Annotated in this window: 36 protein-coding genes and 2 pseudogenes (1 of these 38 cut by a window edge); 28 read left to right on the forward strand and 10 right to left on the reverse strand. The window is 72.9% G+C overall.

The window, feature by feature from the left end:
* The 3 genes from ACIRB7_RS13245 to ACIRB7_RS13255 all read right to left on the reverse strand — a co-directional run.
* Positions 1-5,486 carry the 5' portion of an amino acid adenylation domain-containing protein gene (locus tag ACIRB7_RS13245; protein WP_403596721.1) on the reverse strand. It extends 9,013 nt beyond the left edge of the window, so only the first 5,486 of its 14,499 coding nucleotides appear in the window; the start codon lies at positions 5,484-5,486; its stop codon lies off the left edge, out of view.
* Between the two features lie 146 nt (positions 5,487-5,632).
* Positions 5,633-6,691 (reverse strand): iron-siderophore ABC transporter substrate-binding protein, encoded by a 1,059-nt coding sequence (locus ACIRB7_RS13250; protein ID WP_403596724.1) that lies wholly within the window; start codon positions 6,689-6,691, stop codon positions 5,633-5,635.
* A gap of 103 nt (positions 6,692-6,794) precedes the next feature.
* Entirely contained in the window at positions 6,795-8,168 is a 1,374-nt protein-coding gene (locus ACIRB7_RS13255; protein ID WP_403596727.1) for a lysine N(6)-hydroxylase/L-ornithine N(5)-oxygenase family protein, read from the reverse strand.
* A 239-nt stretch (positions 8,169-8,407) separates the two neighbouring features.
* On the opposite strand from ACIRB7_RS13255, the gene ACIRB7_RS13260 reads away from it, so the two are divergent.
* From ACIRB7_RS13260 to ACIRB7_RS13290, 7 genes are all read left to right on the forward strand, one after another.
* Positions 8,408-9,355: a methionyl-tRNA formyltransferase gene (locus ACIRB7_RS13260; protein WP_403596730.1), complete on the forward strand. Its 948-nt coding sequence runs from the start codon at positions 8,408-8,410 to the stop codon at positions 9,353-9,355.
* A gap of 26 nt (positions 9,356-9,381) precedes the next feature.
* Positions 9,382-10,044, forward strand: coding sequence for a MarR family transcriptional regulator (locus tag ACIRB7_RS13265; RefSeq protein ID WP_403596732.1), 663 nt, complete (start codon positions 9,382-9,384; stop codon positions 10,042-10,044).
* A 178-nt stretch (positions 10,045-10,222) separates the two neighbouring features.
* Positions 10,223-11,275 carry an iron-siderophore ABC transporter substrate-binding protein gene (locus ACIRB7_RS13270; RefSeq protein WP_403596735.1) on the forward strand — a complete coding sequence of 351 codons (1,053 nt, stop codon included), beginning with the start codon at positions 10,223-10,225 and terminating at the stop codon, positions 11,273-11,275.
* A 32-nt stretch (positions 11,276-11,307) separates the two neighbouring features.
* Positions 11,308-12,342 carry a FecCD family ABC transporter permease gene (locus tag ACIRB7_RS13275; protein WP_403596738.1) on the forward strand — a complete coding sequence of 345 codons (1,035 nt, stop codon included), beginning with the start codon at positions 11,308-11,310 and terminating at the stop codon, positions 12,340-12,342.
* Positions 12,339-13,433: a FecCD family ABC transporter permease gene (locus tag ACIRB7_RS13280; protein WP_403596741.1), complete on the forward strand. Its 1,095-nt coding sequence runs from the start codon at positions 12,339-12,341 to the stop codon at positions 13,431-13,433. Before ACIRB7_RS13275 ends, ACIRB7_RS13280 begins: the two co-directional genes overlap by 4 nt.
* Positions 13,434-13,540: 107 nt before the next feature.
* Complete coding sequence (locus tag ACIRB7_RS13285; protein ID WP_403596744.1) at positions 13,541-18,046, forward strand: SNF2-related protein; 4,506 nt, start codon at positions 13,541-13,543, stop codon at positions 18,044-18,046.
* On the forward strand, positions 18,043-18,675 hold the full coding sequence (locus ACIRB7_RS13290; RefSeq protein WP_403596747.1) for a hypothetical protein: 633 nt from the start codon (positions 18,043-18,045) through the stop codon (positions 18,673-18,675). Before ACIRB7_RS13285 ends, ACIRB7_RS13290 begins: the two co-directional genes overlap by 4 nt.
* Positions 18,676-18,791: 116 nt before the next feature.
* On the opposite strand, the gene ACIRB7_RS13295 is transcribed toward ACIRB7_RS13290, so the two are convergent.
* The gene (locus tag ACIRB7_RS13295; protein WP_403596750.1) at positions 18,792-23,651 is read right to left on the reverse strand and encodes a hypothetical protein; all 4,860 of its coding nucleotides are present in this window, start codon (positions 23,649-23,651) and stop codon (positions 18,792-18,794) included.
* A gap of 207 nt (positions 23,652-23,858) precedes the next feature.
* Between ACIRB7_RS13295 and ACIRB7_RS13300 the strand changes: the two genes are divergently transcribed.
* The gene (locus ACIRB7_RS13300) at positions 23,859-24,884 is read left to right on the forward strand and encodes a LacI family DNA-binding transcriptional regulator (protein ID WP_403596753.1); all 1,026 of its coding nucleotides are present in this window, start codon (positions 23,859-23,861) and stop codon (positions 24,882-24,884) included.
* Between the two features lie 61 nt (positions 24,885-24,945).
* Here ACIRB7_RS13300 and ACIRB7_RS13305 read toward each other — a convergent pair whose 3' ends face one another.
* Positions 24,946-27,723, reverse strand: coding sequence for a glycosyl hydrolase (locus ACIRB7_RS13305; RefSeq protein WP_403596756.1), 2,778 nt, complete (start codon positions 27,721-27,723; stop codon positions 24,946-24,948).
* A gap of 237 nt (positions 27,724-27,960) precedes the next feature.
* Here ACIRB7_RS13305 and ACIRB7_RS13310 point away from each other — a divergent pair, with 237 nt between their 5' ends.
* The 4 genes from ACIRB7_RS13310 to ACIRB7_RS13325 all read left to right on the forward strand — a co-directional run bounded on the left by ACIRB7_RS13310 (position 27,961) and on the right by ACIRB7_RS13325 (position 32,742).
* Positions 27,961-29,274 (forward strand): ABC transporter substrate-binding protein, encoded by a 1,314-nt coding sequence (locus ACIRB7_RS13310; RefSeq protein WP_403596758.1) that lies wholly within the window; start codon positions 27,961-27,963, stop codon positions 29,272-29,274.
* A gap of 104 nt (positions 29,275-29,378) precedes the next feature.
* Positions 29,379-30,344: a carbohydrate ABC transporter permease gene (locus tag ACIRB7_RS13315; RefSeq protein ID WP_403596761.1), complete on the forward strand. Its 966-nt coding sequence runs from the start codon at positions 29,379-29,381 to the stop codon at positions 30,342-30,344.
* The gene (locus ACIRB7_RS13320) at positions 30,341-31,279 is read left to right on the forward strand and encodes a carbohydrate ABC transporter permease (protein ID WP_403596764.1); all 939 of its coding nucleotides are present in this window, start codon (positions 30,341-30,343) and stop codon (positions 31,277-31,279) included. The genes ACIRB7_RS13315 and ACIRB7_RS13320 overlap by 4 nt, the downstream gene beginning before the upstream one ends.
* A gap of 59 nt (positions 31,280-31,338) precedes the next feature.
* Positions 31,339-32,742, forward strand: coding sequence for a GH1 family beta-glucosidase (locus tag ACIRB7_RS13325; protein ID WP_403596766.1), 1,404 nt, complete (start codon positions 31,339-31,341; stop codon positions 32,740-32,742).
* Positions 32,743-32,836: 94 nt separating this feature from the next.
* Here the strand turns inward: ACIRB7_RS13325 and ACIRB7_RS13330 are convergent, their stop codons facing one another.
* Positions 32,837-34,207, reverse strand: a complete 1,371-nt coding sequence (locus tag ACIRB7_RS13330; RefSeq protein WP_403596769.1) for a carbohydrate-binding protein — start codon at positions 34,205-34,207, stop codon at positions 32,837-32,839.
* Positions 34,208-34,345: 138 nt separating this feature from the next.
* Positions 34,346-35,299 carry a LysR family transcriptional regulator gene (locus ACIRB7_RS13335; RefSeq protein ID WP_403596772.1) on the reverse strand — a complete coding sequence of 318 codons (954 nt, stop codon included), beginning with the start codon at positions 35,297-35,299 and terminating at the stop codon, positions 34,346-34,348.
* Positions 35,300-35,523: 224 nt separating this feature from the next.
* Between ACIRB7_RS13335 and ACIRB7_RS13340 the strand changes: the two genes are divergently transcribed.
* The 9 genes and pseudogenes from ACIRB7_RS13340 (at position 35,524) to ACIRB7_RS13380 (ending at position 45,302) form a co-directional block, all read left to right on the forward strand.
* A complete protein-coding gene (locus tag ACIRB7_RS13340; RefSeq protein WP_403596775.1) occupies positions 35,524-36,189 on the forward strand; it encodes a GPP34 family phosphoprotein in 666 nt (221 codons plus the stop codon).
* Positions 36,190-36,232: 43 nt separating this feature from the next.
* Positions 36,233-37,261: pseudogene (locus ACIRB7_RS13345) on the forward strand (amidohydrolase); the annotation flags it as partial.
* A gap of 247 nt (positions 37,262-37,508) precedes the next feature.
* A complete protein-coding gene (locus tag ACIRB7_RS13350; RefSeq protein WP_403596778.1) occupies positions 37,509-38,276 on the forward strand; it encodes a GntR family transcriptional regulator in 768 nt (255 codons plus the stop codon).
* Between the two features lie 45 nt (positions 38,277-38,321).
* Positions 38,322-38,549 carry a ferredoxin family protein gene (locus ACIRB7_RS13355; RefSeq protein ID WP_403596781.1) on the forward strand — a complete coding sequence of 76 codons (228 nt, stop codon included), beginning with the start codon at positions 38,322-38,324 and terminating at the stop codon, positions 38,547-38,549.
* 14 nt (positions 38,550-38,563) lie between these two features.
* Positions 38,564-39,910, forward strand: a complete 1,347-nt coding sequence (locus tag ACIRB7_RS13360; protein WP_403596784.1) for an ABC transporter substrate-binding protein — start codon at positions 38,564-38,566, stop codon at positions 39,908-39,910.
* Positions 39,907-40,782 (forward strand): ABC transporter permease, encoded by an 876-nt coding sequence (locus tag ACIRB7_RS13365; protein WP_403596787.1) that lies wholly within the window; start codon positions 39,907-39,909, stop codon positions 40,780-40,782. The genes ACIRB7_RS13360 and ACIRB7_RS13365 overlap by 4 nt, the downstream gene beginning before the upstream one ends.
* A complete protein-coding gene (locus tag ACIRB7_RS13370) occupies positions 40,779-41,549 on the forward strand; it encodes an ABC transporter ATP-binding protein (RefSeq protein ID WP_403596790.1) in 771 nt (256 codons plus the stop codon). The genes ACIRB7_RS13365 and ACIRB7_RS13370 overlap by 4 nt, the downstream gene beginning before the upstream one ends.
* 61 nt (positions 41,550-41,610) lie before the next feature.
* Complete coding sequence (locus ACIRB7_RS13375; protein ID WP_403596793.1) at positions 41,611-44,337, forward strand: fumarate reductase/succinate dehydrogenase flavoprotein subunit; 2,727 nt, start codon at positions 41,611-41,613, stop codon at positions 44,335-44,337.
* A gap of 170 nt (positions 44,338-44,507) precedes the next feature.
* Positions 44,508-45,302 carry a VOC family protein gene (locus tag ACIRB7_RS13380; RefSeq protein ID WP_403596797.1) on the forward strand — a complete coding sequence of 265 codons (795 nt, stop codon included), beginning with the start codon at positions 44,508-44,510 and terminating at the stop codon, positions 45,300-45,302.
* A gap of 75 nt (positions 45,303-45,377) precedes the next feature.
* Here the strand turns inward: ACIRB7_RS13380 and ACIRB7_RS13385 are convergent.
* Positions 45,378-45,875: pseudogene (locus tag ACIRB7_RS13385) on the reverse strand (MFS transporter); the annotation flags it as partial.
* 192 nt (positions 45,876-46,067) lie between these two features.
* Here ACIRB7_RS13385 and ACIRB7_RS13390 point away from each other — a divergent pair.
* The 5 genes from ACIRB7_RS13390 (at position 46,068) to ACIRB7_RS13410 (ending at position 54,556) form a co-directional block, all read left to right on the forward strand.
* Positions 46,068-46,487 carry a MarR family winged helix-turn-helix transcriptional regulator gene (locus tag ACIRB7_RS13390; protein ID WP_403597670.1) on the forward strand — a complete coding sequence of 140 codons (420 nt, stop codon included), beginning with the start codon at positions 46,068-46,070 and terminating at the stop codon, positions 46,485-46,487.
* 178 nt (positions 46,488-46,665) lie between these two features.
* Entirely contained in the window at positions 46,666-49,704 is a 3,039-nt protein-coding gene (locus ACIRB7_RS13395) for a carbohydrate binding domain-containing protein (RefSeq protein WP_403596800.1), read from the forward strand.
* A 253-nt stretch (positions 49,705-49,957) separates the two neighbouring features.
* Positions 49,958-51,736 carry a S8 family peptidase gene (locus ACIRB7_RS13400; protein WP_403597673.1) on the forward strand — a complete coding sequence of 593 codons (1,779 nt, stop codon included), beginning with the start codon at positions 49,958-49,960 and terminating at the stop codon, positions 51,734-51,736.
* Between the two features lie 201 nt (positions 51,737-51,937).
* Entirely contained in the window at positions 51,938-52,864 is a 927-nt protein-coding gene (locus ACIRB7_RS13405; protein WP_403596803.1) for a diiron oxygenase, read from the forward strand.
* Between the two features lie 33 nt (positions 52,865-52,897).
* Entirely contained in the window at positions 52,898-54,556 is a 1,659-nt protein-coding gene (locus tag ACIRB7_RS13410; protein ID WP_403596806.1) for an FAD-dependent oxidoreductase, read from the forward strand.
* A gap of 84 nt (positions 54,557-54,640) precedes the next feature.
* Here ACIRB7_RS13410 and ACIRB7_RS13415 read toward each other — a convergent pair whose 3' ends face one another.
* Positions 54,641-55,219: a Type-2Aa cytolytic delta-endotoxin gene (locus tag ACIRB7_RS13415; protein WP_403596809.1), complete on the reverse strand. Its 579-nt coding sequence runs from the start codon at positions 55,217-55,219 to the stop codon at positions 54,641-54,643.
* A gap of 96 nt (positions 55,220-55,315) precedes the next feature.
* Positions 55,316-56,176 carry a LysR family substrate-binding domain-containing protein gene (locus ACIRB7_RS13420; RefSeq protein WP_403596811.1) on the reverse strand — a complete coding sequence of 287 codons (861 nt, stop codon included), beginning with the start codon at positions 56,174-56,176 and terminating at the stop codon, positions 55,316-55,318.
* Between the two features lie 64 nt (positions 56,177-56,240).
* Here ACIRB7_RS13420 and ACIRB7_RS13425 point away from each other — a divergent pair, with 64 nt between their 5' ends.
* On the forward strand, positions 56,241-56,639 hold the full coding sequence (locus tag ACIRB7_RS13425) for a DUF5997 family protein (RefSeq protein ID WP_403596814.1): 399 nt from the start codon (positions 56,241-56,243) through the stop codon (positions 56,637-56,639).
* Between the two features lie 68 nt (positions 56,640-56,707).
* On the forward strand, positions 56,708-57,664 hold the full coding sequence (locus tag ACIRB7_RS13430; protein ID WP_403596817.1) for a universal stress protein: 957 nt from the start codon (positions 56,708-56,710) through the stop codon (positions 57,662-57,664).
* Positions 57,665-57,671 lie beyond the last annotated feature (7 nt).

Raw genomic sequence — 57,671 nt, forward strand, 5'->3', positions numbered from 1 at the left:
TCGACGGCGGCCTCGGTGGGGCCGTACAGGTTGTGCAGCGGTACGGGGGTGCTCCGGGAGCGGGAGGTCAGCTCCCACCAGCGCCGGGCGTCGGCGCCACTGAGCGCCTCGCCGCTGCAGAAGACCCGGCGGAGACGCGCCGCCCAGTCGGGCGCGGTGGCGTGCGCGGCCTCCATGACCTGGACGAACGCGGCCAGCATCGACGGCACGAAGTGCGCCGTGGTGATGCGGCCGTCGGCCATCAGACGGGCCAGATAGGCCGGGTCGCGGTGGCCGTCGGGACGGGCGAGGACGACGGTCGCGCCCTCGGTCAGCGCCCAGAAGAACTCCCACACCGACACGTCGAAGCTGGACGGCGTCTTCTGGAGGACCCGGTCGTCGGCGGTCAGCCCGTACGCGCTCTGCATCCAGGCGAGCCGGTTCACGACGGCCCGGTGGGTGACGGCGACGCCCTTGGGGCGGCCGGTGGAGCCGGAGGTGTAGATGAGGTACGCGGGGTGGTCGGGGCGGGCGGCCCGTACGGGCATGGCGGGAGCGGTGGTCTCGGGCTCCTCCGCGCCGACGACGAGGTGCTCCAGGTCGGGCACGTCGGGCAGCCGCCCGGCGGCCTCGGCGGTCGTCACGACGAGGCGCGCGCCGGAGTCGGCGAGCATGAACGCCACCCGGTCGGCGGGGTAGTCGAGGTCGACCGGGAGGTAGGCGGCGCCGGCCTTGAGGACGCCGAGCAGCGCGACCATCAGTTCGGCCGAACGCGGGACGGCGACGGCGACGTACTGTTCCGGCCCTGCGCCGCGTGCCCGGAGTCGTCGGGCCAGGGCCTCGGCCCTGCGGTCGAGTTCGGCGTAGTCGAGGGTGGTGTCCTCGAAGACGACGGCCGGGGCGTCGGGGGTACGGGCCACCCACGCGGCGAAGAGGGAGGCGAGGGTCGTGTCGGGAACCGGGTGCGCGGTGGCGTTGAGTTCGGTGAGGTGCTCGCGCTCGCGGGCGGACAGCAGGTCGGTGCGGGCGACGGCGCGCTCGGGTTCGGCGACCACGGTCCGCAGCAGGGCCGTGAACCGGTTGGCGAGGACGGCCACCGTCACCTGGTCGAGGCGGGCCGCGTCGTGCTTGAACCGCAGCAGCAGACCGGTGTCGGCGGGCTCGACGACGAGCGCGAGCGGGTAGTGCACGGCGTCGAGGACCTCGGCGCCGGTGACGAGAGGGTCGGTGGCGGACGGGTCGGTGGCGGACGGGTCACCGGTCGGGTAGTTCTCGAAGACCACGAGGGTGTCGAAGAGTTCGCCGCCGCCCGCGATCCGCTGGATGTCGGCGAGCCCGAGGTGCTGGTGGTCGAGGAGGGCGGAATGCTCGTCCTGGACACGGCGGAGGAGTGCGGTGAGCGTCTCCTCGGGGCGGAGGGTCACCCGGGCGGGCACGGTGTTGATGAACAGGCCCACGGCGGAGTCCAGTCCGGGGACCTCCGTCGTCCGTCCGGACACGGTGGTGCCGAAGACGACGTCCCGACCGCCGGTGAGGCCGCCGAGCAGCAGCCCCCACAGGCCGTGGAAGACGCTGCTCAGGGTCAGACCGTGGGTCCTTGCGTAGCCGGTCAGCGCGTCGGTGAGGTCGTGGGGCAGCCGGGTGTCGACGTGCTCCGGCCGGGCTGGCGCCTGGGGAGCCCCGTCCGTGGGGAGCATGGGCAGCCGGGTGGGGCCCGCGAGTCCGTCGAGGGCCCGGCGCCAGGCCTCGCGGGCGGCGTCCCGGTCGCGGCCCGCCAGCCAGGAGAGGTACGGCTCCGGGGCCGCCGGCTCGGGCAGTTCGGCGCCCCGGTAGGCGTCGGTGAGTTCCCGCAGCAGGACGGAGACCGACCAGCCGTCGGCGATGATGTGGTGCAGCGTCAGCAGGAGCCGGTGGCGCTGTCCGTCCTTGATGAGGGTGGCGCGCAGGAGGGGTGCCCGGTCGAGGTCGAACGTTTCGGCACGGTCGGCGCTGAGGATGTCGTCCAGGCGGGCCGTGGCGGTGTCGGCCTCCCGCCACGGGAGGTCGACCCGGTCGGCGAGCCGCTGGACGACGTCGCCCCCGGGCAGCTGGCGGAACGAGGCGCGAAGCAGCGGGTGGCGGTCGAGGAGCAGCTGGAGCGCGTCGCGGAGACGGCCCGGTGCGACGGGGCCGCCGAGGTCGAGAAGCTCCTGCACGAGGTAGAGGTCCGCGGACCGGTGGTCGTACTCCGCGTGGAAGAAGAAACCTTCCTGGAGCGGCGAGACGGGCAGCGCGTCCTGGTCGAGGTCCACCGTCCGCCGTACCGGGGCGACGACGGACTCGCCGGCGGTCCTGGCGAGCGCGGCCACGGTCCGGTTCCGGAACACGTCACGCGGGGTGATCGCGAGTCCGGCCCGGCGGGCCCGGTTGACGAGCTGGATGGCGACGATGCTGTCGCCGCCCAGTTCGAAGAAACTGTCGTGGACGCCGACCTTCGGCAGGCCGAGGACCTCGGCGAACAGTGCGGCGAGTGCGGTCTCGGCGGGGGTGCTCGGGGTGTCGGTGCCGGTGAGCGACGTCCAGCGGGGCTCGGGCAGGGCCTTGGTGTCGAGCTTGCCGTTCGGGGTCAGCGGCAGCGGGCCGTCGAGCACGACGACCGCCGAGGGCACCATGTGGTCCGGCAGCGCCTCCGCCACGCGCGCGCGTGCGGCGGACACGGCGGCGGTGTCGGTGCCGGGGTCGGTGCCGGGGTCGGGGGCGGAGGCGGTGCCGAGGTCGGGGTCGGGGGCGGCGTCGGCGGCCGCGTCGGCGCTCTCCGGCACGAGATACGCGACGAGCCGCTTGACGCCCCGGTGGTCCTCGCGGGCGAGGACGGCGGCCTGGGCGATGCCCGGGCAGGCCATGAAGGCGCTCTCGATCTCGCCCGGCTCCACGCGATGGCCGCGGATCTTGATCTGGCCGTCGGCCCGTCCGAGGAACTCAAGATTGCCGTCGGCGGCCCAGCGGACCCGGTCGCCGGTCCGGTACATCCGGGTGCCGGGAGCGCCGTACGGGTCGGCGACGAACCGTTCCGAGGTCAGTCCCTCGCGGCCCAGGTAGCCGCGGGCGAGCCCGCGCCCGGCGACGTACAGCTCGCCCTCCGTACCGACGGGGACGGGCCGGAGCGCCGTGTCGAGCACGTAGGCGCGGGTGTTGGGGTCGGGTCGTCCGATGGGCGCGGGGCCGGGCCGGTCGGGGTCGGCGATCCACAGCGTGGAGTTGACGGTGGCCTCGGTGAGGCCGTACGCGACGACGACCCGGAGGCGTCCGTCCCAGCGGGCGATCAGTTCGCTGGGGACCGCTTCGGTGCCGACGACGAGCACCGCGCCCTGCGGGAGTTCGCACTCCTGGGGCAGCGCGGAGACGAGCGAGGGCGGCAGGATCATATGGGTGGCGCGGTGGCGTGCGATGTACTCGGTGAGCGCCGGGCCCGCGACGCGGCGTTCGGCGGGGACGACGATGATCCGTCCGCCGACGCACAGCGACATGATGAGGTCCCACACCGTCACGTCGAAGCCGACGGAGGCGAACTGCACGACCCTGCTCTCGGCGGTGATGCCGATGCGGTCGGTGGCGGTGGCGATGAGGCTGCCGACGCCGTCGTGCGGGACGACGACGCCCTTGGGGCGGCCCGTCGAGCCGGAGGTGTAGATGACGTACGCGGCCTGGTCGAGGCCGACCGGCGGCAGCGGCTCGGGGCCGGCCGGGGCGGCGAGGGCGTCCACGGTGGCGGGGGCGTCGAGCAGCAGCGCGGTGACGTCGGCGGACTCCGGGAGCTCGCCGGCGAGCTCGCGCACGGTGACGACCGTACGCGCCCCGGCGTCGGCCAGCATGTAGGCGAGGCGGTCCTTGGGGTGGTCCGCGTCCAGCGGCAGGTAGGCGGCGCCTGCCTTCATCACGGCGAGCAGCGCGACGACGAGTTCCGGTGAGCGGGGCAGTGCCACGCCCACCACGTCCTCGGCCCCGACGCCCCGGGAGCGGAGCAGGCGGGCGAGCCGGTCGGCGGCTTCGTCGAGTGCGGCGTACGTGAGTTCGCGGTCCTCGCAGACGAGCGCGACGGCGTCGGGGGTGCGGCGGACCTGCCGCTCGAAGGCGGCGGGCCAGGACAGCTCGGGCGCCTCGCGCGGTGCGGTGCCGAACTGGTCGAGCAGGACGGCGCGTTCGGGCCCGGAGGTCAGCTCGATGCGGCCCACGGGGCGATCGAGGTCCTCGGTGAGGGCGTGCAGCACGGCGAGGAAGTGGCGCTCGTGGTCCGCGAGCGTGGCCGCGTCGCAGACGTCGGCGTCCGCGTCGAGGTGGACGGTGAGTCCCTGGCCGCCGGGGCCCTCGGCGAAGCTGAACGCGAGGTCGCTGACCGGTCCGAGCCACTCCGGGCGCAGTGCGGCCTCGTGGTCGTCGAAGCGCAGGGTGTCGGTGCGGGGCAGGATGTTGACGGTGGGGCCGACGAGTTCCGGTACGCCGTCGGCCAGGCCGAGTTCCCTGGCGAGTTCCTCGGCGCGGTACCGGCCGTGGGCGACGGCGTCGGCGACGGTGTCGCGCACCTGGGCGACGAGGGCGGCGCCCGTGGTGCCGGGGCGGACGGTGAGGCGCAGCGGGACGATGTTGGAGACCATGCCGGGGATGTGCGCGGTGGCCTTGTCGTCGCGGGCGGCGACCGGCAGGCCGAGGACGAGGTCCTGTTCGCCGCGGGCGCGGTGCAGCTGGGCGGCGACGGCGGCGAGCAGGATCCGGGACGGCCGTACGCCCGCGCGTCCGGCGGCGGCGTCAAGGCGCTGGAGGGTCTCCGGGGTCAGCTCGGCGGTACGCCTGAGCCGGCGGGTCATGGGGGCGGCGGCCCGCTCGACGAGCCGTACGGGCTCGGTGCGGCCTGCCATGTGCTCCAGCCACCAGGCGCGGTCGGCGGCGTGCCGCTCGGAGGCGCGGTACTCGTGGTCGGCGGCGACGAGACGGGAGAGGGACCGGTCGTGGGGCGCGGGAGCCTGGTCCTGGGAGCCGGCGGCCGTGTACAGCTCGCCGACGCGACGGGTGATCAGGGCGACGCCGGCGCCGTCGATCACGATGTGGTGATACCGCTGGCACCACAGGACCCGGTCGTCCGCGAGCCGCAGCAGGGCGTGCGCGGAGAGGGGGTCCCGGGCCGGGTCGACGGGCCGGTCTCGGTCGGCGGCGATCCACGCGGCGGCGGCCTCCTCGGGGTCGGCGGCGGCCCGCAGGTCGACGACGGGGAGTGCGAAGGCGACGGTACGGGGGGTCTGGCGCGGCCCGTCGTTCCCAGGGGTGACGTTCACATGGAGGCACTCGGCCTCTTCCAGGGCGCGGCGGATGCCGGCGGTGAGGCGGTCGAGGTCGACGGCGCCTCGGAGGTGGAGCGCGAAGACGATGTTGTAGGCGGAGCTGTCCGGGTCGATCTGCTGGGCCAGCCAGATGCCGGATTGCCCGCCGGTGACGGGGAGGCCGGAGGTGTTCCGGTCCGACTCGACGTCAAACATCGTACGAAGTGGCCTTTCCCTGGGGGTGCGTGGCGGAGGCGGCCCACATGACGCCGACGGCGTGGCGAGGCTCCGCCACGCCGTCGGTCGGGTCAGCTCCTGGCTGGTGATGCGTCAGCTGGTGGCGCGTCAGCTGGTGGGCGGCGTCACTTGACGGCTGCCAGCAGCGGCACGATCTCGTCGATGGCGTACGGGATCGACAGAACGGTGTTGAAGGAGAACGCGGCGCCGATGTCCGGGTCCTGGTAGGGCACGAACAGGTCGCGCTTCTCCTGGTTGACCTTCAGCTTCTTGTAGAGCGGCTCGGCCTTGATGCGGTCGTTGGCCTCGGTGCTGGACGTCACCCAGACGAGCCGGTCGACGTCGAGGACGTTCAGCTTCTCGGCACTGAGTTCGGCGACGTTCCAGCCCGGCTTGGCCAGGGTGTCGATCTCCGGCTTCAGCTTGAAGCCGAGCTCGGAGAAGAAGATCGACTTGGGGTCGGTCTTGGTGAACGCCGAGTACTTGCCGGCCTCGAAGCTGTCGGCGACTGCGAGGGTCTTGGCGGCGAACTCGGGGTGCTTGTCGCGGACGGCCTTGAACTGGGCGTCGATGTCCGTGATCAGCTTGCCGGCCTCGGCGTCCTTGCCGAGCGCCTTGCCGATCTGCTGGGTCATCAGCTGCCACGGGGCCCCGTAGTCGGGGTGTTCCTTGGGCTGGGCGACGACCTTGGTGAACTTGGAGAGCGTGTCGTACTGCTCCTTCTTCATCCCCGAGTACTGGGCGATGACGAGGTCGGGCTTGAGGGCCGCGATCTTCTCGATGTTGTACTCGTCGCGCTCGCCGACGATCTGGGGCTGGGTGGAGCCCCACTTGTCCTTGGTCCAGGGCCACTTGCCGTACGGCTTCTCCTTGAACCAGTCCACCGCGCCGACCGGCTTGAAGCCGAGCGCGAGCACCGCGTCCTGGTCGGAGAGGCCGAGCGTGACGATCGTCTTCGGCTCCTTGTCGATCGTCGTGGAGCCGTACTTGTGCTCGACGGTGACGGGGAACGCGGCGGACTTACCGCCCCCGTCGGCCGATGCCGAGGTGGTGGCGGACGGCGACTCGGACTTCTCGGCCCCACCGCCGCAGGCGGCGAGGGCGAGTGCCGCCACCGCGAGGACAGCCACACGGGGGGCGGATCTGGCGAACCGCGCCAGAGCGGGACGTGCACCAGCGGACACGGACGTTCCTTTCGGGGATTCACAGTGCGTGCCACGCCCACCGGGTGCGAAGGGCCGCCCGGCGCGGTGGCGTTGTTGCGTGGGGGGTGGAGCGGGGGTGGCGCTATCGCGCCGTGCCGACGCCGTCGGCCATCGGCCGCACCTCATCGGCGGCGGAAGCGACGGTCGAGACCTCCGAGGCCGGGCCGCGGTCGAGGACCGAGGCGAGAATCTCGCCGACCCTGATCGCGGTGTTGGAGAGCAGCGACGACGTGATGCCGTGGGTGTGCTCCGTACCGCCCTGGAGGTAGATGCCGCAGCGCAGTTCGGGGTCGGTGGCGAGCCGGTAGTCCCGTTCGACACGGACCCGGCCCTGGTCGTCGCGGTGGCAGCGGTCGGCGACCGGGCCGAGCAGCCCGAGGGGCTCGGCAGGGCTGTATCCGGTGGCGTAGACGACGACGTCGGCGTCGAGCGCGGTCTCCTCGCCGGTGACGAGCGAGGTGACGAAGGCGCGGACCTTGTCCGGGCCGTCCTCGACTCCGGTGAGCCGGGAGATGTTGAGGAAGCGCAGCCGCTCGGTGCCGAGGACCTTCTCCTGGTACGCCTGGCGGTACAGGTCGTCGATGAGGTCGATGTCGACCACGGAGTAGTTGGTGTTCCCGTGGTAGTCCATCAGTTTGCGCTTGATGTCGTCGGGGGCCGTGAAGTACTCGTCGACGGCGTCCGGGTCGAAGATCCGGTTGGCGAAGGCGCTGTCGTCCGCGGGGCTGTACCCGTAACGGGAGAAGACGGCGCAGATCTCGGCGTCGGGGAACCGCCGGTGCAGATAGGCCACGTTCTCGGCGGCGCTCTGTCCGGCGCCGACGACGACGAACCGCTCGGGAGAGGTGCCTTCCAGGCCCTCCACCTTGGCGAGGAGGTCGGAGTTGTGCCAGACGCGGTCGCTCCGCTCGACGCCTTCCGGCATGCGCGGGCGAAGTCCCGTACCGAGAACGAGGTTTCGGGCGCGGTGGACGACCAGCTCGGAGCCGGATCGGGCCGTCACGTCGAGATATTCGACGACGCCGTCCCGCTCGACCGGGTCGACGGAGATGATCTCGTGTCCGTAGGAGACCATGTCGTCGACCTTGGACGCGGCCCACTCGAAGTAGTCGTGGAACTCGACGCGCAGCGGGAAGAGGTTCTTGTGGTTGACGAAGTCGATCAGCCTGCCCTTGCTCTGCAGGTAGCAGAGGAAGCTGTATTCGCTGGTCGGGTTGCGCAGTGTCACGAGGTCCTTGAGGAAGGACACCTGCATGGTCGCGTCGTCGATCAGCATGCCGCGGTGCCAGCCGAATCGGGGCTGGCGCTCGAAGAAGTGGGCGGTGACCGCTTCCTGCCTTCCGACACGTGCGTTGTGCTCGCTGAGCGCTATCGCCATCGCCACGTTGGACGGCCCGAAGCCGATGCCAATGAGGTCGTGGACCAGAGGTGCGTCACCAGGCGGAACCTGCGACATGTCACTCCCATCGTGCGGGAAAGAGGCTGAGGGGGACGGGGTGCCAGGCATGCCGGTGTGACGGCACGCCGACCAGAACTTAGGTAAAGCTAACCTGATCTGACGATGCTGTCGACGGGTCAAAACGGACAAGACGAAGATGGATCTTTTCAACGACCGCATAAATCAAGCCAGTTGCACCCTTAGGTAAGCCTTGCTTTACTTGCTGACGGTCAATCGCTCTTCCGAGGAGGAACCCGATGCGGGTCGTCATGTTCGGCTATCAGACCTGGGGCCATCGCACCCTCCAAGCGCTCCTGGACTCCGAACACGACGTGGTGCTCGTCGTGACGCATCCCAAGAGCGAGCACGCCTACGAGAAGATCTGGAGCGACTCCGTCGCCGACCTCGCGGCGGAGCACGGCGTCCCGGTCGTCATCCGCAACAGGCCTGACGACGAAGAGCTGTTCGCGCGGCTCAAGGAGGCCGACCCGGACATCATCGTCGCGAACAACTGGCGTACGTGGATCCCGCCGCACATCTACACGCTGCCGCGCCACGGCACCCTGAACATCCACGACTCACTGCTGCCCAAGTACGCCGGCTTCTCGCCGCTGATCTGGGCCCTCATCAACGGCGAACCCGAAGTCGGCGTCACCGCCCACATGATGGACGAGGTGCTCGACGCCGGCGACATCGTGCAGCAGCGTGCGGTCCCCGTCGGACCGAAGGACACGACGACCGACCTGTTCCACAAGACGGTCGACCTCATCGCCCCGGTCACCATCGCCGCACTCGACCAGATCGCCTCCGGGCAGGCCGAGTTCACCCCGCAGGACCGGTCCCAGGCCAGCTTCTTCCACAAGCGCGCCGACGAGGACATCCGGATCGACTGGAACTGGCCCGCCGAGGACCTGGAGCGCCTGGTCCGCGCCCAGTCCGCGCCCTACCCCAGCGCCTTCACCTTCCACCGGGGCAAGCGCCTCGAAGTCCTCTCCGCCGTGGTCTCCGAGGAGCGTTACGGCGGCACCCCCGGCCGCGTCTTCTACCGCGAGGGCGACGGAGTCGTGATCGTCGCCGGAGCCGACGCGCGCACCGGCCGCAACCACGGCCTGGCCATCACCCGCGTCCGGACGGAGGACGGCCGTGAGCTGCCCGCGACCGAGTACTTCACCTCCATGGGCGGCTACCTCACCAGCCGCCCCTGACGACCGGGGTGAGTGAGGAGCAGCCGATGGGAGAGCCGGTCGTCTCCGGTGTCGCGCACGACCTCTCGGGGGCGACGTTCGCCGTCGTCGGCATCGCCGGCGTGCCGACGGACTGGGCGCGGGTCTTCCGGTCCCTCGCGAACGCCGAGCTGACGCTCGGCCCGCTCCCGGCCACGGACCCGGCCGCCCGCGACATCACTCCGCCCTCGCGGAACGTGACGCCACCCAGCGTCCTGGAGCTGAACGCGTACCTGATGTACGCCGTCGGGCGGGCCGCGCGCCGGCGGCTGGCGGAGCGCCTCGATGCACGGGGGTTACGGCTGTGGCACCTCACCGTGATGGCGCTGCTCTCCGATCTCGGCCCGCAGATGAAGACGGTCCTCGCCACCCGGCTCGCCATGAACGCCAGCGACCTGGGGAAGATCGTCAACGATCTGGTCCGCGTCGGGGAGGCGGACTGCGTCCGTGACCCCGCGGACCGGCGCCGCGTGGTCGTACGGCTCACTCCGGCGGGCGAGGAGTCCCTCCGGAGCCTCAGCGCGGAGATCGCGTCCACGGACGACGAGATCCTGGCGCCGCTCGACACCGGGGAGCGCGCGCAACTCGCCTCTCTGTTGCGCCGCGTCCACAGCCATCTCGAACCGGCGTCGGCCGACCCGGCCCGGGAGCGCCCGGCACCGTCGGCCTGATCGGGGCGGGCGGCCCCGGTCGCCCGCCCCGCCGATCACACCGGGACCCCCTGGCTCTCACGCCCGGACAGTAATAGGTTAGGCTCACCTAACAAGAGCCGCGATGGCCGCTGCCCCCGTATGGGGGCCGGTCTTGTCGGGGGCTCCGCACATCCCTGCCCGGAGACAAGGATCCACCATGCCTTCTGTGTTCACCCCCCTTCACCGTCGCGTCCTCGCGGCGGGCGCCGCCGCGGTCTCGCTCGGCCTCATGGTGACCGGGTGCGGCTCGGACGAGAAGAAAGACGACGCGGCGGGGTCGGCGGACAAGGCCGCGGCGGGCGCTTTCCCCGTCACCATCAAGAGCGCCCTCGGCGAGGCCGTCATCAAGGCCAAGCCGAAGCGCGTGGTGACCCTCGGTCAGGGCTCCACGGAGACCGCCATCGCCCTCGGCAACGTCCCGGTCGGCATGGAGAGCTACCCCTGGGGCAGCGACAAGACCGGTTACCTGCCCTGGGTGCACGAAGCGGTGACGAAGTCCGGCGCCACGCTGCCCAAGCAGTTCAACGGCGGTGAGGAGCTCGACATCGAGGCCATCACCGAGCTCGACCCCGACGTCATCCTCGCCCCGTGGTCCGGCATCACGCAGAAGCAGTACGACATCCTGAAGGACATCGCGCCCACCGTCGCCTACCCCGACAAGGCGTGGAGCACGAACTGGGACCAGCAGATCGAGATCATCGCCAAGGCGCTCGGTCAGCCGGAGAAGGCGAAGGAGCTGACGTCGAAGATCGACAAGCAGCTGACCGACGCCGCCGCGACCCGCCCGAACTACAAGAACGTCACGTTCTCGTACATCTACAACACCGGCCCCGGCACCCTCGGCATCTTCAAGCCCGAGGAGCAGCGCGTGTCCATGGTGTCCAAGCTGGGCCTGAAGGTCGACCCGGTCGTGAACTCCTTCAAGGAGACCGACGGCACCGACTCCGCCCTCATCGGCCTGGAGAACGCCAACAAGCTGGCCAAGAGCGACATCGCCTTCACCTTCTACATGGACGACAAGTCCCGCAAGGAGGTCGAGGCCCAGCCCCTGTACGCGGCGATCCCCGCCGTGAAGAAGGGCGCGCTCGTCTACAGCCACGACCAGCCGTTCGTCACCGCCTCGTCGATGATCAACCCGCTGACGGTGCCGTACAGCATCGAGCGCTACCTCCCGATGATCGACAAGGCCGTCGCCAAGGCCGGCAAGTAACCAAGGCCGGGAAGTAGTAACGGATCCGCAGCGTGACCACTCTCTCCCGGATCGGCCAGGGCCCCGCCGTCGTACGGCGGGGCCTTGCCCGGCATGTCATGGCCGCCGTCCTGTGCCTGGTCCTGCTCGCGTCGGCGCTCCTCGCCAGCGTGATGTTCGGCAGCAAGCCGACGTCCGCGGGCGACGTCCTGGGCGTGCTCACCGGTGACATCGACGGCTACACCCGTACCGTCGTCGAGAGCCGCTACCCGCGCACCGCGCTCGGTGTGCTCGCGGGGCTCTGTCTCGCCGTCGCCGGCACCCTGATGCAGGGCATCACCCGCAACCCGCTCGCCGAGCCGGGACTTCTCGGCATCAACGCGGGCGCGTCCGCGAGCATCGTCGCCGCGACCGCGTTCCTCGGCGCCGCCGGACAGCGGGAGACCATCTGGTGGGCCCTCCTCGGCGCCCTCCTGACCGGTGTCGTCGTCCATGTCGTCGGCACCGCCGGCGGTGGCGGCGGACCGGTCCGCCTGGTCCTCGCCGGCGCGGTGCTCTCCGCCGTCCTCGCCGCGTTCATCCAGGCCGTCGCCCTGTCCAACCCCCGGGTCTTCGACACCTACCGCTACTGGGTGGTGGGCGCGCTCGGCGGGCGCGGGTACGACGCCCTCTGGTCGGTCCTGCCGTTCGCCGCGGCCGGCCTGCTCCTCGCCCTGCTCCTTGCGCCGGGGCTCAACGCCATGGCGATGGGCGACGACAAGGCCGCCTCCCTCGGCATCAGTCCGGCCCGCGTCAAGGGGGCGGGGCTCCTCGCCGCGACCCTCCTCGCCGCCGCCGCGACGGCGGCCGTCGGCCCCATCGCCTTCGTCGGCCTCGCCGTCCCGCACGTGGTGCGGGTCCTCGTGGGCGCCGACTTCCGGGCCCAGATCCTGTTCACCTGCCTCGCGGGGCCCACGCTGCTGCTCTTCGCCGACGTCATCGGCCGGATCGTGCTGCGCCCGCAGGAGCTGATGGTCGGAGTGGTCACCGCCTTCGTCGGTGCCCCCGCCCTGCTCTTCGCCGTTCGACGCATGAGGGGAGCGGCATGACGTCCGCCGACCGGACCGCCGTCCAGGACCGACCCGTGACGGCGAAGCGGGTGGTACGGCCCGCGGGGCGTGGTGTGCTGCGGATCGGCCCCTGGGTCGCCCTCCCCGTGCGCCGCGCCTCCGTGGTCGCCGCCGTGGTGACGCTGCTCCTGCTCTGCGGGGCGGCCGTCGCGACCCTGTCGATGGGCAGGCTCGGCATCGCCCTGCCCGACCTGCCGTCGGCCCTCGCCGGTGAGGCGACGGGGAAGAACGCCTTCGTCCTCAACCGGCTGCGTGGCCCGCGGCTCACGGTGGCCATCGCCACCGGCGCGGCCTTCGGCCTGTCCGGAGCCCTCTTCCAGTCCGTCACCCGCAACCCGCTGGGCAGCCCGGACGTGATCGGGCTCGGCGCCGGCGCCGGGGCGGGAGCCGCGGCCGCGGCCCTGTTCCTGCCCGATGTCCTGCCGGTGGCCGCCGGGGCCCTGATCGGCGCCGTCCTCGCGATGGCGGTCGTGTTCGTCGCCACCGGCACCGGCTTCCGCAGCCCGGGACGGCTCGTGGTGGCCGGCATCGGCGTGGCCGCGATGGCGACGGCGCTCACCCAGTACGTGGTGTACGCCGTGGAGCGGGACAAGGCCAGCGCGCTGACCGCCTACATCAACGGCAGCCTCTCCGCCCGTTCCTGGGAGGACGCGACGACCATCTGGACGGTACTGCTCCTCTCCCTGCCGTTCGCGGCCCTGCTCGCACGGCCGCTGAGCGTCGGTGAGATGGGCGACGACCTCTCCACCGGCCTGGGCGCCCGCCCCGGCCGGACCGCGACCCTGTCGGTCGCCCTGTCGATCGTCCTGTCGGCGGGGGCGGTCAGCGTGGCCGGGCCCATCGCGTTCGTCTCCCTGACCGCGCCGCAGATCGCCAAGCGCGTCACCCGCAGCGGCGGCCCGCACCTGGTCATGTCGACCCTGCTCGGCGCCCTGCTGCTCGTGCTCGCCGACCTCACGGCGCAGCAACTGCCGCTCTTCGACGACCTGCCGGTCGGCCTGTACACGATGGCCGTCGGCGGCGCGTACCTGGGGTATCTGCTGCTCCGCGAGTGGAAGCGCCCCGTCTGACCCATCAACCGGGGGCCGCCCGGAGCCCGTTGGACGACCGAGGACCGTCCGGCTCCGTATACTGAACGCGCACGTTCCATCACGTTCCGCGTACGGAGGGTCTCCTCTTGGGTGGTCGTCCTCAGCTCGCCGACGACGTCCGGCAGTCCGGCGCTCCCACGGGAGCCGGTGTGCGGCCCCCGTGGCACGAGCGGGCCAGGAAGGCCCTTCTCGAACGCCGGCTCGACGCGGCGATCGTGTCCGAGGCCGAGAGCCTGGCGAGGGCAGGGCGGCTGACCCGGCCGGATCTGCGGATGCTCCTCCTGGTGACGGACGACCACTCGGCGTGGCTGCCGGCCCGCCGCCTCGCGGTCGAAAGTCTTGAGGACGCGTCGGAAATTCCGCAGCAGGTGCTCACGGCGCACGCGCAGATCGAGTCCTGGCCTCCGCCGGCGTACGACGAGTCGGCGGAGCACCGGGCGAGCGGGCACGTGCTGCACACGGCGGCGTTACGGATCGGCCCGGCCGACGCGCAGGTGACCGGTCCGGCGCGGAGCGCCCCGACGGCCTCGCTGGCCCGCCGGTCCGCCGCCGCGGCGATGCTGCGCCGGCTCGCCGGGGTCGAGGAGCCGACAGGGGAGAGCGGGGGCGGGCGGCTCACCGTGCCGGGCATGGGCGCGGAGGCCTTCGAGGCGCTGCTGCACACCCGGGTCGCGGCGGCGGAACCCGGCGCGGAACTCACCGCCGAGGTCGTCCGCAGGGCGGGCGCGGCCCGGCTGCGGCACCGGGACGTCCAGCTCCTGCTGTTCGCCGCGCGAGGACCCGCCTGGCGGGAACTGCGCCTGTGCGCCCTGCGGGTCGCCGCGCGCATGCAGACCGCGGCGGCCACGCTGCTGCGGCGACACGCGGAGGAGCGGGGGGCGGAGGCCCGGCACACGGTCGCCCCGTCGGACGGCGGCTTCACCTGCCGCTGGAGCTGGGACGGCGGCGACGGCGACAGTGGCGGTGCCGGTGCCGGTGGCCCTACGGTCGTCGGCGCCGAGCGCACGGCACGTGACCGTCGGCAGGCCGTGCACCTCGGCGCGGTCGCCCTCCTGGCCCAGCTCACGGGACTGCCCGAACCCGAGGAGGAGCGGGCCCCGGACGACGGCGGTGCACGGCCAGCGGCGCGGATCCAGCCGGTGCCGGCGGGTCAGGATCCGGTGAAGTACCTGAACAAGTACACCCAGTTGGAGCTCATCACCAAGCCGGATTCGACGTTCGCGCCCGCCCCGAAGAGCGTCGTCTGCACCTACACCTGCACGCACGTGCGGACGGCGGCGGAGGTGCGGGTCAGCGCCCGCGCCAAGACGAGGGGGGACGCGCGCCGCGCGGCGGCGTCGGCGCTGATGGCGGAGCTGGTCGCCGTGGACGCGGAGCGCACTCCCCCGGCGAAGGCGGCGGGGACGTCGCGGGGACCGGTTGCGTCGGCGAAGCCTGCACCCGATCCGGCCGCCGCACCGCTACCGCAGGCCGTCGACAGAGGGCACGGTCCGGCTGCCCCAACCCTGCCGCAGGCCACCGACCTTGTGCCCGGTCCGGACACCCCGCCGCTACCGCCGGCCTCCAACCCCGGGCGTGGTCCGGCCGCCCCGCCCCTGCCACGGCCCCCCGCCGTTCCCGGGCCCCGGCACGCCCCCTCCGCACCGCTGCCCACCGCCGCCGCCCCGCCCACCCCGGCGCCCGTCTCGCGGGTCCCGGTCGCCGATGTCGTCCGGGAGGCCCTCGCCGCCGGGTGCGCCGTCACGTTCCTCCCCGACCAAGGCGAAGGTGAGCAGGCCGGGCTGCTGCTCCACCGAGCCGACGGGGCTCCGATGCCGGACGCCGAGCTGCCCGCGCCGCTGACCGTCATCCGCCGACCGCTGCTCCTTACGCCGGCGTCCGCGCCCGTGCCGGTGGTGGGGTGGCGGGTCCCGCTGGACCGGGCCGTGCCCGTACTCCTGCGCCCGGCCGGGGACGGCGGGTGGCACCCGACGGCGGCAGCTTGGGAGGAGGCGACCCGGCTCGGGCTCCAGGCCGTCGCCGCGGGGCTCGTGCGTCCGGCGCTCTCCGTCGACGGGGTGGACCGGTGGCGGATGGGGCCCCTGCCGGTCGCCACCGTCCGGGCCGTGGAGGAGCTGTCCCGCCGTACCGCTGCCCACCCCGTCGCAGGCGCGTCGCCTGACTCCGTACCCCTGGCTGCCCACCCAGCCGCGGGCACGTCGCCGGGCGCGCGGGACACCGTACCGGCGTTCCTCGACGCCCTCGCCGACACCATGCTCCGGCCCCCGGCGGCGGCCCTCTTCGGCACCGGCCCGTTGCTCTCCCCGACCGGCCGCCCGCTCCCCGAAGCGGAGGCGGAGCGGGTTCGGCCGTGGCTGGACATGGTGGAGGACCGGCTGGACACCGGACCGCCGCCCGGACTCGTCGTCGAGTTCGCCGCGCCCTCCGAGGACGACGCCGGCGCCGGGCGGCTGACCGGCCGTCTCCTCGTGACCGTCGACCCGTCACGGCCGGACCACGAGGTGGCCGCGGCTCTCCTCGGGACGGACCGGGGCGTGGTGGAGGGCATCGAGCCGTACCACCTGCGTGAGCGGGTACGGCGGCGCCTGGAGCGTTCGGTCCGTCGCTGTACGGTCCTGTCCGGGCTGCTCGCCGCACCCGACCGCCTGGTGGCGGACGCGGCGGGGATCGTCCGGCTCCTGGAGGCCGAAGCGGACCTGGCCGCCGAGGGCCTGGTGCTGCGCTGGCCCCCCGGGCTGCGCGACCAGCTCTCCGCCCACACGGTCGTCGGTGCGGAGGCCGGCGCCAGGACCGACGACGCGCCCGGCGCCCGCGCCGCCGGAGGAGCGCCCCGGTTCAGTCTCCAGGCGCTGCTCGACTTCCGCTGGCAGCTGGCGCTCGGCGGGGACGTCCTGAGCGAGGCCGAGATGGACGAACTCGCCGAGGCGGCCCGCCCCCTGGTGCGGGTGCGGGGCCGGTGGGTGCTGCTCGATCCCCTCACGGTCGCGCGCGTCCGCCGTCGGGAGATCGGCCGGCTCGCCGGTATCGACGCGCTGACCGCCGCCCTCACCGGCACCGTCGACGTCGACGGCCGTACGGTGCCGTGCCGGCCGGGCGGAGACCTCGCCGGTGTCGTCGACGTCCTGCGCCGGGGCGAGCACGCGGCCCCGGTTCCGGCGCCCGCCGGGCTCGAAGCCGTACTCCGTGCGTACCAGGAACGGGCGCTGGCCTGGCTGTCGCACACCGGCGGGACCGGATTCGGCGCGGTCCTCGCCGACGACATGGGCCTCGGCAAGACTCTCACCGCCATCGCGTACACCCTGCACCGGTACGAGAACGGGCACCGCGGCCCGGTCCTCGTGGTGTGCCCGTCGTCGCTCGTCACCAACTGGGAACGGGAGTACCGCCGGTTCGCGCCGAAGCTCGACGTGGCCGTCTACCACGGGAGCGGGCGCAGCCTCGACGCCGCCGGTGACCGGACCGTCGTCCTCACCACGTACGGCGTCCTGCGCCGCGACACCGAACTGGCCTCCCGCCGCTGGGACCTGGTGATCGCGGACGAGGCCCAGCACGCCAAGAACCACGCCTCCTCCACCGCCCGCCGGCTGCACGCGCTGACGTCGACCACCCGTCTCGCCTTGAGCGGGACCCCGGTGGAGAACAACCTCTCCGAGCTGTGGACCCTGCTCGACTGGGTCAACCCGGGCCTCTTCGGCCCCCTCAAGGCGTTCCGGGCCCGGTACGCGGCCGCCGCCGAGCGTGAGCCGGACGGTCCGGCCGCGCGCGCCCTCGCCCGGCTGATCGCGCCGTTCCTCCTGCGCCGCAGGAAGACCGACCCCGGGGTCGCCCCCGAACTGCCGGCGAAGGTCGAGACCCGGCGGATCGTCGAACTCACCGCCGAGCAGGTCGCCCTGTACGAGGCCGTCGTCCGCGAGACGATGGAACAGCTCGCCCACTCCCCGTCCCTCGCACGGTCCGGCCTGGTGTTCAAGCTGATCACAGCGCTGAAGCAGATCACCAACCACCCGGCCCACTACTGGGGCGAGGAGCACCCCGGCCCCTCCCGTACGGGGGAGTTCACCGCCCGGTCGGCCAAGCTGGAGGCGCTCGCCGAACTCGTGGGGACGATCACCGGGCGCGGCGAGGCGGCGCTCGTCTTCACGAGTTACGTCGCCATGGGGCGGCTGCTCACCGAGCATCTCGCGCACCTCGGTCACCGCCCGTTGTTCCTCCACGGCGGCCTGGACGCGCGGCAGCGGCAGGAGCTCGTCGACGCCTTCCAGGCGGGCCGGTCACCGCTGTTCGTGCTCTCGGTCAAGGCGGGTGGCACCGGCCTCACCCTGACCAGGGCCAGCCACGTCGTCCATTTCGACCGCAGCTGGAACGCCGCGGTCGAGGACCAGGCCTCCGACCGTGCGCACCGGATCGGGCAGCGGCGGACCGTCACCGTGCACCGGCTCATCACCCGCGGCACGATCGAGGACCGGATCGATCAACTCCTCACGCACAAGCGGGCCTTGCAGGACACGGTCCTCGGCGCCGGGGACACCGGCCTCGCCCGGCTCAGTGACCGTGAGCTCGCCGACCTCGTCGGTTTGGGAGGACCTGAGTGAACTCCGCCGCGGCCGAGCCGCTCCCCCACGGCGGCACCTCCGGCGTCCGTTCCGTTCTGGACGGCCTCACCGATCCGCCGCCGTCGCCGCTCCCCGGCCTCGACGTGCTGCGGGCGCTCGTGGCCGACGCCGCCCACCGCGCGGCCGCCCTCCTCGACGACGCAGGAAGTGGCCGGGCCTTGGCGGGTCCGGCCGAGGACGTCGACGACATCACCGCCGACCTCGCCCGCTTCGTCGCCCGGACCGGGGACACCCACCTGGAGCCCGCCGCCGCGCGACTCGGCGTATCGCCGGGGCGGATGAGGCTGCTGGCCACGGCGCACCGGTACGGAGGGCGGCCCGCCGTCGCCACCTTCCTCGCGCCGCAGCCGGCCGACCCCGACGTCCTGGCCGCGGCCGAGCACAGCGTCCAGCCGCTCCGGCCCTCCCCCACCGCCCCCGTGGAACGGCACCACAACCACCTCACCGACGCGCCCGCCCGCGTCCAACTGCGGTACGGCCCCGACCTCCTCTGGCACCCGTACGTCGACCGCTACGGCACCTGGCAGCCGGCCGCCGAGCCGCACTCCGACCCCGCGGTGGCGTACCGGGCGGCCCGCACGGCGCTCCGGGCGCAGGCGCGGAGGTAGGGGCGGGGCAGGTGGCACCGCGCGCCTGCCCGATGCCACCGGAGGCCTCGCAACCCCGCCCTCGCGCCCGGGTCAGCGGGCAGGGGGGCCGCCCGGCCCCGCCCCCGGGCCCGCTGTCAGCGGCCGCGCTTCCACGCCTCGGCGAACATCTCGTGGAGCGGCGCCGTCGGCAGCACGCGGAGGAACGGTCCACGGATCTGGTCCCGCCACAGCGGGCGCACCAGGTGGCTCGCCAGCTTCACGGTCTCCAGCGGCAGGTGCGCGCCCTTCAGCTCGGTCCACTCACCGGGCAGGAACAGGGTCCGGCCGGCCCGCGTCCGCTTGGCCTCGATCACCGCGCCGGTGGCGAGGAGCTCCGCCCGGACCTCCGCGTGCCGCTTGCTCGTCCAGCCGTTCCAGCGGCGCACATTCCGGTCGGTGGGCGCGGCGAGGGTCGCCAGCTGGAGGTACAGCGCGGCCGCGTCGCGCCCCACGCCCAGCTCCTCCGCCGCACGGGCGACCAGTTCAGGGCAGGAATGGCGCGGATCCGCCTCGTACGCGCCGTCCGGTACCGCTCCCGAGACGGCTCGTCGCATCATCCGGTCGAGGCCGCCGCCGGGGAGGAGCGGCGCGAACCTGTCGAGTTCCTCCGCGAGGCCGGTGATCTCGCGGACCCGCCGCCACACCTCGGGGTCGGCGACCTGCGCGGGCCGCAGGAAGGCGGCGCCGCCGGGGGCGCACACCACCAGCGGGCCGGAGTCGTACGCGGTGACGGGAGGCTGCTCGCCCTCCTCCTCGCGGCGGACCATCGACACGGGGATCCGCGCGGGCCCGAACTGCTCGGCGATCGGCACCGAGCTGTCCTGGACCCGCCCGTCGGGCAGCTCCACGAGCAGTTCGGGACGGGCCAGTTCGGCGCGCAGCCGCTCGTACAGGGCGGTCGCTCCGGCCATCGCGGGATCGCCGACGGGCCGGTCGGTCCACGCCCACACCAGGGCGCTCGCGATCAGGCCGAGCGGGAGTCCCACGGGGGTGCCGTAGCGCACGTCGGTTCCCTCCGGCGGCAGGGCCCTCACATCCACCGCCGAGCCGTACGTGCGCGCGGCGATCTCCCAGCCGCCCGCCGGCACCGTCGCGTCCTCGGCGGCCTCGTAACCGCCCGCCAGGCGTCGTGCCCACACCTCGGGGAGCCCCAGTCCGGCCTCCAGGGCGTCGGCCGCCTCGTCGTGCACGGCGGGCAGCACGCCGAGGAGTTCCCGCCACACGGCGGCCATGCGCTCGACGGCCGCCTCGACCCCGCCGGGCTGCCACAGCTCGGCCGGGTCGTCGGGCAGGGCCGCGGCCAGGACGGCCCTGCGGCCGGTGGCCCCGAGGCGCCCGCGCACCTCCTCGTACGCCTCGATCGTCGTCGGCGTCGCCTTGTACGGCGCCTTGCGGGCGAGGGCGCGGTCTTCGTCCCGGTCGGACCGGCCGACCAGACCGGCGACGACGAGCCTGGCCACCGCCCGTCGGACACCCGTCAGTTCGGCGAACCGTACGGCTGCCGACTCCGGTACGGGGACGGGGCCGTGGGCGTCGATCGCCGCGAGCAGCGCCCGCAGCCGGGCCTCGTCGTCCCGCTCGACCTGTACGAGCCGGGCCTCGGGGACGGCCGCCGGGACGGGGTCGGCGGCCGGCTCCTGGGCGGCGGGCGCCGCGAACCAGCAGGCCGTCCCGCCGTCCCAGACCGCGGCGGAGGCCACGGCCGTCTCGCCCTCCCGCAACCCGTCGAGGGTTCCGGCGTCGGACGTACGGCCCACCCACCAGCGGCTGCCCTCACGGGCGAACGGCTGGTCGGCCCAGGTGTCCAGGAGCGCGAGCAGCGCGGCCCGGTCCGCGTCCGGGGTCGGTGCCACCGCGGCCCGCCAGGCCACGGCGTCGATCGTGCCGAGCAGCTGCGACCAGTCGTGCGGCGGCGCGGGCGGGGAGAGTCGCCGTACCTCCTCCACGATCGTCCCGGCGAGGCAGGCACCGTCGGCGGCCAGGGCGCTCAGCGTCGCCGGCAGGGCCACGTCCCGGGTCCGCCGCCAGGGGTCGCGCCCGCCCTCGTCGACGAGACCGAAGAGGGCGGGAACCAGTTCGGTGTCCGGGGCGGTGCGGCGCGGTGGGGCGGGCAGCGCCTCGGCGAGCAGGGTGACCCGCCGGTGCAGGGCACGCCGCCGCTCCTCCACCCGGGCGGCCCGCCCGGCCACCGTCACGACGGCCTCGCGGAGGACCGGGTCGGTGATCTCCGGCAGCTCCCGCGCCACGGCGGCGCGCAGCACCTCCGGATCGCCTTCGAGGGCGACGGCCAGGAGCGTGTCGGCCGTCGCGCGTCCCACCGTCCGCAGCGCCCGCGAGCCGGCCGCGTCCCGGGTCCGCAGCAGGTACCAGAAGGCCGGGGGCAGGGCCGCGCCGGGGGATGTGGTGACCCCCCGGTTCCGCCTCGCGCGGCGGTTCCGGGGTGAGTCGTGCCCGTCGAGCTCCCACAGCAGGGACCCGCCCGCGGTGTACGCGCGGACGCCGGTGCGGGTCTCCGCCTCGGCGAGGACCACGTCCTCCACCGCGTCCCCCGCCGCGCTCTCCGGCGGCGCCCACAGTCCCCAGGGCTCCTGGCCCTGCCGGTCGATGTCGAAGCGGGCCGTGCGCCCGTCGATGCTCTCCAGGAGGAAGTGGTCGGGCGCGTTGTCGCGGTACCGGGTGCGGTAGAGGATCCGGGTCCCGACGAGCCCGTCCTTGCTGCCCAGCGGGGAATCGGTCAGGCCTGCGGGCAGCGGCGCCAGTTGCAGGGCCTCGCGGGCGAGGGACATGCCGATCTCGGACGGTTCCGCGGCCGGATCGGGGTTCGGGGCGCGGCCGGGGAAGTCCGGCAGCGGTGTCGCTCCCCGCCGCTCGCCGGTGACCGGGTCCACGACCTCCCACGGCTGCCGTCCGTAGACGGCGTTGGTCCAGATCCGGGAGCCGTCGGAGAGTTGCAGCTCCTCCCGGTCGACCCCCACCGTTTCTCCCGGGCGCGTCACATGGAAGCCTCCGTGGCGGCCGCCCCCGTCGGCGGTCTCGAACTGGAAGCCGTAGGCCCCGTCCAGACTGCCGCCGAAGGGCACGAGGCCGCCCAGCTCGGTCGGGGTGAACGGCTCATCGGGGCGGTCCGCCCAGACGGCGACGTCGCAGTAGTACGGGTTCTGCTTGAGGCTCCAGCTGACCAGGAAGGAGCCGCCCACGTAGTGGACGGCGAACATGGTCGCGTCCTCCGGCACGGTGAACCGGCAGGAGCCGCGCACCCCGTCGGGGTCGACGGCGACGGCCCGGTCGCGCCCGAACACCGTGAGCACCGGCCAGGTGCAGGTCACACCCTCCACACCGGGCAGTACGGCCGCACCGAGCGGACCGTCGGACACGGGGCTGCCGGCGGCCGGGCCTTCGGTGCCAAGCCCGTCGGTGCCAGGCCCGTCGGCGGCCGGGCCTTCGGCCGCCTCGGCGGCCGCCGTCTTCCGTGCCGCGTCCGCCGCGAACTCCGCGTACACCGCCTCCAGGGCCGGCCACGCCAGTTCCTCCGGCAGTCCGGCCGTGAGCGAGCGGCGCAGCGCGCCTCCGGCGGAGGCGTCCGCGAGGGCGTCGGCGATTCCGTCGAGCGCCGTCACCGTCGGCCGGTCGAGGAGGGTCTCCAGCTCGGTCACGGCCTCCTCGGCCCCCGCCATGCCGCCGCCCCCGACGGTGTCGACGAGCTTGCCGACCCGACCCGCCACCTCCTGGGCGATTCCCTCGTTGCCCGGGAGCAGCGTCACCGCGCTGCCGGGCTTGCGCCCGCGCACCCAGAACCCGTCGGGCAGCAGACCGGCGTGCACGGTTCCTTCGAGCCGGGGGCCGAACACCGGGTCGGCGGCGAGCGCGACGAGGTCACGCCGGGACCGCTCGCCCCAGAAGTGCATCCGCGTCTCCGGGCCCGGGTCGACGACCGTGACCCCGGCCGCCAGGCAGGCGTCGAGGACGTCCGCGTCGAAGCCCTTGTAGTAGTGCCGGGTGGTGTGCACGGTCACGGCCTGACCGCCCGCCCGCAGACGCGGGCCCAGCCGGCCCACCAGGTCGAGGAACTCCGGCGGCAGCTGCTGCCGTCCGACGCCGCCCCGGGGCTGCCTGGCGTACTGGTACATGTGGACGAAGTGCCCGACCCAGCGGTGCAGTCCGCCCTCCGGTACGACCCGTCCGGCTTCCATCGCCTCCGTCGCACCGCAGCCGATCAGCATCCGCAGCCACGCCCCGCCGTCGGTGACGCTCTCCGGGAAGACCTCGACGAGCCCGGCCGCGACCTCGTCCGTCGGCGGATGGGCCGTCAGGGCCGGCTCGGCGGCGGTGAGGAGCGCGTCCGGCACGGACTTCTTCCGGGCCACCGACACGATCGCGCCGACGACCCGCGCGACCTCGTCCTCCCCGTGCCCGGCGGCCTTGGCGGCGGCCCGCACCCGGCGCACGAGGTCCGCGGGCAGGTCCGCCTTCGAGCCGGACCACGCGGTCAGGAACGCGCCGAGCGCCGCGTACGCCTCGGCGGGCTCCAGGGTCTCGGCGAGGAACTTCTGGTGAGCCCCGAACTCCTTGGCCGGCATCGCCCCGCCCGCGGCGAACAGCAGCCCGTTGGCCCGGCGGTAGGCAGGGTCCACCGGCAGGCCGTGCTGGGCCTCGGCCGCCCGCGCCGCCACGTACGCCCGGCCGCCCGGCCGGCTCCCGTAACCGATCAGCCGATGGCCCACGGTGTCCCAGAACCACGGCAGGTGCGCCGGCGGCAGCCGCCGCGCGTGCCACGCCATCGAGTCGACGAACGCGCCCGGCTTCTGCCAGGACCGGTTGAGCTCGGCGCCCATGTCCTCGACCAGCCCGCGCGCCGTCGCGGCCGCGTCCGGGTCGTGGGCGGCGACCCAGTCGGCGTACGTGGTCGAGGTGTGCGTACCGTCGGCGGGCAACAGGGATTCGAGCGAGGCGATCATGCTTCGGATCGTCGCACGCCCCACTGACACCGCCGCCGGGAGGTGCGGGTCGGGCCCTCCGCCCCGGACCATTGGGAGCGCTCTCAGGACCGCGTCCACTGCGGATATCCTGATCGACACAGACCCTACGGAACCGACAAGATCCGACAGACCGCAGACGCAGACCGCAGATCGCAGACCGTGCCACGCAGCCGAGGAGCTCCCGCCTTGCCCGAGCAGACCACGGGGCCCCGCCCCACGCTGGAAGCCGTCGCCGCTCGCGCCGGCGTGTCCCGCGCCACGGCCTCCCGGGTCGTCAACGGGGGCGCGGGCGTGCGCCCTCCGCTGGTCGAGAAGGTGCGCAGGGCCGTCGACGAGCTCGGATACGTGCCCAACCACGCCGCTCGGACCCTGGTCACCCGGCGCAACGGCGCGGTGGCGGTGATCATCGCGGAGCCCGAGTTCCGGATCTTCTCCGACCCGTTCTTCGAGCAGCAGGTGCGGGGCATCAGCCGGGAACTGGCCGCGCACGACACCCAGCTGGTGCTGCTGTGGCTGGAGGGCCCGGGGGACCATGAGCGGATCGCCCGCTATCTGGGTGGCGGGCACGTCGACGGCGCACTGGCCTTCTCGGTGCACAACGACGACGCGCTGCCGGCCGTGATCGACCGGACCCGCATCCCGGTGGTCTTCGGCGGGCGGCCGGATCCCGGCACGCATCCGTCGGTGCCCTTCGTCGACTGCGACAACCGCGGCGGCGCACGCGAGGCGGTACGGCACCTGGTGGGTCTCGGGCGGCGGACCATCGCCCACATCTCGGGACCGGACGACCAGACGTCCGCGATCGACCGGCTGCACGGCTACCGGGACGTCCTGATCGACGCCGATCCCGGCCTGCTGTGCCGGGGCGACTTCACCGAGGAGAGCGGCGCCCGCGCGATGGCGGAACTCCTCGACCGGAGGCCCGACGTCGACGGCGTGTTCGTCGCCAACGACCTGATGGCGTCGGGTGCGTTGCTGACGCTGCGGGAGCGGGGCGTGCGGGTGCCGGAGGACGTGGCGGTCGTCGGCTTCGACGACATGGAATCGGTGGTCCGCGGGACCGTCCCCGCCCTGACCACCGTGCACCAGGACATCGAGGGAATGGGCCGGCTCATGGTGAAGCTTCTGATGCGGCTGCTCGACGGGACCGGCCCCGCGATCCCGGAGTCCGTGATCACGCCGACGTCCCTGGTCCGCCGCGACTCGGCGTGACGACGGGCCCGGGTGAGACACCCGGGCCCGTCACCCATGCTTCACGCGGTATGGCGGTATGTCAGTCGTAGGGGATGACGACCACGGACCGGTCCGTGCCCGTCTGAAGCCTGGCGTCCCCGTTCCCGATGGCGCTCCAGACCTCGAGGCGGACCGTCCCGCCGTTCAGGTTGCCGAGTGTTCCGGTGGCGGACTTCAGGCCGCGGGACTGGGCGTACTCCTCCCAGCCCGTGACCGGGTCGGTCGCGAAGTAGTGGTACGTCTCCGTCCGTTCGAAGGTTCCGTCGCCGGTGAGGTCGTAGCTGATCCGGGCCTGCTGGCCGAGTCCGACGGACGTCCCGGCGTCGAGCTGGAGGCGGAAGGCGGTGGAGCCGCCCGCCTTGAGCGTGCCGTTGACGCCCTTGGCGACGTAGACGAGGGGCCGGCTCGGCGTCCCGTCGTGGTTGCCGCCCTGCGCCGATGCGACGGTGTCGCTGCCCGCCGTGGCGCCGGTGGCCGTGGTGAGCGTCCCGCCCGTGCGGAGCTGGAAGGTGTTGCCGGTGCCCGGCTCCGGGTCCGGGTCGGGTCCGGGGCCGCCCGTCCCGGTGCCCTTGGCGGTGGAACGCGCGGGTACGGAGAGGGACTTGCCGTCGGAGAAGGTGACGGTGCGGGCGGTGGTGCCGTGGTTGTGGGCCACGTACGTCCGGGTGCCGCCCTTGGCGAAGACGGCGGAGGTGGGGATGGATCCGGTGACCGTCGCGTCGGGCGCGCCGAGCGTGTCGAGCGCGGTGAGCCAGTGGTAGGTGTGGGCCTTCGACTCGCCCGCCTCCGGGGTGTAACCGGCGTGGCCGGCGTCCCACTTGGCCTTGGCCGCGGCCGGGTCGGCGAAGGACTGGAACTCCCAGAGGATGTCGCGCCATTCGACGGCGGGTCCGCCGTTCTCGCGTTCCATCTCGGCGATGTTGCGACGGACGGCCTCCTTGTGGCCGCCGAGGTGGAGTGAACCGCCGGTCACGGGGAGGACGTTGATGCCGTGGATCTCCTCGGGGTTGGCGGTCCACCAGGTGGCGTAGGCGCCGCCGCTGCCCCACACCATGCCCACGGTGTCATGCTGGAAGGAGCCGGGAAAGACCTGTTGGTCGGCGTCGAACCAGTACTGGGCGATGGCCTCGCCCTCGGTGGTCAGCAGGTACGTGCCGAGGTCACGGAGCTGGGTGTTTCCGGTGGCCGAGCCCCAGAGGACGAGGGCGGCGCTGAGGTTGGTCGACTCGGAGGAGGACTCCTGGTTGTTGCCGGCGGCGAAGCCCTGGTGGCCGCTGGCCCAGCTGTGTCCGGCGTAGACGTCGAAGCCGCGGAGGAAGGGGTAGGCGGTGTCGGTGCGGCTGGGGTTGGCGGTGTCGCGGATGAGGGTCTTGACCATGGAACCCCAGGCGGAGTCGGCGGCCCAGCCCGCGTCGTACTGGGCGACGATCGCGGCGGCGTACACGTAGTAGCCGTAGTGGAAGTGGTGGTCGTTGAGTTCGGTGTCGCTGCCGTACGAGGCCGGGTAGCCGGTGAGGGTCTTCCAGGCGTTGTCGTACGAGAACTCGCTCGCCCCACCGGCCGTGAACCAGTCCTGGAGGCGGCCCTTGATCTGGCCGATGAGCTTGTCGCGGAGCGCGGTCTCGCCGATCTGGTCGGCCAGCGGCACCAGCTGGGCGAGCTTGCCGAGCGCCTTGCCGGTCCAGTAGGTGTCGACGGCTCCGGAGAAGGGGTCGGAGGAGTTCGCGACCTCGTTCAGATAGCCGCGCAGCCGGGCGGTGTCGGCTCCGGTCCCGCCCGGCAGGCCGGGCAGGGTGGCGGCGGCCTTCTGGGTGGTGGTGAAGGTGGCCGACTCGCGAACCTTCATGGTGCCTCGGGGCGAGACGTACGTGTACGGGGTGAGCGGGTCGGTGGTGTGCAGCCACTGGTGGCGGTAGAGGGCCTGCAGTGCACCGCGCTCGGTGCCCTCCTTCGCCTCGGTGGTCAGGGTGTAGGCGGCCCGGACGGTGCCCGCGTCGTAGCTCCAGTTCACGGTGGAGCCGGTGACGAAGCTGTAGGCGTACTTGCGGTAGGTCGCGAGCGCGTCGATGGAGGGCAGGACGGCGACGGAGAAGTAGTCCTTGCCGCCGAGGCCCGCGGTGATGGTGGAGCCGGAGACGTTCCAGTCGGTGCCGCCGGGCGCGAAGAGGGCGTAGTGGTGGCCCGCGACGGTGATGCCGAGGACGTTGCCCTGGTCGGCGAAGACGGTGGGCGCGGCGGCGGTGGTGATCCGGGCGTCGCCGCCGGTGCCCTTGGCGTACACGAAGGGCATGCCGTGGCCGATGGTGGTGCGCAGGGTGCGGGCGCCGTCGGACCAGTAGGGGGTGACGGTCCAGTCGGACCAGGCGTCGGCCCTGGTGTCGGGCGAGTTGAGGCCGGTGAGGCCGAGGGTGAGGTCGCGTTTGTGGGCGAACTCGTACTGGCGTCCCTCGCCGACCACGGCGGGGGTGGTCGGGTAGCCGATCTCCAGACCGCCGGCGACGGCCTGGTAGGTGAGCGGATGCCCGTACATCGGGGTGGAGTACGGGTTGTCCCCGTACCGCTGGAAGGCGAGGGAGGACCACCAGTCGTTGGTGGGGACCGGCTTGCCCTGGGCGGCGGGGGTCACCTTGGGGGTGACCGGTGCGCCGGTGTTGGTGGTGGGGCCGGAGGTTCCGGCGGGGCGGGTGTCGGAGTAGCTTCCGGCGCCCGTGGGGACGGGCGCCGCGGCCGCGGGTGCGGCGGCGGGGCCGAGTCCCAGGGCGGCGAGGGCGGAGACCAGGACCAGCGCGGCGGCCGGCCTTCTGCGGGGGGCTGGCATGAACGGCACCTCATGTCGTCCGAATGTCGTCAGAGAGCGCTCTCAGATCGCCGGAAACGTAAAACCGCCGTAACGAGTGTGTCAAGAGGTTGAACACAGGCAGGAGTTGAGGTCGTCTCTCGTCCGTTACGCCTTCGAGCCTTGACGGGTGGCCCCCTCCAGGGGCACGCTCCCTTCGCATGCTTGAGAGCGCTCTCAGAGGGCTCTCGCTCGTTCCGGAGCCAAGGGAGGCTTCCCATGCCCATCGCCCGAGCCGCCAGCACCACGAGGAGAGCCGTCGTACGTCTGGGGGCCCTCGCGCTCACCGGCACGCTGCTCGCCGCCTGCGGAGGGACGTCGGACGACACGTCCGCCGACGGCGCGGGGGGCGAGGTCACCGTCACCGTCGACCTGTTCGGCTCCTTCGGGTACAAGGAGGCCGGGCTGTACGCCGAGTACGAGAAGCTCCACCCGAACATCACCATCAAGCAGACCGACACGGAGGACGAGGCCGACTACTGGAAGTCCCTCCAGACCCGGCTGGCCGGTGGTGGTGGCCTCGCCGACGTGCAGGGCATCGAGGTCGGCCGGATCGCCTCCGTCACCCAGCAGCAGACCGACCGGTTCGAGGACCTGCGGAAGTACGGCGCGGAGGCGCTCAAGGACCAGTTCGCCCCCGCCAAGTGGGCCGCCGCCACCGGCAAGGGCGGCGAAGTGCTCGGGCTCGGCACGGACGTCGGCCCCGAGGCGATGTGCTACCGCACCGACCTGTTCAAGCAGGCCGGGCTCCCCACCGACCGCGAGGAGCTCGCCAAGAAGTGGGCGACCTGGGACGGGTACCTGGCACTGGGCAAGCAGTACAAGGCGAAGGCACCCGGCAAGAGCGCCTGGCTCGACAGCGTCGGCAGCCTCTACTCGATCATGATCGGGCAGGAGAAGGAGCGGTACTACGACGCGTCCGGGAAGCTGATCTGGGAGGACAACCCCGCCCTGCGCACCGCCTGGGACCATTCCGTCCAGGCCGCCCAGGACGGGCTGAGCGCCAAGCTCGACCAGTGGTCCCCGCAGTGGAACCAGGCGTTCGCGGCCGGCTCCTTCGCCACGATCCCGTGCCCGGCGTGGATGCTCGGCTACATCAAGGGCCAGGCAGGCGAGGCCGGCAAGGGCAAGTGGGACGTCGCCGCGCTGCCCGGCGGCGCCGGTAACTGGGGCGGCTCCTACCTGGCGGTGCCGAAGGCCGCGAAGCACAAGAAGGAGGCGTACGAGCTGGTGAAGTGGCTGACCGCGCCGGAGCAGCAGACGAAGCTCTTCGAGAAGCAGGGCAACTTCCCCTCCGCCACCGGTGCGATCGCCAAGGTCGCCGGCGCGAAGGACCCGTTCTTCTCGAACGCCCCGATCGGGCAGATCTTCGGTGAGGCGGCGAAGGCGGCCCCGGTCCAGGTGCTCGGCGTGCACGACCAGAACATCGCGCAGCAGATCACGAACGCGCTGAGCGAGGTCGAGCGGAAGGGCACCGCGCCGGAGAAGGCCTGGTCGAACGCGAAGAAGGGCGTCGAGAACACGATCGGCTGACCGGCACCACCGCCGGCCGCGCGCACCCTCACGGGCGCCCGCCCCGCAGCCCCTGCACCGGGCGCCCCCGACCCCTCCCCCGTACCCCTCCGAAGGGCCGCACCGTGACCCTCACCGCATCCGAGAGCCCGGCCCCGCCGAGGCCGGTCCCGCCGTCCTCGCGGCGGGGATCCGCCCGGCGGGCCTGGCAGACGTTCTCGCCGTACGCCTACCTCGCCCCGTTCTTCACCCTGTTCGCCGCCTTCGGCCTCTTCCCGCTGATCTACACGGCCTTCGTCTCGCTCTACCGGGTGGAGCTCCAGACGCCCGGCGCGATGGAGTGGCGCGGCCTCGGCAACTACACCGCGCTCCTCGGCGACGAGTACTTCTGGCTCTCGCTGCGCAACACCTTCACCATCGGCGTGCTCTCCACCGTGCCGCAGCTGGTGATGGCCCTCGGCCTCGCGCACCTGCTGAACTACCGGATGCGCGGCCGCACCTTCCTGCGGACCGCGATCCTCCTGCCGTACGCGACCTCGGTGGCCGCCGCCACCCTCGTCTTCGCCCAGCTCTTCGGGCGGGACTTCGGTCTGATCAACTACGCGCTCGGCCTGGTCGGCATCGACCCCGTGGACTGGCAGAACGGCACCGTCGCCTCGCAGATCGCCGTGTCCACGGTCGTGATCTGGCGCTGGACCGGCTACAACGCGCTGATCTACCTGGCGGGCATGCAGTCGATCCCGAACGAGCTGTACGAGGCCGCCGCGATGGACGGGGCCTCGCGGTGGCGCCAGTTCTTCCACGTCACGCTGCCGGGGCTGCGGCCCACGATCCTGTTCACCGTGATCGTGTCGACGATCGGCGCGACGCAGCTGTTCGGGGAACCGCTGCTGCTCGAAGGCTCCATCTCGGGCGGTATCTCGCACCAGTACCAGACGCTCGGCCTGTACATGTACGAGCAGGGCTGGGGCTTCTTCCACCTGGGCCGGGCCGCCGCCATCGCCTGGGTGATGTTCCTGCTCATCGTGGCGCTCGTCGGGGTCAACGCCCTGATCGCTCGCCGCCGTTCCCGCAAGGAGGCCGGCCGATGACCGCGCCGACCGCCCCCGCACCGGCCCCGGCACCGCACGGGCCCTCCGACCCGCCGGCCGGTCCCCCGGCCTCCGTACGCGCGCGCGTGCCCCGGCGCGGAGCTTCCCGGGCGGGCCGCACCCTGCACGCCGGTCCGCTCGCCTACGCGATCCTGATCGTCGCCGTGCTCTTCTCCGCCTTCCCCTTCTACTGGACGATCGTCGCCGCGAGCCGCTCCAACGCCGATCTGGCGAAGGTGCCGCCGGCCCTGCTGCCCGGCCCGAACCTGATCCGCAACTTCGAGGCGGTCCTGGAGGAGGCCGACATCGGCAAGGCCCTCCTCAACAGCTTCATCGTCTCCGGCTCGATCACCCTCGGCACCGTGCTGTGCTGCACGCTCGCCGGCTTCGCCTTCGCCAAGCTCCGCTTCCGGGGCCGGGGCGCGCTCCTCGCGATCACCGTCGGCACCATGATGATCCCGCCGCAGCTGGGCGTGATCCCGCTGTTCATGCTGATCGCCGAACTCGGCTGGGTGAACCAGCTCCATGCGGTGATCCTGCCCGGCCTGGTGTCCGCCTTCGGCGTGTTCTTCATGCGCCAGTACCTGGTGCAGGCGCTGCCGGACGAACTGATCGAGGCCGCCCGGGTCGACGGCGCCTCCACGGCCCGGATCTTCTGGTCGATCGTGGTGCCGATCGCGCGGCCCGGCATGGCCGTACTCGGCCTGCTGACCTTCATGGCCGCGTGGAACGACTTCTTCTGGCCGGTCATCGCCCTCACCTCCTCCGAGCCCACCGTCCAGGTCGCCCTGCGCCAGCTCGGCGGCGGCTATGTCCACGACCAGTCCGTGATCATGGCAGGCACGCTGCTCGGCACCCTGCCGGTGCTGCTCGTCTTCGGCCTGCTCGGCCGTCAGATCGTCGGCGGAATCATGCAGGGCGCGGTGAAGGGCTGACCGGCATGCGTCGCCCCTAGCATCCCCCCAGACGTCTCACCCCAGGGAGTTCCCACCCCATGACCGCGCTCGACGCCCGTACCGACACCACGACCGTCCTCCGCTTCCCCGAGGGCTTCCGATGGGGCACCGCCACGGCCGCCTACCAGATCGAGGGGGCGGCGGCCGAGGACGGCCGCACGCCGTCCATCTGGGACACCTTCAGCCGTACGCCCGGCAAGGTGCGCAACGGCGACACCGGTGACATCGCCGCCGACCACTACCACCGGGTCGACGAGGACGTCGCGCTGATGAAGCGGCTCGGCGTGACCGACTACCGCTTCTCGGTCGCCTGGCCCCGGGTCCAGCCCACCGGGCGCGGTCCCGCCGTGCGCAAGGGCCTGGACTTCTACCGGCGCCTCGCCGACCGGCTCCTCGACGCCGGCATCCGGCCCGTGGCGACGCTCTACCACTGGGACCTGCCGCAGGAACTGGAGGACGCGGGCGGCTGGCCGCACCGGGAGACGGCGTACCGCTTCGCCGAGTACGCGGGCATCATGGCGGACGCCCTGGGCGACCGGGTGGCGACCTGGACGACGCTCAACGAGCCCTGGTGCGCGGCTTTCCTCGGCTACGGCAACGGCGTGCACGCCCCCGGCCGGACGAGCGCCCTCGCCTCGCTGCGCGCGGCCCACCACCTCAACCTGGCGCACGGACTCGCGGCTCGTGCGCTGCGCGGGGCGCTGCCGGGCTCGTCGGAGGTGTCCCTGACGCTCAACCTCCACGCGGTGCGGGCCCTCTCGGCGGCGCCCGAGGACGTGGACGCGGCCCGCCGCATCGACGCGGTCGCCAACCGTGTCTTCCTCGACCCCGTCTTCCACGGGCGGCTGCCGGAGGACCTGGTCCGCGACACCGCGTCGGTGACGGACTGGTCCTTCGTACGGGACGGTGACCTGGCGACGGCGGCGGCGCCGCTCGACTCGCTCGGCATCAACTACTACTCCCCGTCCGTCGTCGCGGCCGGCACCTCCGAGTCGCCCTCGCCGTGGGCGGGCGCCGAGCAGCATGTCCGGTTCGAGCCCGCGCCCGGTCCGCGTACCGCGATGGACTGGCCGGTGGACGCCACGGGACTGCACGAGCTCCTGATCCGGCTGCGGGACGAGCTGCCGGGCGTACCGCTGGTGATCACGGAGAACGGCGCCGCGTACGAGGACTACGCCGACCCGTCGGGTCAGGTGAAGGACCCGGAGCGGGTGGCGTACCTGCACGCGCATCTGGCGGCGGTGCACCGTGCCCTCGCGGACGGGGCGGACGTGCGGGGGTACTTCGTGTGGTCGCTCCTGGACAACTTCGAGTGGGCGTACGGCTACAGCAAGCGGTTCGGCATCGTGCACGTGGACTTCGCGACCCAGCGTCGTACGCTCAAGGACAGTGCCCGCTGGTACGCGGAGGTCGTCGCGCGGGGAGGTCTTGCGGAGTCCTGAGCGGGCGGACAGCCCGGAGGGGTGCCGCGAATCCCCCCACGGGTTCGCGGCACCCCCGGTCACCGACCGGCGCGGGCCATCGGCCGGTCAGCGGTCACAGGCGCTGCCACAGAGCCGGTACGTTCGGCGGCTCCCAGCCGGACTGGGCCTGGTGGCCCTGGAGGCAGCGGTAGCTCGCGCCGCCGTACGTGACGAGGTCTCCGGCCGCGTAGACCTTGCCCGCCGCCCAGGTGCCGCCCGGCTCCGGGTCGCCGGGGCCGGGGCCCGGGTCGACGCCGGTGGTCCTCAGCGTCAGGCCGTAGTTCTGGAGCAGCGGGTTCAGCGGCTGGAAGAAGGTCGTGCCGCCGCTGGAGCAGTTGCCGGAGCCGCCCGAGGTGACGCCCTGGGCCTGGCTGCCGGAGATGTACGAGCCGCCGGAGTCACCGGGCTCGGCGCACACGGTCGTGCGGGTCACCCCGGAGATGGTGCCCTCGGGGTAGGTGACGCTCGTGTTGTGCTGCTGCACGGTGCCGCAGTGCCAGCCGGTGGTCGAGCCGGACCGGCAGACGGAGGAGCCGACGGGCTGCAGGACGGAGCCGGTCACCTGCGTGTTCGCGCCGCCCGCGCCCTTGACGTACGGGGTCGAGGTCCAGCTGGAGTTGGCGGCCACCCAGGCCATGTCCTTGCCGGGGAAGACCGAGCCCTGGAAGCTGCCCTGGGCGACCTGGTTGAACCCGCTGGTGGTGGTGCCCGCACGGCCGCAGTGACCGGCGGTGGCGAAGCCCTGGGTGGTGCCGCGCGTGACCGCGAAGCCGACCGAGCAACGGCCGCCGCCTCCCATGTAGTAGGCGTCGCCGCCCCGGATGTCGTAGAGCGGGCGGGGAGCCTGACCGGTGCGGACGACTCGTACGAGGTCACGCGGGATGCCGGCGGTCCCGACGAGCCGCTCGCCCGCCCCCGCTCGGGTCTCCTCGACGACCAGGACGTTGGCGCGCACGTCGACGTACCGGACGGGTGCGTCGACGGTGGCGGACCGGTCCAGGGCCTCCTTCGCGCGCTCCAGGGCGGTCAGACTGTGCGTCACGAGCCGGGGGCGGGCGCCCGAGGCCCGTATCGCGGCCGTGTCGGCGGCCCGGGTGGTGGCCACGGTCAGGGTGCCGGCCTCGGCGCCGTCCAGCCACGCGCCCGCGAAGGCGCCGCCCAGGCCCTGGCGGAGCCGGGCGGCGGTGGCACCGGCCTCGGCCTCGTTGGCGAGGCGGGTCAGGGCCTGGGAGTGGGTGAGTCCCAGGTCGCGCCGCATGGCGTCGAGCAGTTCGGGCCGGGCGGAGTCGGCGCCGAGCGTCTGGGCGGCGGTCCTGACGGTCGCGGTGCGGTGCGCGCCCCGGTCGTCCGGGGCGGCGGCGGCGGAGCCTGCCTGGAGTCCGGTCAGCGCCATTCCGGCGGCGACGAGGGCGGTACACGCCGTGCGGGCGTGTCGTCGGAGCATGGGGTGTCTCCTCGGTGATGGGTCTCGGTTCTCGGTGGGGGATCTGCTGGAACCGTAGGGATCCCGAGGAGGGGAGCGGCAGTTACCGGTCGGCCCCTGCCACCGCGTTATGGCGGAGGCTCCGAGGGGGCCCGCCCGTCAGCGCGGGCTTCCCTCCCGGGGCGCGGACGCCGGGGCGGGTGAGCGGCCGGCGCTGGTGGCCAGCGCCTCGGTGTGCGCGGCCCGGGTGTGGCCGAGTACGGCGGCGGCCCGCCCGGCCGCGCGTCCTTCGGGATGCCAGCCGAGGAGGTGCCGCCAGACGAGCGGGGTGCCGGCGAGGGGCCGGGTGACGAGGCCGGGGGTGACGGGGAAGGTGGCCCGGCACAGGCCGACGGCCCGGCCGACCTGCACCAGGTGCACACAGGATGCGGTGTCCGTCTCGTACACACAGGCCGGGGTGAACCCCGCCCGCACGCAGGCGGCGGCGAAGCAGTCGCCGAAGCAGCCGTCGCCCGGTACGTCGGTCCATGCCTCCGCCGCGAGTTCGGCCAGGTCGATCTCGGCCCGGTGGGCCAGCGGGTGGTCGGCGGCCAGCATCACGTACACCGGGTCGCGGGCGACCTCCGTCCACGCCAGCCGTCCCGCCTCCGGCGGGCCGCTCTCGCCGCAGACGCCGACCAGGGCGAAGTCGAGCCGTCCGTCGGCGACCCCGCCCGCGATCTCACGCTCCGACCACGAGGTGTACGTGGTGACCAGGGCGCCCGGGTCGGCGCGGGCGATCCGGTCGACGAGGCCTCCGAGCAGCGGCCCGTGCGTGCCGCCGAGCCGGTAGCCCTCGGCTCCGTCGCGCGCGAAGCGCACCGCCTCCTCCTGGAGCTCGCAGACGGCGGGCAGCACCACGCGGGCCCGGTCGAGGACCAGGTCCCCGAGCGCCGTGGCCCGTACGCCCTCCCGCCCCCGCTCGAACAGGGCGCCGCCCAGAGCCCGTTCGATCCGCTTGAGCTGAGCACTGAGCGCGGGCTGCGCGAGTCCGAGCGCGGTCGCGGCACGCGTGAGGCTCCCCGCGTCCGCGATGGCCCGGATCGTCTTGAGGTGCCGCAACTCCAAGTCCATACCGAGAGCTTGACGCCCCCGCCCGCTGCGGTCCAGACCAAAGCCGTCACGCCTCGGGAACCGCCCCCCGCGCGAAGGCGACGACGCAGGTCGCGAGGGGTGGCGGCCCGGCGAAGGGAACCACAGGCCCGCGTCGGTCGTCCTCAGAGGCGAAGGGTGCCGGGACGGGGCGGATGACCGTCCGGGCGCCGGGGACGGGCATTGTGGAAGGCAAGGGGTATCGGGTGGCGGTCACGCTCGCTGAGGAGATCATGCTGCTGTCGCTGGACGACGAGTCCGGGGCGGCGAAGGAACGGCAGTCCGCCGCGTGGGCCGTCGCGGGCGGCATCCTGCTCGATCTCGTGCTGGCGGGACGCGTGTCGGTGGACGACGGGCGGGTGCGGGTGACGGACGCCACCCCCACCGAGATCCCCCTCCTCGACCAGCGGCTGCGGCAGCTCACCGTCTGGTGCGGGAAGAAGAGCAGGGCTCCGAAGGTCACCGAGTGGCTGATGAAGGACCATGGCAAGGCCGTGAAGGCCACGGTCGAGAGTCTGTGCGAGCGGGGCCTGGTGCGCGAGGAGCAGCACAGGGTGCTCGGCCTCTTCCCCCTCACCCGCTATCCGGAGGCGGACGGCTCCGTCGAGCGCGAACTGAGGTCCAGGCTGGGCGCTGTGGTTCACGAAGGCCCCACGCATCACGCCCGCACCACAGGTCTCCTCGCTCTGATCCACGGCGCCAAGCTGCACCGCCTCGCCTTCCCCGACGCGCCGCGCAAGGAGATCGCGGCGCGCCTGGAGGAGCTCACGGCCGGCGAGTGGGCGGCGGAGGGCGTGCGCCGGGCGATCCGTGACATGCAGGCCGCGATGGTCGCGGTCACGGCCGCCACGATGATGACGGTCACCAGCTGATCGCCGCGCGGATGGTGGGCGTGTTCTCGCATCCCTGAACCGACGCAGGGCCGGTCCTGGTCGTGCCGTGCCGCTGCTGCACTCGCTGGGCATCACCGGCTGGCAGGACGCCCTGCTCGGCGAGTTCAGCGGGCGGCCCGATCCCGCGGACGCGTACGTGACCGCCGCGCGCGACGGTTCGCTCACCGCCCGGGTGGCCGGGGCGCTCTGGTGGGACCGGGCTCGGGGCGCCGAGCAGATCCCCGAACTCGTCGACCGGCGGGCGACGTTGAGCACCGGGCGGTTCCGCGCGGGCTCGGTGAAGATCATGCAGGACGGGGTCGCGGAGAACTTCACCGCCGCGATGACCGCCCCGTACCTGGACGGCTGCGGCTGCGCCACCGCCAACTCGGGCCTGAGTTTCGTCGATCCCGAGGCGCTGCGCGGGTACGTGACCGACCTCGACGCCCTCGACTTCCAGGTCCACTTCCACGCCCTGGGCGACCGGGCCGTCCGGGAGGCGCTGGACGCCGTCGAGGCCGCGGTGGAGGCCAACGGGCGGCGCGGCAACCGTCACCATCTCGCCCACCTCCAGGTCGTCCACCCCGACGACCTGACCCGCTTCGCCGCGCTCGGGGCCGTCGCCACGATCCAGCCCCTCTGGGCGGCCCACGAGCCGCAGATGGACGAGCTGACCATCCCGTTCCTCGGCCCGGAGCGGGCCGCCTGGCAGTACCCCTTCGGGGACCTGCTGCGGGCCGGTGCCACGCTGGCCGCCGGCAGCGACTGGCCCGTCAGCAGCCCCGACCCGCTCGCGGGCCTCCACGTGGCGGTGAACCGCCGCGACCCGGAGGCCGCCGACGGCCGGATCTTCTATCCCGAGCAGCGCGTCGACCTCCCCACGGCGCTCGCCGCCTACACCGCCGGTGCCGCCCATGTGAACGGTCTCGACGACACGGGCAGTCTGAGGCCCGGCAACCTGGCCGACCTGGTCGTCCTCGACCGCGACATCCTGACGGCGCCGCCGGAGGAGATCGCGGAGGCCAGGGTGGAGCGGACCTATGTCGGCGGCCGGCTGGTGCACTCCGCCTGACCCGGGGGGAGCGGGTCCTCGGGGCGCTCCACCGCCCTCTCTCGACGGCTCGCCGCCGCCAGGTCACGGGCCGGCGATCCGACCCTTCCGCATCGTGGGCGGACGGTGTCCACGTGGTGGGCGGCGGGGTGGCGGATCTTTCCGTCGGGCCATCATCACCGCAGGTCAGGGCGGTTCCTACGGGGTGTCAGGTGGCGCAATACCGCCGCAACACCATGCGGGGCGGCCCGCCGCTACGTTCCCTGTCATGCCCGCCGAACCCACTCCCGCCGCCCGTCCCGTCGCCGCCGCCCGCTCTCGCCGGCTGCGCGCGGACCGGGCGCGGCAGCTCGCCGACCTGCTGCGCCACCAGATCCTGGCCGGCGGTTTCCCGGGCGGGGTCCTGCCGCTCGAGGACGTGATCGCGGCCGACCACCGGGCCAGCCGGAACACCGTCCGGCAGGCACTTGACCTCCTGCGCGGCGAGCAGCTCGTCGAGCGGCAGCCGGGGGTCGGCACGGTCGTGGTGTGCGAGAAGTTCCCGCACGGCCTGAACCGGCTCCAGGGGCTCGCCGAGACCCTGCACGCACACGGACGGGTCACCAACGAGATCCGGACCGTCGGTCCGGTCTCCGCCCCCGGCCCCGTGGCCCACCGGCTCGCGCTGCCGGCGCACTCCGACGTGCTGTGCGTCGAGCGGCTGCGGCGGCTCGACGGCCTGCCGCTCTCCCTCGACCTGTCGTACCTCCCGATGGACATCGGCGGCCGGCTCCTCGGCTGCGACCTGGAGAACACCGATGTGTTCCGCCTCCTGGAGGAGCTGACCGGAGGTCCGCTCGGGCACGCCGAGATCACCCTGGAGGCCGTCAACGCGGACGCGCACTCCGCCGCCGTGCTCCAGGCGCCCCGCGGGGCCGCCGTCCTCATGCTGGAGCGGTTGACCTGTCTCCCCGACGGGCGTCCGGTGGACCTGGAGTTCATCCGGTTCCGCGGCGACCGCATCACCATGAGCGGCATTCTGCACCGCTCCCTCTGACACCTCGATCCACCGTCCCCCATCCGCCCCTTCCCGGAGACCGCCATGCCTCTGATCCCCCAGCGCGCCGACGTGCCCGTGACCATCGACGAGTCGAAGTGCATCGAAGGCTGCACGCTCTGCGTCGACATGTGTCCGCTGGACTCGCTCGCGATCCGCGAGGAGGACGGCAAGGCGTACATGCACGTGGACGAGTGCTGGTACTGCGGCCCGTGCGCCGCCCGCTGCCCCACCGGCGCGGTCACCGTCAACATGCCCTATCTGCTCCGGTGAAAGGCCGAACCCCCATGTCCCGAGCACGACTCCCGCTGTTCCTCCCGCTCGCCCTGCTGCTTCCCCTCGTCACCGCCTGCGGCGAGTGGTCGGGCGCCGGGGACCCGGCGGGGGCGAGGACGGTCACGGTGACCGTCGGCTACCAGTCGAAGACCATCAACACCGTCACCGCCGGCACCCTGCTGCGCTCCCTCGGCCACTTCGAGGAGGAACTCGCCGCCCAGGGCAGGAAGGACGGCACGACCTACCGGGTGGCCTGGCAGGACTACGCGACCGGGGCGCCGATCACGGCGCAGATGACGGCGGGGAAGATCGACATCGGGTCGATGGGTGACTTTCCGCTGCTGATCAACGCGGCCCGCGGGAAGCAGCTCAAGGAGCCGACCCGACTCGTCGCCGTCACCGGATACAACCTGCGCGGTGGCCTCAACACCGTGGTGACCGCCCCCGGTTCGCCCCTTCGATCCCTCGCGGACCTCAAGGGCCGCAAGGTGTCGAGCAGCGTCGGCTCGGCCTCCGACGGGACGCTCGTGCGGGCGCTCCGGCGTGCCGGGATCGACCCGGCCAAGGAGGTTCACAAGCTCAACCAGCAGCCCAGCGTGGGGGCTTCGGCCCTGGCCGCGGGCAGTGTCGACGCGTTGTCCCAGTTCGTCGCCTGGCCGGGTCTCCTCGCCTACCAGGGCAGAGCCACGGCCTTGTACGACGGCGCCGAGCTGAACGTGCCGACCTTCCACGGGGTCACGGTCCGGCAGGAGTTCGCCGAGCGGCGGCCCGCCGTCCTCGACGCCTTCCTCCGCGCCCAGCGCCGGGCCACGGACCATCTGCGGACCCGGCCGGTCGCGGCCGCCGAGACTGTGGCGAAGGAGACCGGGCTGCCCGCGGAGGTGGTGTACCTCTACAACGGCGCGCAGGGCATCGCCACCTTCGACCCGACGCTCCGTCCGGAGCTGGTCGCCGCGCTCGAGGAGGACGTACCGGTCCTGAAGGAGGCCGGTCTGGTGACGGCCGTCGACGTGGACGCCTTCGTGGACACGGCGCCGCTGCGGCGGGCGGCGCCGGACCTCGCCTACCCGAAGGCGGCCGCCCCGAAGCCCGAGCTGTGGCTGAAGGGGAAGACCTCTACGCGTACCTTCGACACTCCCGCCCAGCTCCTCCGGGCCGTCAGGGGCGCCTCGGTCAGGGCCTCCTACGTGCCGGACGCGGTGACCGGGACGCCCTGGTTCGCGGACCGGTCCGTGTGGGTCGCGGACGGCTCCCGGTGGCTCGCCTTCATGACCCGGTCGGGGGCGGAACGGTACGTCGCCGGACACCCCGGCTCGCGGACCTTCACCTACGCCGACGCCGTGAGGCTCGCCTCATGAGTGCCCTTCATCGCGTGGTCCGGGTGGCCTCCCCCCTCGCCGCCCTCGGCCTCTGGCAGCTGCTGACCTCGCTGGACGTGAACCTCTGGCTGCGGTTCGAGCAGTTCCCCACGGTCGGCGAGGTCGCCACCGCCTTCGCCGACCGGGTCGGCACCGAGGCGTACTGGCAGGACCTCGGACACAGTCTGCGGCGGATCGCGGCCGGCTTCCTCCTCGCCGCCGTCCTCGGCGTGGCGGCCGGCACGGCCGTCGCCCGGTCCCGGTGGGCCTCGGACCTCCTGGACCCGCTGGTGGAGGTGGTGCGCCCCATCCCCGCCATCGCCCTGGTACCGGTCGCGATCCTGCTGCTGCCCACCAACGAGCAGGGCATCGTCTTCATCACCTGCGCGGCGGCCCTCTTCCCCGTGCTCGTGTCGACCCGGCACGCCGTGCGCGCCCTGGACCCGGTGTGGGAGGAGGCGGTGCGCACCCTGGGCGGCGGCCGGGTGAGGGTCCTCTTCTCGGTGGTGCTGCCGGGCGCCCTGCCGGGGATCTTCGGCGGCCTCTCGGTGGGCATCGGCGTCGCGTGGATCTGTGTGATCTCGGCCGAGATGATCTCCGGCGAGTACGGGGTGGGTTACCGCACCTGGCAGGACTACACGGTCGTCGACTACCCGGGCGTCTTCGTCGGCATGGCCACGATCGGCGTCCTCGGCCGGCTCACCTCCACGGCGGTCGAGTCGCTGGGCCGCCGGGTCACCGCGTGGCTGCCGGGCTCGGCCGGCCGGCGGACGTCCGGCCTCCGGAGTCGCGCCGCGGGCCGCCCGGCGGATCCGCTGCCGGCCCCCACCCCCGCCCCCGTACCCCTGCCCCAGAAGGAGCCGGTGCCATGAGGTCCGCGAACCCCCCCGGCGGACCCGGGGATCCGTCCGCCGCCCCCGCCGGTGCGGAACTCGCCCTGGACGGCGTCCGGCTCGGTCACCACGTCGGCGGCGCCGTGCCCGGCACCGTGGGGCTGCACATCGCGCCCGGTGAGCTGCTGGCCGTCGTCGGCCCCTCCGGCTGCGGGAAGACGACCCTGCTGCGCACCCTCGCCGGGCTGCTGCCCCCGCTGGAGGGGCGGGTCACCCAGGACGGGGAGCCGGTCCGGCGCCCCGGCGCCGACCGGGCCGTGGTCTTCCAGGACGACGCGCTGCTCCCCTGGCGGTCGGTCCGTGGCAACGTGGAACTGCCGCTGGCGATCCGCCGGGTGCACCGGTCGGAGCGGCGGCGGCGCGCCCAGGAGTGGCTGGAGCGGGTCGGACTCGGCGGGCACGCCCACAAGCTGCCGCACCAGTTGTCCGGTGGGCAGCGGCAGCGGGTGCAGCTGGCCCGCGCCCTCGCCGGGCGTCCCCGCGCGGTCCTGATGGACGAGCCGTTCGGCGCACTCGACGCCCACACCCGTGCCGGGATGCAGGACCTCCTGGTGGAGATCCTGCGCGGCACGGGCGCGACCGTCGTCTTCGTCACCCACGACGTGGACGAGGCCCTCCATCTCGGCGACCGCGTCGTCCTGTTCGGGTCCGGGGACGTCCTGGACGTGCCGCACCCGCGCGCGCGGGAGGCGCGGGACGCGCCCGCCACGGCCGCCCTGCGCCGCCGCGTCCTCGACTCCCTGTGACTCCGTCCGACTCCTTCCGACTCCTTCCGACTCCTTCCGACTCCTTCCGAAAGGCTCCCCCGTGGACACCCCCCTGACCGTGCCCGATCCCGCCGACGCGACCGAGCTCTCCTGCGACGTCCTCGTCATCGGCGGCGGCACCGCCGGCACGATGGCCGCGCTGACCGCGGCCGAGCGCGGGGCGAGCGTCCTGCTCCTGGAGAAGGCGCACGTCAGGCACTCCGGCGCTCTCGCCATGGGCATGGACGGCGTCAACAACGCGGTGGTCCCGGGCCGCGCCGAACCCGACGACTACGTCGCCGAGATCACCCGCGCCAACGACGGCCTCGTGGACCAGTCGACGGTCCGGCAGACGGCGACCCGCGGTTTCGGCATGGTCAAGCGCCTGGAGTCGTACGGGGTGAGGTTCGAGAAGGACGAGCACGGGGAGTACGCGGTCCGCCAGGTCCACCGGTCCGGCTCGTACGTGCTGCCCATGCCCGAGGGGAAGGACGTGAAGAAGGTCCTCTACCGTCAGCTGCGCCGGCGTGAGATGCGGGAGCGGATCCGGATCGAGAACCGGGTCATGCCGGTCCGGATCCTCACCCACCCGGAGGACGGGCGGGCGGTCGGCGCCGCCGGCTTCCACACCCGGACCGGAGCGTTCGTCGTCGTCAGGGCGGGCGCCGTGATCCTGGCCACCGGCCCCTGCGGGCGCCTGGGCCTGCCCGCCTCCGGCTATCTCTACGGGACGTACGAGAACCCGACGAACGCGGGCGACGGCTACGCGATGGCGTATCACGCCGGGGCGGCGCTCACCGGCATCGAATGCTTCCAGATCAACCCGCTGATCAAGGACTACAACGGACCGGCCTGCGCCTACGTCGCCAATCCCTTCGGCGGGTACCAGGTGAACCGGCACGGCGAGCGGTTCGTGGAGTCGGACTACTGGTCGGGCCAGATGATGGCCGAGTTCGCGGCCGAACTCGCCTCGGACCGGGCCCCCGTGTACCTGAAGCTGAGTCATCTGCCCGAGGAGACCATCGGCGCCGTCGAGTCGATCCTGCACACGACGGAGCGGCCGACCCGGGGCACCTTCCACGAGGGCCGGGGACACGACTACCGGACCCATGACATCGAGATGCACATCTCCGAGATCGGCCTGTGCGGAGGGCATTCCGCCTCGGGGGTACGGGTGGACTCCCACGCCCGGACGACGGTGCCCCGGCTGTACGCGGCGGGCGACCTGGCCTCCGTACCGCACAACTACATGATCGGCGCGTTCGTCTTCGGCGACCTGGCGGGCGAGGACGCCTCCCGTTACCGGGCGTACGAGGGGGAGTTGGACCCCGAGCAGGTCGCGGCGGCCCATGACCTGGTCTACCGGCCGCTCCGGCACCCCGAGGGTCCGCCGCAGCCCCAGGTCGAGTACAAGCTGCGGCGGTTCGTGAACGACTACGTCGCGCCGCCGAAGACCGGCGCGAAGCTCTCCCTGGCCGTCGAGGCCTTCACCCGGATGTCGGAGGAGATCGCCAGGATGGGGGCGCGTACGGCGCACGAGCTGATGCGGTGCGCGGAGGTGTCGTTCATCCGGGACTGCGCCGAGATGGCGGCGCGGGCCTCGCTCGCCCGGACGGAGTCCCGCTGGGGGCTCTACCACGAACGGCTCGACCACCCGGAGCGGGACGACACGGGCTGGCTCCACCACCTCGATCTGCGCAAGTCGCCGTCCGGGGCGATGGAGTTCACGGCGCGTCCCGTCGAGCCGTACGTGGTGCCGGTGCCGGAGTTCGCTCCGCCGGGTGGTCCGGAGCGGCACCTCGGAGAGGTGGCCCTTGTACCGGTCGCCACCGCCGGCCCCCGGGAGTCGGCCCCGGCGCGTCCGGGCACGCCTCCTCCGGGCCCGGACGAGGCGCCGGCGGCCGCGGCGCCGCCCCCGCGTCTGCTGCGGCTGCTCTCGCTCGTCGAGGACTCCCCCGACCTCGACGCGCTCGCCCCCTATCTGGACGATGCCGATCCGTCGGTACGCGCTGCCGCCGTGGCCGCCGTCGGCGAGACCGCGCCCGTCGGCGCGGGGCCCGTGCTGGCCGCGCGGCTGCGGGACGAGGCCCCCCGGGTCAGGGCCGCCGCCGCGGCCGCCCTGCGCGAGCTGGTGGAGGTCCTGCCCGCCGGAGCCGTGCTCGGGGACGGTCTGCGCGAGGCGCTCGCCGTTCCGGACGCGACCGTGCGGTCCGCCGCGCTGGAGGTCCTGCGGGCGCTGCGGCTCGGGGACGCCGCCCTGTACGCGGGGGCGCTCGGGGACGCCGTGGCGGAGGTACGGGTGCAGGCGGTACGGGCGCTGGTCTCGGTGGACGGGGTCGCGGAGCTGGCGGCCGCCGTCGGCGATCCGGCCCGGGAGGTGAGGGTCGCGGTGGCCCGGGGTCTGGCCGCCGTGCGGCGTCCGGCGCCGGGTCCGCTCGCCCCGCTGCTCGACGATCCGGACCCGCTGGTGCGCGGCGCGGCCCTGGGCGCCCTGGGCGGCACCGGCTGCCCGCCGGACCACGCGGCGCGGGCGGCGGCGGCGCTGCGCGATGCCGCCTGGCAGGTCAGGTCGGGCGCCGCGACGGCCCTCCGGTCCGCTCCGGCCGCCGTCGCGGTCCCGGCCCTGGCCGGGGCGCTCACCGACCCGAACGCGGACGTCCGCAAGGCGGCCGTGCTCTCGCTCCTGGAGCATCGCGCCGACGCCTCGGCCCGTGGCGCGCTCGCGGGGGCGGCCGACGATCCCGACGCGGACGTCCGCGCCTACGCCGCTCGCGGGGGCGCGGCGTGAGAGGCGGTGCCTCGTTCGGCGGTCGGCGCCCCCGGGCGGGTGGTGATCGGCGGCACGTGGGTGAACGCGCGCATGCGAGGCGGCGGATCGGGGAAGGGGCGCACGGCGCACGCAGCGCGGAGGACGACGAGGAGGTGGTGCCGGTGTCGGGGCCGACGACCGGAGAGGAGGTGGGAGCACCGTGCTGGCTGAGTCTGAACGCGCACGATCTGGACGCGGCGGAGCGCTTCTACGGGGCCGTGCTGGGCTGGACGTTCCGGCGGGGCGGCGGGGAGCGGGAGTACGCGGTCGGTGAGCTGGGAGAGGTGCCCGTCGCCGGGATCGCGGCCGTCGCCGCCGAGCTGTCCGTACCGGTGTCCTGGACGGCGTTCTTCGCCGTGGACGACGCCGACACGGCCGTGGCGCGGATCCGGGAGCGCGGTGGCACCGTCGGCGTGGGGCCGGTCGCCTACCCGCCCCAGGGGCGTGCGGCGCTCGCGACCGACCGGGAGGGCGCGGCCTTCGGTGTGTGGCAGGGCCGGACGGAGTCCCACTGGCACATCGGGGAGCACTCGGCTCCGGCCTGGCTCGAACTGCACACACGGGACGCCTTCGACGCGGCCGTGTTCTACGGCGAGGTGCTCCGCTGGACGGACGAGGGCCCCGGCCACTTCGAGGTGTCGTACGAGCAGGACAAGGTGGTGCTGCGGCGTGAGGGCGAGGCCCTCGCCCGGTTGAACAGCGGCCCGGTCGACTCCGGCTCGCCCCGGCCGCAACTGCGTCCGCGCTGGCTGGTCCGGTTCCGGGTGCCCGATCCCGAGGCGGCGACGGCCGCGGTCCTGGAACACGGCGGGACGGTGGTGCCGGGTGGCGAATGGGGCGGTGTACGGGGCCCGGAGGAGGCCGAGGGCCGCCGGGCGGTGGTGGTGCGCGACCCGGACGGGGCGCTCTTCACACTTGAGGCGGCCGAGGACGGCAAGGGCTGAGCGTGAGCCGGTGCGGGCGCGGGTCCGTGGCGCCGGGTCCGCACCGGCCGACCGTCGGCGGGTCCGGCCGGCCGCTCAGGCAGTTGCGGCGGGGGCGCGCGGCGCGGCGTCCGGTTCCGTGCCGGTCGGGTCGTCCGAGGACGCCGCCGGGGCCCTGGAGAGGATGAGGGAGGCGACGACCGCGGCCAGCAGGCCGACCCCGCAGCCGATGAGCATGGCGACGCGGAAGCCGTCCTCGGACGGCAGGACGTGGCCGCCCAGGGTCGTGGTCATCTGGGCGAGGACGACGCCGATGACGGCCGCCGAGACGGAGGTGCCGATGGAGCGCATCAGGGTGTTGAAGCTGTTGGCCGACGCGGTCTCCTGCTGCGGGACGGCGCCCATGATGAGGGCCGGCATGGCCCCGTAGGCGAGTCCGACGCCGGTGTTGCAGATGAGGGTGACGACGAGCAGGCCCACGGTGGAGCCCATCAGGGCGAGCGAGGAGCCGTACCCGGCGGCGATGACCAGGGCGCCGAGGGAGAGCGTGACCTTGGGGCCGCGGGCGGCCGAGAGCTTGGCCCCGAGGGGCGCCTAGCTCATCACGGCCGATCCGCGAGTCTTGTGCATCATACACATCGATGGCTGCATACACAAATTATGCATGATGCACATCCGATCTTCGCGAGAGAGAATGACCGCATGGACAAGCCCGAGGAAGAGCCTGAGGACAAGCCCGTGGACAAGCGCGTGGACAAGCCCATTCGCCTGGTCGAGTTCGAGAGCATGCTGCTCGGACGGCACGCCCATCTGTACGCACCCCGCTCCCGGGCCGCCGGCGACCACCTCGACCGGAGCGCGTACGTCGTACTGACCCGCATCCGCATGCACGGGCCGATGTCCATCGGGCAGCTCAGCGAGGCCTTCGGTCTTGACGCCTCCACCCTCAACCGGCAGACCGCGGCGATGCTGCGGACCGGGGTCGTGGAGCGCATCCCCGATCCGGACGGCGGGATCGCCCGCAAGTTCCGCATCACGGCGGAGGGCGAGCGCCGCCTGGACGCCGACCGCGACGCGAACATCGCGGGCCTGGACCGGGTCATGGAGGACTGGTCACCGGAGGACGTGGCCCGCTTCGCGGCCTACCTCGAACGCTTCAACCGGGACATCGAGCGCCTGGAGAAGCGCCCCTGGCCGCGCCCCTGACCCCTCTTCCCACCCCACATTCGCACCGTCAGAACTCTTTACGCGGCGGGCGGGCGGCGATACGTTCCCGCTCGACGCAAGCTGTTTCAGCAAGTTTCCGACAGTGTTTCCAAAGGGCTTCGATTCCCGTCCGGGGCAGAGGTCTGCCCGGTGACGCTCGGACCTGCCTGGAGTTCTGATGACACGCACCCGCGGACTGACACGCCCCCGAGGACTGATATCCACTCAGAGACGGCTGCCTCTGAGACCGTTGGCCTTCCTGGCCGCCGCCGCCGGAGTCCTCGGCCTGGTGACCACGCCCCCTGCCGAACCCGCCCCGCGCACCACCCCGGTCGCGTCCACCGCCGCTGCCACCGCCTCCGCCGCCGCCGACAACACGGCCACGGTCTTCTACTGGACCAAGACCCGGAACTGGTCCCGGTACAACCTCCATTACGCGCCCGACGGCGGCGCCTGGACCACCGTCCCCGGCACGGCCATGGAGGCCGCCTGCACGGACTGGGTCAAGAAGACCGTCACCCTGGGCGCGGCCACCGGCCTCCAGGCCACCTTCAACAACGGCAGCGGCACCTGGGACAACAACGGCGGCAAGAACTACGCCCTGGGCACCGGCTCCCTCACCGTCAAGGACGGGGTCATCGCCCACTCCGACCCCTGCGCGGGCGCCACACCCGGCCCCTCCGCCAAGGCCACGGTGTACTACTCCACCGAGGCGCTCGGCTGGTCCACCGTCAACGTCCACCACCAGCCCGCGGGCGGCGCCTGGACCGCCGTGCCCGGCACCGGCATGCATACCGCCTGCGCCGGCTGGTGGAAGCGGGAGCTCGACCTCGGGACGGCCGCCTCCCTCAAGGCCGCCTTCAACAACGGCAACGGCGTCTGGGACAACAACGGGGGCGCCGACTACGCCCTCGGGACGGGCGTCAGCACCGTACGGAACAACGTGGTGACGGCGAACGCGACCGATCCGTGCGCCGCCGCGACCCCCGACACCCAGGCGCCGACCGCCCCCGGCCGGCCGACCGCCACCGCCGACGGCGTCTCGGTGCTGCTCACGTGGGATCCCGCCACCGACGACAGGGGTGTGACGAAGTACCAGGTCACCCGGGTCGGCGGTAGCGCCGGCACGGTCGTCACCGACGTCGGTTCCACCGTGTTCTCCGACACCGGCCTCGCCGAACGGACCGCCTACACCTACACGGTGAAGGCCGTGGACGCCGCCGGGAACGTCTCCCCCGCCTCGGCCGCCACGACGGCCACCACCGGGGACAAGCCGGCGAACCCGGGCACCGGGAAGCCGCTCGGCACCGACCCGCGCAAGGACCCGATCTACTTCGTCCTCACCGCCCGCTTCAACGACGGCGACGCGTCGAACAACCGGGGCGGCAGCCAGCACGTCAAGTCCGGCAACGCGGCCAACGACGACCCCATGTTCCGGGGGGACTTCAAGGGCCTCATCCAGAAGCTGGACTACGTCAAGGGCCTCGGCTTCTCGGCGATATGGGTCACGCCGGTGGTCCTCAACCGGTCCGACTACGACCACCACGGCTACCACGGCTACGACTTCTACAAGGTCGACCCCCGCCTGGAGTCGGCCGGCGCCTCCTACCAGGACCTGATCGACGCCGCCCACGCCAAGGGCATGAAGATCTACCAGGACGTCGTCTACAACCACTCCTCCCGCTGGGGCGCCAAGGGTCTGTTCACCCCCACCGTGTACGGGGTGCGGGACAGCCAGTGGAGCTGGTACTACGACGAGAAGCAGCCCGGTTTCGAGTACGACGGCCTGACGATCGACGCGAAGTCCGGGAAGTCGTACTACAACGGCGATCTGTGGTCGACGGCCGAGCCGACCGGCAACACCTGTCTCAACTGGGGCAAGCCGACCGGCGGCAAGAGCGCCGAGGGCTACACCGTCCACAACTGCCAGTGGCCGAGCCCGACGTCCGGGATGTTCCCGAAGGCGCTCTTCCATCAGTGCTGGATCGGCAACTGGGAGGGCGAGGACTCCCGTTCCTGCTGGCTGCACGAGGACCTGGCGGACTTCGACACGGAGAACCCGGCCGTACAGAACTACCTGATCGGCGCGTACAACAAGTACATCGACATGGGCGTGGACGGCTTCCGTGTCGACACGGCCGTGCACATCCCGCGCACCACCTGGAACCGCCGTTTCCTGCCCGCCATCCAGGAGCGGGTGACGCAGCGCCACGGCGCGGAGGCCGCGAGGAACTTCTTCGTCTTCGGCGAGGTCGCGGCCTTCGTCAACGACAAGTGGAACCGCGGCTCGGTGAACCACTCGGCGCAGTTCTTCACCTGGAAGGAACGCAAGGAGTACGACGCCGACGACGCCAGGGCCGCCCTGGAGATGTACGACTACGAGCAGCAGCAGGGCACGGGTAGCCAGCCCACCTCCACGAACGCCTTCCTCAACGGAAACAGCTACCACGCACCCGACCACAGCCGCTTCTCCGGCATGAACGTCATCGACATGCGCATGCACATGAACTTCGGTGACGCGTCCAAAGCCTTCCACAACGGCAAGGACTCCGACGACAGTTACAACGACGCCACCTACAACGTCGTCTACGTCGACAGCCACGACTACGGCCCCAACAAGTCGAGCGAGCGGTACACGGGCGGCACCGACGCCTGGGCCGAGAACATGTCCCTGATGTGGACCTTCCGTGGCATTCCGACGCTGTACTACGGCTCCGAGATCGAGTTCCAGAAGGGGATGAAGATCGACTGCGGGCCGTCCTGCCCGCTCGCCACCACCGGCCGCGCGTACTTCGGCGAGCACGTCGCCGGCTCGGTCACGGCCTCCGACTTCTCCCAGGTCTCCTCGACTTCCGGAGCGGTCGCCACCACGCTCCAGCAGCCCCTGGTGAAGCACGTCCAGCGGCTCAACCAGATCCGCCGGGCGATCCCGGCGCTCCAGACGGGTCAGTACTCCACCGAGGGCATCTCGGGCGGCATGGCGTTCAAGCGCCGCTACACCAGCGGTTCGACGGACAGCTTCGCCCTCGTCACCGTCTCGGGCGGCGCCACCTACACGGGCATCCCGAACGGCACGTACACCGACGCCGTCACCGGCGACGTGCGGACCGTCACCGGCGGCACGCTCACGGTCGCCGCACCCGGAAAGGGCAACCTGCGGGTGTACGTCCTTAACGGCCCCGGAAAGATCGGCACCGCTGGTCCGTACCTGAAGTAGGCGTTGGTCCGTACCTGGAGCAGCCGCACGAAAAGGGGCAGGGAACCCGAAACCCTGCCCCTCCGGGCATCGTTCGGTCAACAGTGCGTAACGCGAACGGGCTTCTCGGACAGAACTCTTCCCTCCGGGGCACGAGTCTGGGATCTTGCGTCCACCCCACACATCACAAAGCCCGGCAGGCGCCACCCGCGCCACCGGGTTATCGGAGGACGCATTGTTTTCCCTCATATCCAGCCGGTTGAGAACGTCGGCCATCGCCGTCGCCGCGCTCGGCACCACCGTCGCGCTCGCCGCTCCCGCCGGATTCGCCCAGGCAGCACCGTCGGACACCGCGCCCGTCGCGGCCCGTTCGGCGGGGGCGACGACGGCCACCACCACCGCGGCGGCACCGGCGGCCTGGGCCGCGGGCACGCGTGCGTACCTGGTGATCACGGCGCCCGGCGGCACCTCGGCCGTGAGCGGCGCCGTGACGAGCAACGGCGGTACGGTCTTCGCCAGCTACGACGCGATCGGTGTGATCGTGGCGCACTCGACGTCCGCGTCGTTCGCCTCGGCGATGCGCACGGTCGGCGGCGTCCAGCAGGTCGGGGCGACCCGTACCTCCGACGTCCCCGCCGACGCCTACAACCCGGCGCTCCCGGCGAACCCGTCGCAGTCGACGACGACCCTCACCGAGTCGAACCGCTGGGACATGACGCAGATCAAGGCCGACCAGGCCTGGGCGGTCACCACCGGTTCGGCGACGGTGAAGGTCGGTGTCCTCGACACCGGCGTGGACGACCGGCACCAGGACATCGCGCCCAACTTCAACGCCGCCGACTCGGCCTCCTGCGCCTACGGCAAGGCGGACACGCGCGCGGGTGCCTGGCGTGACGTCGGCACCCACGGCACGCACGTCGCGGGCACCATCGCCGCCGCCAAGAACGGCAAGGGCGTCATCGGCGTCGCACCGGGCGTGAGGATATCCTCCGTCCGCATCGCGGAGCCGACCAGCAGCCTGTTCTTCGCGGAGAACACGATCTGCGGCTTCATGTGGGCCGGTGACCACGGCTTCAAGGTCACCAACAACAGCTACTACACGGACCCGTGGGCGTTCAACTGCCCGGACAACGTGGACCAGGCCGCCATCATCGAGGGTGTCCGCCGGGCCCAGGAGTACGCCGAGGGCAAGGGTTCGCTCCAGGTGGCCGCCGCCGGCAACTCCAACTACGACCTGGCGAACAAGACGACCGACTCCGAGTCCCCCAACGACTCGACCCCGGTCACCCGTACGATCACCAACGCCTGCATCGACATCCCGACGGAGCTTCCGGGCGTCGTGACGGTCGCCGCGCAGGGCAACGGTGGCGCGAAGGCCTCGTACTCGAACTTCGGCAACGGCGTCATCGACATCGCGGCCCCCGGCGGCGACGGCGCCTCCGGTGTCTACTCGACGCTCCCGGGCGGCAAGTACGGCAACATGAACGGCACGTCGATGGCCTCCCCGCACGTGGCCGGTGTCGCGGCGCTCATCGCGAGCGTGAACCCGACGTTCACGCCGGCGCAGATCCGCGATCAGCTGGGCGTCCAGGCCACGGACCGCGCGTGCCCCTCGGACACCCGCTGCAAGGGCACCACGACCAAGAACGGCTTCTTCGGTGAGGGCGCGGTCGACGCCCTGAAGGCCGTCGGCGGCACGACTCCGCCGCCCGGCGCGTACTTCGAGAACCTGACCGATGTGGCGATCGCCGACAACGCGACGGTCGAGAGCCCGATCACGGTCAGCGGCGTGACGGGCAACGCCCCGGCCACGCTCAAGGTGGGCGTGGACATCAAGCACACCTACATCGGTGACCTCAAGGTCGACCTGGTGGCCCCGGACGGCACCGTGTACACGGTCCACAACCGGACCGGAAGCGGCACGGACAACATCGTCCAGACGTTTACGGTCAACGCCTCCGCGGAGGTGGCGAACGGGGCCTGGAAGCTCCGCGTGAACGACAACGCGAGCCAGGACACGGGCACGATCGCCGCCTGGAACCTGACCTTCTGACACCACGCGACCCCCTGACGGGGCCGGAGCCGCCATGGCTCCGGCCCCGTTCGCGTACCCGGGGTAAGCCCCCCGGGAAGAAAGTGCGTACCGAAGGGTAGGCCCGCGCGGCCTCCTTGCTATACGTTGCGTCTAACAAGCTTGCTAGACACGGCGTCTAACAAGCTGCCGAGCCGATCGCGCGACCCAAGGAGCCGCACCATGGCACGCAGCACCGTTCGCCCGGACAACCAGCACGGCACCGACTCGGACGGCACCGACTCGGACGTCGCCGCGCGGCTGCTCCGGTCGGCCGCGAAGCTGTCGTACGACCCCGCCGTCGAGGTCGACTGGGACACCCCCCTCGACAAGGACTTCCACGGCCAGAGCCCCGAGTGGAACTCCCTCTACGGCACGGCGTACTGGAACGAGATGACCGACGAGCAGCGCAAGGAGCTGACCCGGCAGGAGTCCGCCTCCGTCGCCAGCACCGGCATCTGGTTCGAGATGATCCTCCAGCAGATGATGCTCCGCGACATCTACCTCATGGACCACACCGATCCCCGGTTCCAGTGGGCCCTCACCGAGATCGCCGACGAGTGCCGGCACTCCATCATGTTCGCCCGGGGCTCCCAGAAGCTCGGCGCGCCCCCGTACCGGCCCAAGCGGGCCGTACTGGAACTCGGACGCTTCATGAAGACCGTCGGCTTCGGCGAGGCGGCGTACGCCGGCATCCTCGTCGCCGAAGAGGTCCTCGACGTCATGCAGCGCGACTGGATGCGCGACGAGCGGGTCGTCCCCTTCGTCCGCACCATCAACAACATCCATGTCGTCGAGGAATCCCGGCACATGAAGTTCGCCCGGGACGAGACGCGCCGCCACCTCGCCCGGGCCAGCAGGGCGCGCCGGCACTTCCAGGCCCTGGTGGTCGCCATCGCCGCGTACTACATCATCACCAGCCTGGTGAACCCCGAGGTGTACGTACGGGCCGGCCTCGACCCCGAGCGGGCCAGGCGCGAGGCCGCAGCCAACGAGCACTACAAGGCGCAGCTGCGCGCCAGTTGCTCCGGCCTCATGGAGTTCCTCTCCGACGTCGGGATGCTGACCCGGCCCGCGCTCTTCTTCTACCAGCGCGCCCACCTCGTCTGACCCCTCCGAGCCGAGCAGAGCAGAGCCGACGACATGACCTACGCGATCACCCAGACCTGCTGCAACGACGCCACCTGCGTCGCCGTCTGCCCGGTCAACTGCATCCATCCGGCGCCCGGGGAACCCGACTTCGGGACCACGGAGATGCTGTACATCGACCCCAAGACCTGCATCGACTGCGGCGCCTGCGCCGACGCCTGCCCCGTCGACGCGATCTTCCCGGCGGACCGTCTCACCGGACGGCTGCGGGAGTACGAGGCCATCAACGCCGACTACTACGCGGACCGCCCGCCCGCGCCCGCCCCGGCCTCGCCCACCTTCCACCCCTGGGGCGCTCCCTCGTTCCACCGCTCGCTGCCCGCCGACTTCGCGCCGCTGCGGATCGCGGTCGTCGGCACCGGACCCGCGGGCATGTACGCCGCCGAGGACCTGCTCCTGCACACCCACGCCGAGGTGACGCTGATCGACCGGCTGCCGGTGGCCGGCGGGCTCGTCCGGTACGGGGTGGCGCCGGACCACCCGGCGACCAAGGGCGCCGGTGAGACCTTCGCACGCTTCCACGCCCACCCCCGGGTCCGGATGCGGCTCGGGGTGGAGATCGGCAAGGACGTCACCGCCGAGGAACTCGCCGCGCACCACGACGCGGTGATCTACGCGGTGGGCGCGCCCGCCGACCGGCGGCTCGGCATCCCCGGCGAGGAACTGCCCGGCAGTGTCCCGGCGAGCTCCGTCGTCTCCTGGTACAACGCGCACCCCGAGACCGGCGCGGACGGCGTCCGGCTCTCCGCCGAGCGGGTCGTCGTCGTCGGCAACGGCAACGTCGCCCTCGACGTCGCCCGTGTCCTCGTCACGGACCCGGCCGACCTCGCCGGTACGGACATCGCCGACCACGCCCTCGCGGCGCTGCGCGGCACCCGGGTCCGCGAGGTGGTGCTGCTGGGCCGCCGGGGCCCCGAGCACGCGGCGTACACCACGTCCGAACTGCTCGCCCTCAAGCACCTGCCGGGTGTGGACCTGGTCGTCGACGACCACGACCCGCGCACCGGCGCGGCCGTCGACGCGGCAGGGGCCGGGGAGAAGGCCGCGCTGCTGCGGGACGTGGCCCGGGAGTCGGTGGACTGGACGCGGGCGCCCGCGCCGGACCGGCGCAGGATCGTGCTGCGCTTCCACTCCGCGCCGGTCGAGGCGCTCGGTCCCGACGCCGTACGGGCGGTCCGGGTGACGGGGGCGGGATCCCCTTCGGGTACGGAGATCGGGGCGGGGCTCCTCGTCCGGGCGATCGGCTACCGCGGGGTGCCGCTGCCCGGGCTGCCCTTCGACGAGGCGACCGGCACGGTGCCGCACGAGGCCGGGCGCGTGACGGGGCTGCCCGGCGGGTACGTCGTCGGCTGGATCAAGCGCGGGCCCTCCGGCGGCATCGGCGCCAACCGGGCCTGTGCCGAGGAGACGGTGGGAACCCTGCTCGCGGACGCGGTCGCCGGGGCGCTGCCGGCGCCGACGGGCACGGAGCGGGAGTTCCGCCGGCTGGCGCGGAGCCGCAGCCGGCACCTGGTCGACGCGCGCGGTCTGGCGGCCATCGAGCGGACCGAGCGGGCCAGGGGCCAGGCCTCGGGGCGGCCCCGGGTCAAGCTGGCCACGGTCCCGGAGCTCGTCGCGGCGGCCCGGGGCGGACGGCTGCGCCCGAAGGTCTGAGGGGAGGAGGAGCGGGGTTCCGGCCCGGGACGGCGGGCCGGTGGAGTACCTGCGGTACCAGGTGCAGTACCGCGACGTGGGACGTCAGGCGGCGAGACCCAGGGCCTGGCGGACCACGATCGCGTTGAGCCGGACCGCGAACGGCACGACGTCCGTCACCTCCAGGGCGAGAGCCTCCGCCTTCGGCAGCTCGACGGTCACGTCGATACAGAAGGCCAGGGCGTACATGTGCTCCCCGGTCTCCTCGTCCTGGAGGGCGAAGAACAGGTCCCGGTAGAAACGGGTCCGCTCCCCCGACTCCTCGTAGAAGGAGAGGCCGGGCTGTCCCTCCTGCGCGGAGAGGCCGGTGAAGGCCTGGACGAGCTCCCGCTCGACGGTGGCCCAGAACCCGGCCTCCGCGCACTCCGGCGGAAGCGCCTGCCGGACGGCCTCCTTGAGGGAGAGCACCATGACCATGACGGGGGCGTACTCCTGGAGCCCCCAGCCCCGCACCATCTTCACCACGGTGCTGTCCGGGACGGCCGCCGCGGCCTCCCGTATCGCCTCGAAGTCGAAATTGACGGTCGCCGGCGCGATCGCCTCCTGGAACACCCGGTCGATGGACCGGGCCTGCGCGAGATGATCCGGCCCCACCTCGACGACGGTCCTGAAACTGGCGGCCAAAGCTCCTCCTGTGTGCTCACGATGATCAGGAGGGGTCAGTATGCCGAGCGGCCGTCCGGCCGGGTGGTACGCGTCCGCCGTGCGGACACGGGCCGTTCAGGACCTCTTGCGGGGCTTTCCGCCGGTGCGACCCCGGCCGGAGCCTCCGGCGCCGCCGGTCTTGCGGGCCGCGGGCTTGCCCGTCGTACGCGAGCCGGCGCCCGGCTTCCCCGACCTGGCCGGCTTGGCGGACTTCCGGTCCTTCTGGTCCTTCGACTGCTTCTGGCCCTTCTGGGCCTCGGCGCGGCGGCCCCGGGTGCTGTTCACCGTGCGGCCGCGCACGATGCCGATGAACTCCTCCACCAGGTCGGGGGCCTCGTCTGCGGCCGCCCAGGACAGGGCGACCCGTGACTGCGGGACCTCGGTGAGGGTCCGGTAGGTGAGGTCCTTGCGGTGGTGCAGCCGCGCCAGGGACTGGGGTACGGCGAGCACGCCTACACCGGCAGCGACCAGTTCGATCGCGTCGGCCGTCGTCTCGGGGCGCTCGTTCGCCGGGCGGCCCGGCGGCCGCTCCCAGCCGACGGTGTCGTCGAGCGGGTGCAGGACGAGCTCGTCGGCGAGGTCCTCGACCGACACCTCCTCGGCCGCCGCGAGCAGGTGGTCCTTGGGGACGACGACGACCGTCGTCTCCGTGTAGAGCGGGATGGCGCTGAGGTCGTCCCCGTCGACGGGAAGCCGGACCAGACCGGCGTCGGCCGAACCCTCCCGGAGCGCGCCGAAGGCCTCGGCGGGCGTCACGGCGAGCAGGGTCAGAGGCACGTCGGGCAGCCGCTCCTTCCAGACCCCCACCCACTTCGAGGGCGTCACTCCGGGCACGTACGCGAGCCGGAAGGCAGGGGTGCCGGAGGAGGAGTCAGAGGGGGAGACGGCGGGGGAAACCGCCGGGGAGTCCGAGGGGGAAGCGTCCGAGCCTGTCACTCCGCCAGGTTACCGGTAGCTGCCGTGGTCGGAACTCGCCCGCACGCTCGATACCCTTGGCACCATGACGTCGCACCAGAACACCCAGACGATGAAGCCCGCCACCGCGGCGAAGAAGCTGGGTGTGTACCTCGAGGCCACCCCCGCAGAGTTCCAGGAGGGTGTCGTCTCGCGCTCCGAGCTGAACGAGCTCCAGGCGAACCCGCCCGCCTGGCTCCAGGAGCTCCGGAAGAACGGCCCGCACCCCCGCCCGGTGGTCGCGCAGCGCCTCGGCATCTCCATCGCCGGTCTCGCGCGCGGTGGCATCACCGACCCGCTCACCACCGAGCAGATCGAGGCGCTCAGGCAGGAGCTGCCCGAGTGGCTCGCGAAGGAGCGGGCCACCCAGGCGGAGGTCCGCAAGGAGACCGTCCGCATCAAGGAGCGCGACGCGGAGCGGGCCCGCCGCGACGAGAACGCCTGATCGTCTTCCCCCGCCGCGCCGCGCCCTGACGGGTGTGGCGCGGCGCCGCGTGCGGGAGTCATTCCCCCATGAGTGCTTCCCCCACGAATGACGTGAGCACCGCCTCCGAGCCGCCGGTCGTCGTCGGCGTGGACGGTTCCGAGCACAGTCTCCTGGCCCTGGAGTGGGCCCTGAGCGCCGCCACGCACCTGGGATCTCCGCTGGTCGTGGCCCATGTGCGCTCCGACGCCCTCCAGCTCGGCGCCGCCCGTATCGCCTCCCTCCGCCCGTCGCCCGAGCTTCCCGACACGGTCCTGGCGGCCGTACGGACCGTGGTCGAGGAGCGCGGGCACGCCCTTCCCGTACGGTACGAGTCGCTCGACGGGTCCGTGACCGACGCCCTGCCGGCGGCGGCGCGGGGCGCGCGGCTCCTGGTGACCGGTTCCCGGGGGCGCGGCGGCTTCGCGAGTCTGCTGCTCGGCTCGACCAGCCGGACGCTCGCCGCGACGGCGCCCTGCCCGCTCGTCGTCGTCCCGCACGAGGCCCGTACGGCCGCCTTGGAGGACGGGGTGGAGGCGGGCCGGGTGCTGCTCGGCCTGCACACGGAGGAGACTCCGGACGAGGTGGTGGCCTTCGCCTTCGAGACGGCGCACCACCGGGGCGTACCGCTGGAGGCCGTGACGGCGTTCCGGCTGCCTCCCCAGCCGGGCGCCCTGGTGGTCGCACCCTCCCCCGCGCTCCAGGTGCCGCCGCCGCTGCCCCTCTCGGACGACATGGAGGAGCAGCTCGTACGGGAGGCTTCGCTGGAGCAGGAGGAGCGGCTGCGGCCCTTCGCCGCGCGCCGGCCGGAGGTCGACCTCGTCCCGGTGGTGGTGCCGGGGGACGCGGCGGGCCTGCTCGTGGAGGGCTCGCGGGACGCCGGTCTGCTGGTCGTTGGCCGGCACCACCGGCATCGCTTCGGGTCGCTGCTCGTCGGCTCCGTCGCCCACGCGGTCCTGCACCACGCGCACTGCCCGGTCGCGGTGGTTCCCCCCGCCGCTCGGTGACGGTGGC

Origin of the sequence: Streptomyces sp. NPDC093795 (assembly GCF_044764665.1) — a bacterium.
Taxonomy (GTDB): Bacteria; Actinomycetota; Actinomycetes; order Streptomycetales; family Streptomycetaceae; genus Streptomyces.

Bases quoted from the DNA above. Each gene is read 5' to 3' on its own strand.
- ACIRB7_RS13255 (WP_403596727.1), bottom strand. From the start codon at position 8,168: ATGTCGCAGGTTCCGCCTGGTGACGCACCTCTGGTCCACGACCTCATT.
- ACIRB7_RS13260 (WP_403596730.1), top strand. From the start codon at position 8,408: ATGCGGGTCGTCATGTTCGGCTATCAGACCTGGGGCCATCGCACCCTC.
- ACIRB7_RS13265 (WP_403596732.1), top strand. From the start codon at position 9,382: ATGGGAGAGCCGGTCGTCTCCGGTGTCGCGCACGACCTCTCGGGGGCG.
- ACIRB7_RS13270 (WP_403596735.1), top strand. From the start codon at position 10,223: ATGCCTTCTGTGTTCACCCCCCTTCACCGTCGCGTCCTCGCGGCGGGC.
- ACIRB7_RS13280 (WP_403596741.1), top strand. From the start codon at position 12,339: ATGACGTCCGCCGACCGGACCGCCGTCCAGGACCGACCCGTGACGGCG.
- ACIRB7_RS13295 (WP_403596750.1), bottom strand. From the start codon at position 23,651: ATGATCGCCTCGCTCGAATCCCTGTTGCCCGCCGACGGTACGCACACC.
- ACIRB7_RS13305 (WP_403596756.1), bottom strand. From the start codon at position 27,723: ATGCCAGCCCCCCGCAGAAGGCCGGCCGCCGCGCTGGTCCTGGTCTCC.
- ACIRB7_RS13310 (WP_403596758.1), top strand. From the start codon at position 27,961: ATGCCCATCGCCCGAGCCGCCAGCACCACGAGGAGAGCCGTCGTACGT.
- ACIRB7_RS13320 (WP_403596764.1), top strand. From the start codon at position 30,341: ATGACCGCGCCGACCGCCCCCGCACCGGCCCCGGCACCGCACGGGCCC.
- ACIRB7_RS13325 (WP_403596766.1), top strand. From the start codon at position 31,339: ATGACCGCGCTCGACGCCCGTACCGACACCACGACCGTCCTCCGCTTC.
- ACIRB7_RS13330 (WP_403596769.1), bottom strand. From the start codon at position 34,207: ATGCTCCGACGACACGCCCGCACGGCGTGTACCGCCCTCGTCGCCGCC.
- ACIRB7_RS13335 (WP_403596772.1), bottom strand. From the start codon at position 35,299: ATGGACTTGGAGTTGCGGCACCTCAAGACGATCCGGGCCATCGCGGAC.
- ACIRB7_RS13350 (WP_403596778.1), top strand. From the start codon at position 37,509: ATGCCCGCCGAACCCACTCCCGCCGCCCGTCCCGTCGCCGCCGCCCGC.
- ACIRB7_RS13355 (WP_403596781.1), top strand. From the start codon at position 38,322: ATGCCTCTGATCCCCCAGCGCGCCGACGTGCCCGTGACCATCGACGAG.
- ACIRB7_RS13360 (WP_403596784.1), top strand. From the start codon at position 38,564: ATGTCCCGAGCACGACTCCCGCTGTTCCTCCCGCTCGCCCTGCTGCTT.
- ACIRB7_RS13365 (WP_403596787.1), top strand. From the start codon at position 39,907: ATGAGTGCCCTTCATCGCGTGGTCCGGGTGGCCTCCCCCCTCGCCGCC.
- ACIRB7_RS13370 (WP_403596790.1), top strand. From the start codon at position 40,779: ATGAGGTCCGCGAACCCCCCCGGCGGACCCGGGGATCCGTCCGCCGCC.
- ACIRB7_RS13390 (WP_403597670.1), top strand. From the start codon at position 46,068: ATGCTGCTCGGACGGCACGCCCATCTGTACGCACCCCGCTCCCGGGCC.
- ACIRB7_RS13395 (WP_403596800.1), top strand. From the start codon at position 46,666: ATGACACGCACCCGCGGACTGACACGCCCCCGAGGACTGATATCCACT.
- ACIRB7_RS13405 (WP_403596803.1), top strand. From the start codon at position 51,938: ATGGCACGCAGCACCGTTCGCCCGGACAACCAGCACGGCACCGACTCG.
- ACIRB7_RS13410 (WP_403596806.1), top strand. From the start codon at position 52,898: ATGACCTACGCGATCACCCAGACCTGCTGCAACGACGCCACCTGCGTC.
- ACIRB7_RS13425 (WP_403596814.1), top strand. From the start codon at position 56,241: ATGACGTCGCACCAGAACACCCAGACGATGAAGCCCGCCACCGCGGCG.
- ACIRB7_RS13430 (WP_403596817.1), top strand. From the start codon at position 56,708: ATGAGTGCTTCCCCCACGAATGACGTGAGCACCGCCTCCGAGCCGCCG.